57 protein-coding genes and 1 pseudogene (1 of these 58 running past the window's edge) are annotated in these 57671 nt (G+C 58.1%); 24 read left to right on the top strand and 34 right to left on the bottom strand.

From position 1 onward, the window contains the following. The 3 genes from alr to dadA form a co-directional block, all read right to left on the bottom strand. Positions 1-149: the beginning of an alanine racemase gene (gene alr, locus WA225_RS25475; protein WP_422610381.1), read on the bottom strand. It extends 925 nt beyond the left edge of the window; the window shows 149 of its 1074 coding nt (coding positions 1-149); its start codon is at positions 147-149; its stop codon lies beyond the left edge, outside the window. A 93-nt stretch (positions 150-242) separates the two neighbouring features. Beyond that, positions 243-596, bottom strand: a complete 354-nt coding sequence (locus tag WA225_RS25470) for a RidA family protein (protein ID WP_034152045.1) — start codon at positions 594-596, stop codon at positions 243-245. Beyond that, a complete protein-coding gene (gene dadA / locus WA225_RS25465) occupies positions 568-1872 on the bottom strand; it encodes a D-amino acid dehydrogenase (RefSeq protein WP_016985828.1) in 1305 nt (434 codons plus the stop codon). The genes WA225_RS25470 and dadA overlap by 29 nt, the downstream gene beginning before the upstream one ends. 156 nt (positions 1873-2028) lie before the next feature. On the opposite strand from dadA, the gene WA225_RS25460 reads away from it, so the two are divergent. Next, positions 2029-2517, top strand: a complete 489-nt coding sequence (locus WA225_RS25460; protein WP_003177284.1) for an Lrp/AsnC ligand binding domain-containing protein — start codon at positions 2029-2031, stop codon at positions 2515-2517. Positions 2518-2627: 110 nt separating this feature from the next. Here WA225_RS25460 and WA225_RS25455 read toward each other — a convergent pair whose 3' ends face one another. Continuing rightward, complete coding sequence (locus tag WA225_RS25455; protein WP_038359217.1) at positions 2628-2981, bottom strand: YkgJ family cysteine cluster protein; 354 nt, start codon at positions 2979-2981, stop codon at positions 2628-2630. Positions 2982-3129: 148 nt separating this feature from the next. Between WA225_RS25455 and WA225_RS25450 the strand changes: the two genes are divergently transcribed. After that, the gene (locus WA225_RS25450; protein WP_422610130.1) at positions 3130-4440 is read left to right on the top strand and encodes an NAD(P)/FAD-dependent oxidoreductase; all 1311 of its coding nucleotides are present in this window, start codon (positions 3130-3132) and stop codon (positions 4438-4440) included. Positions 4441-4582: 142 nt separating this feature from the next. On the opposite strand, the gene WA225_RS25445 is transcribed toward WA225_RS25450, so the two are convergent. Continuing rightward, positions 4583-4828, bottom strand: a complete 246-nt coding sequence (locus WA225_RS25445) for a DUF1127 domain-containing protein (RefSeq protein ID WP_422610129.1) — start codon at positions 4826-4828, stop codon at positions 4583-4585. A 179-nt stretch (positions 4829-5007) separates the two neighbouring features. On the opposite strand from WA225_RS25445, the gene WA225_RS25440 reads away from it, so the two are divergent. Together WA225_RS25440 and WA225_RS25435 are read left to right on the top strand one after the other, a co-directional pair. Then, entirely contained in the window at positions 5008-6429 is a 1422-nt protein-coding gene (locus WA225_RS25440) for a PLP-dependent aminotransferase family protein (protein WP_422610128.1), read from the top strand. A gap of 60 nt (positions 6430-6489) precedes the next feature. Continuing rightward, positions 6490-8058 carry a phospholipase D family protein gene (locus WA225_RS25435; protein WP_422610127.1) on the top strand — a complete coding sequence of 523 codons (1569 nt, stop codon included), beginning with the start codon at positions 6490-6492 and terminating at the stop codon, positions 8056-8058. Between the two features lie 71 nt (positions 8059-8129). On the opposite strand, the gene WA225_RS25430 is transcribed toward WA225_RS25435, so the two are convergent. Together WA225_RS25430 and WA225_RS25425 are read right to left on the bottom strand one after the other, a co-directional pair. After that, complete coding sequence (locus tag WA225_RS25430) at positions 8130-9275, bottom strand: MFS transporter (RefSeq protein WP_422610126.1); 1146 nt, start codon at positions 9273-9275, stop codon at positions 8130-8132. Positions 9276-9463: 188 nt separating this feature from the next. Further along, positions 9464-10957: an aldehyde dehydrogenase gene (locus WA225_RS25425; protein ID WP_016985821.1), complete on the bottom strand. Its 1494-nt coding sequence runs from the start codon at positions 10955-10957 to the stop codon at positions 9464-9466. A 237-nt stretch (positions 10958-11194) separates the two neighbouring features. Between WA225_RS25425 and WA225_RS25420 the strand changes: the two genes are divergently transcribed. Further along, positions 11195-11557: a cupin domain-containing protein gene (locus WA225_RS25420; protein WP_242207825.1), complete on the top strand. Its 363-nt coding sequence runs from the start codon at positions 11195-11197 to the stop codon at positions 11555-11557. 207 nt (positions 11558-11764) lie between these two features. Here WA225_RS25420 and rpmG read toward each other — a convergent pair whose 3' ends face one another. Together rpmG and rpmB are read right to left on the bottom strand one after the other, a co-directional pair. Then, entirely contained in the window at positions 11765-11920 is a 156-nt protein-coding gene (gene rpmG, locus WA225_RS25415; RefSeq protein ID WP_003177274.1) for a 50S ribosomal protein L33, read from the bottom strand. 11 nt (positions 11921-11931) lie between these two features. Further along, complete coding sequence (gene rpmB / locus WA225_RS25410) at positions 11932-12165, bottom strand: 50S ribosomal protein L28 (protein WP_007920377.1); 234 nt, start codon at positions 12163-12165, stop codon at positions 11932-11934. Between the two features lie 448 nt (positions 12166-12613). Here rpmB and WA225_RS25405 point away from each other — a divergent pair, with 448 nt between their 5' ends. Then, complete coding sequence (locus tag WA225_RS25405; protein ID WP_422610125.1) at positions 12614-14200, top strand: ABC transporter substrate-binding protein; 1587 nt, start codon at positions 12614-12616, stop codon at positions 14198-14200. Between the two features lie 64 nt (positions 14201-14264). Here the strand turns inward: WA225_RS25405 and radC are convergent, their stop codons facing one another. Then, positions 14265-14939: a RadC family protein gene (radC, locus tag WA225_RS25400; RefSeq protein WP_422610124.1), complete on the bottom strand. Its 675-nt coding sequence runs from the start codon at positions 14937-14939 to the stop codon at positions 14265-14267. Positions 14940-15074: 135 nt separating this feature from the next. Between radC and coaBC the strand changes: the two genes are divergently transcribed. The 4 genes and pseudogenes from coaBC to argB all read left to right on the top strand — a co-directional run bounded on the left by coaBC (position 15075) and on the right by argB (position 19310). Continuing rightward, a complete protein-coding gene (gene coaBC / locus WA225_RS25395) occupies positions 15075-16283 on the top strand; it encodes a bifunctional phosphopantothenoylcysteine decarboxylase/phosphopantothenate--cysteine ligase CoaBC (protein ID WP_422610123.1) in 1209 nt (402 codons plus the stop codon). A 5-nt stretch (positions 16284-16288) separates the two neighbouring features. Beyond that, complete coding sequence (gene dut / locus WA225_RS25390) at positions 16289-16744, top strand: dUTP diphosphatase (RefSeq protein ID WP_041476635.1); 456 nt, start codon at positions 16289-16291, stop codon at positions 16742-16744. A 266-nt stretch (positions 16745-17010) separates the two neighbouring features. After that, positions 17011-18387 (top strand): annotated as a pseudogene (locus tag WA225_RS25385) (phosphomannomutase/phosphoglucomutase); the annotation flags it as partial. 17 nt (positions 18388-18404) lie between these two features. Continuing rightward, positions 18405-19310, top strand: coding sequence for an acetylglutamate kinase (argB, locus tag WA225_RS25380; RefSeq protein WP_003229488.1), 906 nt, complete (start codon positions 18405-18407; stop codon positions 19308-19310). Positions 19311-19393: 83 nt separating this feature from the next. Here the strand turns inward: argB and pyrE are convergent, their stop codons facing one another. Then, complete coding sequence (pyrE, locus tag WA225_RS25375; RefSeq protein ID WP_008078597.1) at positions 19394-20038, bottom strand: orotate phosphoribosyltransferase; 645 nt, start codon at positions 20036-20038, stop codon at positions 19394-19396. An 82-nt stretch (positions 20039-20120) separates the two neighbouring features. Here pyrE and WA225_RS25370 point away from each other — a divergent pair, with 82 nt between their 5' ends. Further along, positions 20121-20900: an exodeoxyribonuclease III gene (locus WA225_RS25370; RefSeq protein ID WP_007920349.1), complete on the top strand. Its 780-nt coding sequence runs from the start codon at positions 20121-20123 to the stop codon at positions 20898-20900. Positions 20901-20979: 79 nt separating this feature from the next. Here the strand turns inward: WA225_RS25370 and gltS are convergent, their stop codons facing one another. The 3 genes from gltS to rph form a co-directional block, all read right to left on the bottom strand. Beyond that, positions 20980-22188 carry a sodium/glutamate symporter gene (gene gltS, locus WA225_RS25365; protein WP_422610122.1) on the bottom strand — a complete coding sequence of 403 codons (1209 nt, stop codon included), beginning with the start codon at positions 22186-22188 and terminating at the stop codon, positions 20980-20982. A 381-nt stretch (positions 22189-22569) separates the two neighbouring features. After that, complete coding sequence (locus WA225_RS25360; protein WP_422610121.1) at positions 22570-22938, bottom strand: DUF4870 domain-containing protein; 369 nt, start codon at positions 22936-22938, stop codon at positions 22570-22572. Between the two features lie 29 nt (positions 22939-22967). Continuing rightward, on the bottom strand, positions 22968-23690 hold the full coding sequence (gene rph / locus WA225_RS25355; protein ID WP_122594509.1) for a ribonuclease PH: 723 nt from the start codon (positions 23688-23690) through the stop codon (positions 22968-22970). Between the two features lie 271 nt (positions 23691-23961). Here rph and WA225_RS25350 point away from each other — a divergent pair, with 271 nt between their 5' ends. From WA225_RS25350 to WA225_RS25325, 6 genes are all read left to right on the top strand, one after another. Beyond that, positions 23962-24825 (top strand): YicC/YloC family endoribonuclease, encoded by an 864-nt coding sequence (locus WA225_RS25350; protein ID WP_422610120.1) that lies wholly within the window; start codon positions 23962-23964, stop codon positions 24823-24825. A 12-nt stretch (positions 24826-24837) separates the two neighbouring features. After that, positions 24838-25458 (top strand): guanylate kinase, encoded by a 621-nt coding sequence (gene gmk, locus WA225_RS25345; RefSeq protein ID WP_422610119.1) that lies wholly within the window; start codon positions 24838-24840, stop codon positions 25456-25458. Between the two features lie 167 nt (positions 25459-25625). Then, positions 25626-25889 carry a DNA-directed RNA polymerase subunit omega gene (gene rpoZ, locus WA225_RS25340; RefSeq protein ID WP_016985812.1) on the top strand — a complete coding sequence of 88 codons (264 nt, stop codon included), beginning with the start codon at positions 25626-25628 and terminating at the stop codon, positions 25887-25889. Between the two features lie 57 nt (positions 25890-25946). Further along, a complete protein-coding gene (gene spoT, locus WA225_RS25335; RefSeq protein ID WP_007920338.1) occupies positions 25947-28052 on the top strand; it encodes a bifunctional GTP diphosphokinase/guanosine-3',5'-bis pyrophosphate 3'-pyrophosphohydrolase in 2106 nt (701 codons plus the stop codon). A gap of 24 nt (positions 28053-28076) precedes the next feature. Further along, positions 28077-28457, top strand: coding sequence for a RidA family protein (locus tag WA225_RS25330; RefSeq protein ID WP_003229509.1), 381 nt, complete (start codon positions 28077-28079; stop codon positions 28455-28457). A 67-nt stretch (positions 28458-28524) separates the two neighbouring features. After that, positions 28525-29265, top strand: coding sequence for a hypothetical protein (locus tag WA225_RS25325; RefSeq protein WP_422610118.1), 741 nt, complete (start codon positions 28525-28527; stop codon positions 29263-29265). Between the two features lie 140 nt (positions 29266-29405). Here the strand turns inward: WA225_RS25325 and WA225_RS25320 are convergent, their stop codons facing one another. Beyond that, a complete protein-coding gene (locus WA225_RS25320) occupies positions 29406-30263 on the bottom strand; it encodes an SDR family oxidoreductase (protein ID WP_422610117.1) in 858 nt (285 codons plus the stop codon). A gap of 188 nt (positions 30264-30451) precedes the next feature. On the opposite strand from WA225_RS25320, the gene exbB reads away from it, so the two are divergent. The 6 genes from exbB to WA225_RS25290 all read left to right on the top strand — a co-directional run bounded on the left by exbB (position 30452) and on the right by WA225_RS25290 (position 37295). Beyond that, positions 30452-31405: a tonB-system energizer ExbB gene (gene exbB / locus WA225_RS25315; protein WP_422610116.1), complete on the top strand. Its 954-nt coding sequence runs from the start codon at positions 30452-30454 to the stop codon at positions 31403-31405. Positions 31406-31411: 6 nt separating this feature from the next. Beyond that, on the top strand, positions 31412-31840 hold the full coding sequence (gene exbD, locus WA225_RS25310) for a TonB system transport protein ExbD (RefSeq protein WP_422610115.1): 429 nt from the start codon (positions 31412-31414) through the stop codon (positions 31838-31840). Next, positions 31837-32583, top strand: a complete 747-nt coding sequence (locus WA225_RS25305; protein ID WP_034152067.1) for a TonB family protein — start codon at positions 31837-31839, stop codon at positions 32581-32583. Before exbD ends, WA225_RS25305 begins: the two co-directional genes overlap by 4 nt. Before the next feature lie 217 nt (positions 32584-32800). After that, positions 32801-33730: a hydrogen peroxide-inducible genes activator gene (locus tag WA225_RS25300; RefSeq protein WP_007920331.1), complete on the top strand. Its 930-nt coding sequence runs from the start codon at positions 32801-32803 to the stop codon at positions 33728-33730. A gap of 9 nt (positions 33731-33739) precedes the next feature. Then, entirely contained in the window at positions 33740-35815 is a 2076-nt protein-coding gene (gene recG, locus WA225_RS25295; RefSeq protein WP_422610114.1) for an ATP-dependent DNA helicase RecG, read from the top strand. Between the two features lie 79 nt (positions 35816-35894). Next, positions 35895-37295, top strand: coding sequence for an aminoacyl-tRNA deacylase and HDOD domain-containing protein (locus tag WA225_RS25290; protein ID WP_064116442.1), 1401 nt, complete (start codon positions 35895-35897; stop codon positions 37293-37295). 103 nt (positions 37296-37398) lie between these two features. Here the strand turns inward: WA225_RS25290 and WA225_RS25285 are convergent, their stop codons facing one another. Continuing rightward, positions 37399-37782: a helicase gene (locus WA225_RS25285; protein ID WP_422610113.1), complete on the bottom strand. Its 384-nt coding sequence runs from the start codon at positions 37780-37782 to the stop codon at positions 37399-37401. Positions 37783-38366: 584 nt separating this feature from the next. Between WA225_RS25285 and WA225_RS25280 the strand changes: the two genes are divergently transcribed. Beyond that, entirely contained in the window at positions 38367-38738 is a 372-nt protein-coding gene (locus tag WA225_RS25280) for a DUF6124 family protein (protein WP_077575052.1), read from the top strand. Between the two features lie 114 nt (positions 38739-38852). On the opposite strand, the gene WA225_RS25275 is transcribed toward WA225_RS25280, so the two are convergent. From WA225_RS25275 to tssI, 18 genes are all read right to left on the bottom strand, one after another. After that, positions 38853-39014: a hypothetical protein gene (locus tag WA225_RS25275; protein WP_163012154.1), complete on the bottom strand. Its 162-nt coding sequence runs from the start codon at positions 39012-39014 to the stop codon at positions 38853-38855. 37 nt (positions 39015-39051) lie between these two features. Beyond that, positions 39052-39585: an N-acetyltransferase gene (locus WA225_RS25270; protein ID WP_095113212.1), complete on the bottom strand. Its 534-nt coding sequence runs from the start codon at positions 39583-39585 to the stop codon at positions 39052-39054. Between the two features lie 227 nt (positions 39586-39812). Beyond that, entirely contained in the window at positions 39813-40364 is a 552-nt protein-coding gene (locus tag WA225_RS25265; RefSeq protein ID WP_422610112.1) for a hypothetical protein, read from the bottom strand. After that, the gene (locus tag WA225_RS25260) at positions 40294-41292 is read right to left on the bottom strand and encodes a hypothetical protein (protein ID WP_422610111.1); all 999 of its coding nucleotides are present in this window, start codon (positions 41290-41292) and stop codon (positions 40294-40296) included. Before WA225_RS25260 ends, WA225_RS25265 begins: the two co-directional genes overlap by 71 nt. A gap of 44 nt (positions 41293-41336) precedes the next feature. Beyond that, entirely contained in the window at positions 41337-42092 is a 756-nt protein-coding gene (locus WA225_RS25255; RefSeq protein WP_422610380.1) for a lysozyme inhibitor LprI family protein, read from the bottom strand. Between the two features lie 2 nt (positions 42093-42094). Further along, positions 42095-42943, bottom strand: coding sequence for a tetratricopeptide repeat protein (locus WA225_RS25250; protein WP_422610110.1), 849 nt, complete (start codon positions 42941-42943; stop codon positions 42095-42097). A gap of 18 nt (positions 42944-42961) precedes the next feature. Further along, complete coding sequence (locus tag WA225_RS25245; RefSeq protein ID WP_422610109.1) at positions 42962-43333, bottom strand: hypothetical protein; 372 nt, start codon at positions 43331-43333, stop codon at positions 42962-42964. A gap of 4 nt (positions 43334-43337) precedes the next feature. Then, positions 43338-43793, bottom strand: coding sequence for a hypothetical protein (locus WA225_RS25240; protein ID WP_422610379.1), 456 nt, complete (start codon positions 43791-43793; stop codon positions 43338-43340). 68 nt (positions 43794-43861) lie between these two features. Beyond that, on the bottom strand, positions 43862-46312 hold the full coding sequence (locus WA225_RS25235) for an alpha/beta hydrolase (RefSeq protein ID WP_422610108.1): 2451 nt from the start codon (positions 46310-46312) through the stop codon (positions 43862-43864). Positions 46313-46321: 9 nt separating this feature from the next. Then, positions 46322-47716, bottom strand: coding sequence for a TIGR01777 family oxidoreductase (locus tag WA225_RS25230; RefSeq protein WP_422610107.1), 1395 nt, complete (start codon positions 47714-47716; stop codon positions 46322-46324). 67 nt (positions 47717-47783) lie between these two features. Then, positions 47784-49142 (bottom strand): lysozyme inhibitor LprI family protein, encoded by a 1359-nt coding sequence (locus tag WA225_RS25225; protein WP_422610106.1) that lies wholly within the window; start codon positions 49140-49142, stop codon positions 47784-47786. Between the two features lie 20 nt (positions 49143-49162). Then, positions 49163-49624, bottom strand: coding sequence for an XAC2610-related protein (locus WA225_RS25220; protein ID WP_422610105.1), 462 nt, complete (start codon positions 49622-49624; stop codon positions 49163-49165). Between the two features lie 8 nt (positions 49625-49632). Beyond that, positions 49633-50058 carry a hypothetical protein gene (locus tag WA225_RS25215; protein WP_422610104.1) on the bottom strand — a complete coding sequence of 142 codons (426 nt, stop codon included), beginning with the start codon at positions 50056-50058 and terminating at the stop codon, positions 49633-49635. A gap of 47 nt (positions 50059-50105) precedes the next feature. Next, positions 50106-50855: a lysozyme inhibitor LprI family protein gene (locus WA225_RS25210; protein WP_422610103.1), complete on the bottom strand. Its 750-nt coding sequence runs from the start codon at positions 50853-50855 to the stop codon at positions 50106-50108. 218 nt (positions 50856-51073) lie between these two features. Then, positions 51074-51907, bottom strand: coding sequence for a tetratricopeptide repeat protein (locus WA225_RS25205; protein ID WP_422610102.1), 834 nt, complete (start codon positions 51905-51907; stop codon positions 51074-51076). Positions 51908-51909: 2 nt separating this feature from the next. After that, positions 51910-55158: an EF-hand domain-containing protein gene (locus tag WA225_RS25200; protein WP_422610101.1), complete on the bottom strand. Its 3249-nt coding sequence runs from the start codon at positions 55156-55158 to the stop codon at positions 51910-51912. Positions 55159-55174: 16 nt separating this feature from the next. Continuing rightward, on the bottom strand, positions 55175-56188 hold the full coding sequence (locus tag WA225_RS25195) for a tetratricopeptide repeat protein (RefSeq protein ID WP_422610100.1): 1014 nt from the start codon (positions 56186-56188) through the stop codon (positions 55175-55177). Positions 56189-56193: 5 nt separating this feature from the next. Beyond that, positions 56194-57671 (bottom strand): type VI secretion system tip protein TssI/VgrG (tssI, locus tag WA225_RS25190; RefSeq protein ID WP_422610099.1); only part of this gene is annotated, 1478 nt, incomplete at its 5' end.

Raw genomic sequence — 57671 nt, 5'->3', positions numbered from 1 at the left:
GCTTCCAGCGCCTGGGCGCAACGCACTGCGCCATGGCCGTAGGCGTCCGCCTTGATCACCGCAAGCGCCTTGGCGCCGGTGACTTCGCGGGCAATTCGGTAGTTGTGGCGCAGGGCTTCTAGGTCGATCAGGGCACGGGCAGGACGCATGGCGGCAGACTTCTGGGCGGTCATGGGAAGAAAAACCGGCGCCGACTGACGACGTGAACCGCCAACAGCGCCGGGAGAGGGATCTTTAAACAGTTACGGCAGCGCGGCGACGATAGAGATTTCTACCAGAATGCTCGGCTTGGCCATCTTCGCTTCGACGGTGGCACGGGCCGGTGCGGCGCCTTTTGGCAGCCACTGATCCCACACCGAGTTCATCCCGGCGAAGTGCGCCTCGATGTCGTTCAGGTAGATCGTCGCCGAGAGCAGGTGTTGTTTGTCGGTGCCGGCCAGATCAAGCAAACGCTCGATATTGGCCAGTACGTCGCGGGTCTGCTGTTCAATTCCGGCATCGAAGTCGTCGCCGACCTGCCCCGCCAGATACACGGTGCCGTTGTGGCTGACGATCTGACTCATGCGCTCATTGGTGAGCTGGCGCTGGATTGACATGTTTTGCGGACTCCTGGGTCTTGTTGCCGTAACGGGAAATATCGAGGCCTTCGGCGCTGATCTGTGGCTTTTTCTTCGCCATCAGGTCGGCCAGCAAACGGCCGGAACCGCACGCCATGGTCCAACCGAGGGTGCCGTGACCGGTGTTGAGGAACAAATTCTTGAACGGCGTGGCGCCAACGATCGGCGTGCCGTCCGGGGTAGTCGGACGCAGACCGGTCCAGAAGCTCGCCTCAGCCAGATTACCGCCCTGAGGATAAAGGTCGTTGACGATCATCTCCAGAGTTTCGCGGCGGCGCGGGTTCAGCGACAGGTCAAAACCGGCGATTTCGGCCATGCCGCCAACGCGGATACGGTTGTCGAAACGGGTGATCGCGACCTTGTAGGTCTCGTCGAGAATGGTCGAAGTCGGGGCCATCGCCGGGTTGGTGATCGGCACGGTCAGCGAGTAACCCTTGAGCGGATACACCGGGGCCTTGATGCCCAGCGGCTTGAGCAATTGCGGCGAGTAGCTGCCGAGGGCCAGCACGTAGCGGTCGGCGGTTTCCAGCTTGCCGTCGATCCACACGCCGTTGATGCGATCACCGGCGTAGTCGAGTTTCTGGATGTCCTGGCCGAAACGGAATTCCACACCGAGCTTCACGGCCATTTCGGCGAGGCGCGTAGTGAACATCTGGCAGTCACCGGTCTGGTCGTTCGGCAGGCGCAGGGCACCGGCAAGAATATCGGTGACACCCGCCAGCGCAGGTTCGACCCGGGCGATGCCGGCGCGGTCGAGCACTTCAAACGGCACGCCGGACTCTTTCAGCACGGCGATGTCTTTGGCGGCGCCATCGAGCTGCGCCTGGGTGCGAAAAAGTTGAGTGGTGCCGAGGCTGCGGCCTTCGTAGGCGATGCCGGTTTCGGCGCGTAGTTCGTCGAGACAGTCGCGGCTGTACTCGGACAGACGCACCATGCGCTCCTTGTTCACCGCGTAACGGTTGGCGGTGCAGTTGCGCAACATCTGCGCCATCCACAGGTACTGGTCGATGTCGGCGGTGGCTTTGATCGCGAGAGGGGCGTGGCGTTGCAGCAGCCACTTGATCGCCTTGAGCGGCACGCCCGGCGCGGCCCACGGCGAGGCGTAGCCCGGCGAGACCTGGCCGGCGTTGGCGAAACTGGTCTCCATGGCCGCAGCGGGCTGCCGGTCGACCACCACCACTTCAAACCCGGCACGGGCCAGATAGTAAGCACTGGCGGTACCGATGACGCCGCTACCCAAGACCATTACGCGCATTTTTGTATCCCTCATCGCGGCAGGGCCGCGTACGTCTGTTATTAGAGCAATGATGGGCGCAGTGTAAAAAAGAAATGCCAGTGCTTTTCACTATATAAGCGCCTATATTTGGCGACAATTCTCGGCAAAAACCCCTTTCACAGAGGCGCATCCCCTATGCGTACCAACACTCAGACCAAACGTGAGCTGGACAAGATCGACCGCAACATCTTGCGGATCCTGCAGGCGGACGGGCGGATTTCCTTTACCGAACTCGGCGAAAAGGTCGGGCTCTCGACTACGCCGTGCACCGAGCGGGTGCGGCGTCTGGAGCGCGAAGGGATCATCATGGGCTACAACGCCCGGCTGAATCCGCAGCATTTGAAGGGTAGCTTGCTGGTGTTCGTCGAGATCAGCCTCGACTACAAATCCGGCGACACTTTCGAGGAGTTCCGACGCGCGGTGCTGAAATTGCCGCACGTGCTGGAATGTCATCTGGTGTCAGGGGACTTCGACTATCTGGTGAAGGCGCGGATTTCCGAGATGGCCTCGTACCGCAAGCTGCTGGGCGACATTCTGTTGAAGCTGCCGCATGTGCGCGAGTCGAAGAGTTATATCGTCATGGAAGAGGTTAAGGAGAGCTTGAGCTTACCTATTCCGGATTGAAGATCGGTGGCGCTCCATTCGCGAGCAAGCTCGCTCCCACAGGGGAATGCATTCCAAATGTGGGAGCGAGCTTGCTCGCGAAAGCGGCGCCTCGGTCCCAAGCGAACGCGTTAAACCAGCACCTGCCGATTCGCCGCCATGTATTCGAATATCTGCTTCTCGACCCGAGGATGAATCAGCTCCACCGGCCGCCGCTCATTCGGGCAAGGCAAAGTCTTGGTCGTGCCAAACAGCCGGCAAATCAACGGCCGCTCTTCATACACCGTGCAGCCATTCGGCCCCAGGTGCACACAGTTCAGCTCCTCCATCGCCGCATCCTGCTCAGCGCGGGTCTTGCGCGGCAGGCGCGCCATTTCTTCCGGCGAGGTGGTCACCGGCCCACAGCAATCGTGGCAGCCGGGCACGCACTCGAACGAGGGGATTTGCTGGCGCAAGGTGCGGACTGTCTGGCTGTTGCAGCTCATCGAAACGGTAACCAAGGTGAAATAGGCGGCAATTGTGCCGCAAAAGCCGTGATCCAGACACCGCAGGCCGACCAGTGTTGCCCCCGTTCGGGCGTGCGGCTTATGCTCCGTCAAATTTTCTCGACACCTCAGCCGTTGGATGACGCCCATGACCGCCCGCGCCCACTCCCCCGCGAGCCAACCTCACGTTGCCTCTTACTACGCCGTCAGCAGCCTGCCGCAGCCAGATCACCCGCTGCTGCAAGGTGAAGTGATCGCCGACGTCTGCGTGGTCGGTGGTGGTTTTTCCGGGTTGAACACCGCGCTGGAACTGGCTGAACGCGGGCTCAGCGTGGTGCTGCTGGAAGCGCACAAGATCGGCTGGGGCGCCAGTGGCCGCAACGGTGGGCAGTTGATTCGCGGCGTCGGCCACGGCCTCGATCAGTTCGCCAACGTCATCGGCAGCGAAGGCGTGCGCGCAATGAAACTGATGGGTCTGGAAGCGGTGGAAATCGTCCGTCAGCGGGTTGAGCGCTTTCAGATTGCCTGCGACCTGACCTGGGGCTACTGCGACCTCGCCAACAAGCCTGCCGACCTTGAAGGCTTTGCCGAAGATGCCGAAGAACTGCGCGGCCTCGGCTATCGCTACGAAACCCGTTTGCTGCAAGCCAACGAGATGCACACGGTGGTCGGTTCCAAGCGTTATGTCGGCGGCTTGATCGACATGGGTTCCGGGCATCTGCATCCGCTGAACCTGGCCTTGGGCGAAGCGGCAGCCGCGCAGCAGTTGGGCGTAAAACTGTTCGAACATTCGGCAGTGACGCGTATCGATTACGGCCCTGAAGTGAAAGTTCACACGGCGCAAGGCTCGGTACGTGCGAAGACCCTGGTGCTCGGCTGCAATGCCTATCTCAATGGCCTGAATCCGCAACTCAGCGGCAAAGTCCTGCCCGCCGGCAGCTACATCATCGCCACCGAGCCGTTGAGCGAAGCGCAGGCGCACAACCTGTTGCCGCAGAACATGGCGGTCTGTGATCAGCGTGTCGCGCTGGATTACTACCGGCTCTCGGCGGATCGGCGTTTGCTGTTTGGTGGCGCCTGCCATTACTCAGGACGTGATCCAAAAGACATCGCGGCGTACATGCAGCCGAAGATGCTCGAAGTGTTTCCGCAACTGGCCGGGGTGAAGGTCGATTATCAGTGGGGCGGCATGATCGGCATCGGCGCCAACCGTTTTCCGCAGATCGGCCGGCTCACGGACCAGCCGAACGTGTATTACGCCCAGGCCTATTCGGGCCACGGGGTGAATGCCACGCACCTGGCGGGCAAGTTGCTCGCCGAGGCGATCAGCGGGCAGCACAGCGGTGGCTTTGATCTGTTTGCCAAGGTCCCGCACATCACCTTCCCGGGCGGCAAGCATTTGCGTTCGCCGTTGTTGGCGTTGGGGATGTTGTGGCATCGCCTCAAAGAGTTGGTCTGATGGTTTTGCGGCGTGCTTGAGGCCGCCATCGCTGGCAAGCCAGCTCCCACACTGATCGTGGATGTTCACAACATTTGTGTTCACACAAAACCTTGTGGGAGCTGGCATGCCAGCGATGAGGCCGGCAAGAACAATACAGATCTCAGATCCGCCAGAACGGCTTCAACCCCTCCTCCTGCGCCTGCTCACGGGTCAGCCCGATGTCCTTGAGCTGATCCGCCGTCAGCGCCAGCAATGCCTTGCGCGTGTGCAGACGATGCCACATCAGACCCCAGCGACTCAGGCCGGACGGTGCGTTACGCATGATCTCGTTGCGCGCACGATCCTTCTGCCCTGCCGCCAGTTCCTGACTGTGTAACGTCAGCCGCACATCGCTCAAGCCGTTCATTTTTGTCGCTCCTGTTTACTTGGGTAGCCAGAGATTCCATGATGCGCGGGACGACAAAAGCATTACAGATTCAAAGCCACTGTATTAACTCCATACAGATTTGCCGCTTTATCGACTGAATTGTCGATTTCTGTCGCATCTGTACTGGTTTCACGAACCACCTGCACCGAGGCTCCGCCATGACCCTTTACGTAAACCTCGCCGAATTGCTCGGCACGCGCATCGAACAGGGTTTCTATCGTCCGGGCGACCGGCTGCCATCGGTGCGTGCTCTGAGCGTCGAACACGGGGTCAGCCTGAGCACGGTGCAGCAGGCTTATCGCGTGCTCGAAGACAGCGGCCTGGCCACGCCGAAACCCAAGTCCGGCTACTTTGTCCCGGTCGGCCGCGAACTGCCCGAGCTACCCGCCGTGGGCCGTCCGGCGCAACGGCCGGTAGAGATTTCGCAATGGGATCAGGTGCTGGAGCTGATTCGCGCGGTACCGCGCAAGGATGTCGTGCAACTGGGGCGCGGCATGCCGGACATCAGTTCACCGACCATGAAACCGCTGTTGCGTGGACTGGCGCGGATCAGCCGGCGCCAGGACATGCCCGGTCTGTATTACGACAACATCCACGGCACCCTCGAACTGCGCGAGCAGATCGCGCGGCTGATGCTCGACTCCGGCTGTCAGTTGAGCGCCAGCGATCTGGTGATCACCACCGGTTGCCACGAAGCCCTGTCCACCAGCATCCACGCAATCTGCGAGCCGGGCGACATCGTCGCGGTCGATTCGCCAAGCTTTCACGGCGCCATGCAGACGCTGAAAGGCTTGGGCATGAAAGCCCTGGAAATCCCCACCGACCCGCTCACCGGCATCAGCCTCGAAGCCCTGGAACTGGCGCTGGAGCAATGGCCGATCAAGGTCATCCAGATCACCCCCAACTGCAATAACCCGCTCGGCTACATCATGCCGGAGTCGCGCAAACGCGCCCTGCTCAACCTCGCGCAGCGCTTCGACGTGGCGATCATCGAGGACGATGTGTATGGCGAACTGGCTTACACCTACCCGCGCCCGCGCACGATCAAGTCCTTTGACGAAGATGGCCGCGTGCTGCTCTGCAGTTCGTTTTCCAAGACCTTGGCGCCGGGGCTGCGGATTGGCTGGGTCGCCCCGGGCCGCTATCTGGAACGGGTGCTGCACATGAAATACATCAGCACCGGATCAACCGCGCCACAGCCGCAGATCGCCATTGCCGAATTTCTCAAGTCCGGGCATTTCGAACCGCATTTGCGGCGGATGCGCACGCAATACCAGCGCAATCGCGACATGATGATCGATTGGGTCACGCGCTATTTTCCGGCCGGCACGCGCGCCAGCCGCCCGCAAGGCAGCTTCATGCTGTGGGTCGAATTGCCGGAGGGCTTCGATACCTTGAAACTGAATCGTGCGCTGCACGATCAAGGCGTACAGATCGCTGTCGGCAGCATCTTTTCCGCTTCGGGCAAGTACCGCAATTGCCTGCGCATGAACTACGCTGCCAAACCAACACCGCAAATCGAAGACGCGGTGCGCAAAGTCGGCGCGACAGCGATCAAACTATTGGCCGCAACCGACTGACCTTTCTGCAGAGCCCAGCGTCCATATGCCGACCCTTGCCGCCAATCGGAACGATCCTACGTGAGCTTCAGACAGTCCCTACCCGCTCTGCTGTTACTCGCCTCGTTCCTGAGTGGTTGTGCCACCCTCGACGTGCCGCGCGAACCCAGCCAGGCATTGCCCGCCTCCGACTCCAGCTTCGGCCGGTCGATCCAGGCACAAGCGGCGCCTTATCAGGGCCGCTCGGGTTTTCGCCTGCTGTCCAACAGCAGTGAAGCGTTTACCGCGCGCGCCGAACTGATCCGCAACGCCCAGACGAGCCTCGATCTGCAGTACTACATTGTCCACGACGGCATCAGCACGCGGATGTTGGTCGAGGAACTGCTCAAGGCTGCCGACCGCGGCGTGCGCGTGCGCATCCTGCTCGATGACACCACCAGCGATGGCCTCGACCAGATCATCGCTACGCTGGCGGCGCATCCGCAGATTCAGATTCGCCTGTTCAACCCACTGCATCTGGGTCGCAGCACCGGCGTCACCCGCGCGGCTGGTCGCTTGTTCAATCTGTCGCTGCAGCATCGACGCATGCACAACAAGCTGTGGCTGGCGGATAACAGCGTGGCCATCGTTGGCGGGCGCAATCTGGGTGACGAATATTTCGATGCCGAGCCGAACCTGAATTTCACCGACATCGACATGCTCAGCGTCGGGCCCGTGGCCGAGCAGCTCGGGCACAGCTTCGACCAGTACTGGAACAGCGCGCTGAGCAAGCCGATCGACGAATTCCTCTCCAGCCAACCGAGCGTCAAGGACCTGGAGAATACCCGCACACGCCTGGAAGAATCGCTGGAAGACACGCGCAAACAGAATCACGCGCTGTATCAGCAGTTGATGACGTTCAAGACCGCGCCACGCATGGATATCTGGCGCAAAGAGCTGATCTGGGCGTGGAATCAGGCGTTGTGGGATGCGCCAAGCAAAGTGTTGGCAAAGGGTGAGCCGGATTCACAGTTGCTGTTGACCACGCAACTGAGCCCGGAACTGAAAAACGTCAGCAAAGAACTGGTGATGATTTCGGCCTATTTCGTGCCGGGTCAACCGGGACTGGTCTACCTGACCGGGCGTGCCGATGCCGGTGTATCCGTGAGCCTTTTGACCAACTCGCTGGAAGCCACGGATGTACCCGCGGTGCATGGTGGATATGCGCCGTATCGCAAGGCGCTGCTGGAGCATGGAGTAAAATTGTATGAACTGCGGCGCCAGCCTGGGGATAACTACGGCAGTGGCCCGCATGTGTTTTACAGCAAGTCGTTTCGTGGTTCCGATTCGAGCCTGCACAGCAAAGCGATGATTTTTGATCGGCAGAAGTCGTTTATCGGCTCGTTCAACTTCGACCCGCGTTCGGTGCTGTGGAACACCGAAGTCGGGGTGTTGGTCGACAGCCCGGAACTGGCCGAACATGTGCGCGAACTGGCGTTGCAAGGCATGGCGCCGGCGTTGAGTTATCAGGCGAAATTGCAGGATGGCCAGATTGTCTGGGTCACCGAGGACAATGGTCAGATGCATACGCTAACCAAAGAGCCGGGGAGCTGGTGGCGACGGTTCAATGCGTGGTTCAGCACCACCGTGGGCCTTGAGCGGATGTTGTGAGCAAATAGAGTCTAACCGTGGCGAGGGCGCTTGCTCCCTCGCCACAGATCATCACTCAGTTCAGAATCAGGTCAGGCAGGTTCGGCCACAGTGCCAAATGCACCTTGCCGCATCAGTAGAATCACCAACCCAAACGCCCCTATCGCCATCAACAGCGGCAACGCATGCCCGCTGATCCACTGACTCCCCGCCCCCGCCGCCAACGGCCCGATCAGACAGCCTACGCCCCACAATTGCGCGATGTGAGCATTGGCACGCAGCAGCGCATCGTCGCGATAACGCTCGCCAATCAGAATCAGCGACAGCGTGAACAAGCCACCGGCACTCGCTCCGAACAGCACCCACAACGGCCAGATCAGCAGCGTATCGAGCAACAGCGGAATCGCCAGGCTCGACAGCATCAACACCACCGCGCAGCCGGCAAACAACGTGCGCCGCGACAGGTAATCGGCCAACGCGCCAATCGGCAATTGCAGCAACGCATCGCCGACCACCACGGTACTGACCATCGCCAGTGCGATCTCGGCAGTAAATCCCTGTTGCAGGCAGTACACCGGCAGCAACGTCAGGATCATGGCCTCGAACGCGGCGAACAATGAGACCGCCCAGGCAATCGCCGGCAACTCGCGGGCGAAGCCCCACAACTCCTTGAACGTTACGCTGCTGGCTTCACTGCTCGGCGCACCGCTGCGCCCCATTAGCAGCAGAGGCGACACCACCAGCAAAGCGACACCGACCCAGAAACCGTAATCGTGCTCGGTACCCAGCGCCCCCAGCAGCAATGGGCCAGACAGTTGGCTCAGCGCATAGCTGCTGCCATACAGCGCCACCAAGCGTCCACGCCAGTTTTCGACCACCAGTTGATTGATCCAGCTTTCACCGAGGATGAACACGATGGTCAGGATCACGCCGATCATCAGGCGCAGCACCAGCCAGATCGGGTAACTCGGCAACAGCGCCAACAAGCCGATCGACAACGCCCCGGCCCACAGGCACAGGCGCATCAGGTTCGCCGTACCGAAGCGTGCCGCCAGATGGCTGGATATCTTCGCGCCCAGCAACACGCCAATCGCCGGCATCGCTGCCATTACACCGATGGCGAAGGAACCGTAACCCCAACCCTCCAGACGCAATGACACCAACGGCATGCTGACCCCCAGGGCCAGACCGACACTCAAGACAGACGCCAACACGGCGAAATACGTCGCCCACCGCATGTTCCACGCTCCTGTGGATTATTTTTATGTGCACCACAAAACCACTGTGGGAGCGAGCTTGCTCGCGAATACGGTTTCACATTCAGCAGATTTGCTGACTGATACACCGCCTTCGCGAGCAAGCTCGCTCCCACAGGGGATCTCGGTCTGGTTTGGGAGCCTGATTGAATCAGGCTCCCCTCAGCGGCTTACAGCTTGATCCACGTCGCCTTCAGCTCGGTGTACTTGTCGAAGGCGTGCAGCGATTTGTCGCGGCCGTTGCCCGACTGCTTGAAACCACCGAACGGCGCGGTCATGTCGCCGCCATCGTACTGATTGACCCACACGCTACCCGCGCGCAGCGCCTTGGCAGTCAGATGCGCCTTGGAGATGTCCTGGGTCCACACGGCGGCGGCCAGACCGTACGGCGTGTCGTTGGCGATCTGGATCGCCTCTTCAGCGGTGTCAAAAGCAATGACCGACAGCACCGGGCCAAAGATCTCTTCCTGAGCGATCTTCATCGCGTTACTCACACCGTCGAAAATCGTCGGTTCAACGTAGGTGCCACCGGTTTCCTGCAGAATGCGCTTACCGCCAGCGACCAGTTTGGCGCCATCGGTATGCCCGGATTCGATGTACGACAGCACGGTGTTCATTTGCTGCGTGTCGACCAGCGCACCAACGTTGGTGGCCGGATCCAGCGGATTGCCCGGTTTCCAGGTTTTCAGCGCCTCGATCACCATCGGCAGGAATGTGTCCTTGATCGAACGCTCGACCAGCAGACGCGAGCCGGCGGTGCAGACTTCGCCCTGGTTGAAGGCGATGGCGCTGGCGGCAGATTCGGCGGCGGCTTGCAGATCCGGCGCATCGGCAAAGACGATGTTCGGGCTCTTGCCGCCGGCTTCCAGCCAGACGCGCTTCATGTTCGATTCGCCGGAGTAGATCATCAGTTGCTTGGCGATCTTGGTCGAACCGGTGAACACCAGCGTGTCGACATCGTTGTGCAGGGCCAGCGCCTTGCCAACGGTGTGGCCGTAGCCCGGCAGCACGTTGAGCACGCCTTTCGGGATACCGGCTTCAACGGCCAACGCAGCGATGCGGATGGCGGTCAGCGGGGATTTTTCCGACGGTTTGAGGATCACCGAGTTACCGGTCGACAGCGCCGGGCCAAGCTTCCAGCAGGCCATCATCAGCGGGAAGTTCCACGGCACGATGGCGCCGACAACGCCCACTGGCTCGCGGGTCACCAGGCCCAGTTGATCGTGCGGCGTGGCAGCGACTTCGTCGTAGATCTTGTCGATCGCTTCACCGCTCCAGCTCAGCGCTTGCGCCGCGCCCGGAACGTCGATGTACAGCGAATCGCTGATCGGCTTGCCCATGTCGAGGGTTTCGAGCAGAGCCAGTTCTTCGGCGTGCTGCTTCAGCAGACCGGCAAAACGGATCATGGTGGCCTTGCGTTTGGTCGGTGCCAGGCGCGACCACACGCCGGAATTGAACGTGGCGCGGGCGTTTTCCACAGCGCGCTGAGCGTCGGCGGCGTCACAGCTGGCAATCTTGCCGAGCAGACGGCCATCGACCGGGCTGATGCATTCGAAGGTCTCGCCGGAGACCGCGTCGGTGTATTCGCCATTGAGGTAGGCGCGACCTTCGATCTTCAGATCGCGGGCGCGTTGTTCCCAGTCGGCACGAGTCAGGGTGGTCATTTAAGTGTCCTCCTCTTGTTGAATACGAGCGCCGCGCGATCTTCGCCAGCGTCCTCAAAAATTCTGCCCGGCCAGCCTGCATTTCGGCCCAGGGCACCCGCCACCCTAAACCAGCGGCCGGGGTTGTTTCAATATATTTGACATAAGCGCGCTATACGGCCTTGCGGTGTTCATTTTAATAAACATAGACTTTCGCCCATTCCAACCATCGCGCCGTCATCACGGGAGAAAACAACAATGAACATCCAGAACGTCGTCGACATCAGCCTTACCAGCAGCGAAGCCGAGCGCTATCGCCCAGACCCGGCCAAAGTGCTCAAGGGCGATCCGGAGCAAGCGGTATTCCATCAATATGAAAGCCCTTGCGGGCAGATGGGCGTCGGCGTGTGGGAAGGTGCGGTCGGGCAGTGGACGGTGAATTACACCGAGCATGAGTATTGCGAGATCTTGCAGGGAGTTTCGGTGCTGCGTGATGGCGATGGCAATGCCAAGACGTTGCGTGTGGGAGACCGTTTTGTAATTCCGGCAGGGTTTCGTGGCACCTGGGAAGTGCTGGAGGCGTGCCGCAAGATTTATGTGATCTTTGAACAGAAAGCTTGAGGATTTTCGCTGGCTGATCCGGCCCTATCGCTGGCAAGCCAGCTCCCACAGGGGTAATTGGTGTTCACAAAATTTTGTTCAACACAAAAGCCTGTGGGAGCTGGCTTGCCAGCGATGAGGCCAGACCAGACACCGCAGAAACCCGAGACAACAAAAAAGGCCCGCATCGTGAGATACGGGCCTTTTTTGTAAGTCGGGAAAAATCAATTACTTGATTTTGCCTTCCTTGTAGATCACGTGCTTGCGAACAACCGGATCATATTTCTTGATCTCGATTTTGTCCGGGGTAGTACGCTTGTTCTTGTCGGTAGTGTAGAAGTGACCAGTACCGGCGCTCGAGATCAAACGAATCAATTCACGCATGATTAGCTCCCTTAAATCTTGCCATCGCGGCGAAGTTCGGCGAGCACGACAGTGATGCCACGCTTGTCGATGATACGCATGCCTTTGGCAGATACGCGCAGACGCACAAAACGTTTCTCTTCTTCAACCCAGAAGCGGTGATGCTGCAGGTTCGGCAGGAAACGACGACGGGTTTTGTTGTTTGCGTGGGAAATGTTATTCCCAGTCACCGGACCCTTACCGGTAACTTGACATACTCTCGACATGCCTCAGCCCTCTAAAACCACATGCCCAACCCGGCATGGGTTGGCCGCTTAATCTCTCAGTCATTTGGCGCCAGGCGCCGCGTTTCTTTAGAGGTCTTACCGGCTACACCTACAGTGAAGGAACCGGGCCCCTAGAAAAGAGCGCTGCTTTATACCAGAAAGACCGGGGTGCAACAACATTCAGTGTGCAATCAATCGCTAAAAAGGCGTTTTTTTGGTCTGCGAACGCTTTGGATAAAGGCCGGCATCGGTTTTTACCACTCGTCGCAGAAAATCGCCTGCGCGAGGGTTTCAGACTTTTTCCGGCGCGCCGCGGTCTGAAAAACCGCCATCACTGTGCCCCGAAAATGCAAAAAGGGGATAGTCATTTGTAATCCAGCCCTCTAGGGTAGGCCTTTTCCAGACTGCACTTGCAGATGGGCCTTCGATCTGTAAAAGGAAACCGACCATGCGCCTCGCTGCCCTACCCCTGTTGCTCGCCCCGCTCCTGCTGAGCCCTCTGGCCCAGGCCGCCGCGCTGAGCGTCTGCACCGAGGCCAGCCCGGAAGGGTTCGACGTGGTGCAATACAACTCGCTGACCACCACCAACGCCTCGGCCGACGTGCTGATGAACCGTCTGGTGGACTTCGACACCGCCAGCGGCAAAGTCGTGCCGAGCCTGGCCGACAGTTGGGAAGTCAGCACCGATGGCCTGACTTATGTGTTCAAACTGCATCCACAGGTGAAATTTCACACGACCGATTACTTCAAGCCGAGCCGCGAGCTGACCGCTGAAGACGTCAAATTCAGCTTCGACCGCATGCTCGACCCGGCCAACCCGTGGCACAAGGTCGCTCAAAGCGGCTTCCCGCACGCGCAATCGATGCAGTTGCCTGCACTGATCAAGAAGATTGACGCGCTTGATCCGCTGACCGTGCGCTTCACCCTTGATCACCCGGACTCGACGTTCCTGGCCACCCTGAGCATGGGCTTCGCTTCGATCTACTCCGCCGAATACGCCGACAAACTGATGAAGGCCGGCGCCACGGACAAGCTCAACAGCCAGCCAATCGGCACCGGCCCGTTCGTGTTCAACCGTTTCCAGAAAGACGCCGCGATCCGCTACAAGGCCAACCCGGACTACTTCGGCGGCAAGCCTGCGGTCGACCCGTTGATCTTCGCCATCACGCCGGACGCCAACGTGCGCCTGCAAAAGCTGCGACGCAATGAATGCCAGATTGCCCTGTCGCCAAAACCTTTGGACGTACAGGCCGCGCTGAAAGAACCGACGCTGAAAGTCGAAAAGACTGACGCGTTCATGACCGCTTTCGTCGGCATCAACAGCCAGCATCCACCGCTGGACAAACCAGAAGTGCGCCAGGCGATCAACCTCGCCTTCGACAAGGCCAACTACATCAAAGCCGTGTTTGAAGACACCGCCGAAGCCGCCAACGGCCCGTATCCGCCGAACACCTGGAGCTACGCGAAGAACTTGCCGGGTTATCCACACGACGTGGCGAAGGCCAAGGCGCTGATGGCCAAGGCCGGTTTGAAGGACGGCTTTCAGACCACCATCTGGACGCGCCCGTCGGGCAGCCTGCTCAACCCGAATCCAAGCCTCGGCGCGCAAGTGCTGCAATCGGATCTGGCGGAAATCGGCATTCAGGCGGAAATCCGCGTGATCGAATGGGGCGAGCTGATTCGCCGGGCCAAGGCCGGCGAGCATGATCTGCTGTTCATGGGCTGGGCCGGTGACAACGGCGACCCGGACAACTTCCTCACGCCGCAGTTTTCCTGCGCTGCGGTCAAGTCCGGGACCAACTTCGCCCGCTACTGCAACGCGGACCTGGACAAGCTGATCAGTGCCGGCAAGACCACCAGCGAGCAAGGCGTGCGCACCAAGCTGTATGAGCAGGCGCAGGCGCAGATTCAGCAGCAGGCGTTGTGGCTGCCGCTGGCGCACCCAACCGCTTATGCACTGACGCGCAAGGACGTGCAGGGTTACTCGGTAAGCCCGTTCGGCCGACAGGACTATTCCAAGGTCAACCTCAAGTAATTGCAACGATACCTGTGGGAGCTGGCTTGCCAGCTCCCACAGGGTTTTGCATTTTTCTGAAGAGTTACATCCAGCCACACTCCGCCATCGACAGCGGCTCGCCATCACCGATGATGAAGTGATCGAGCACCCGCACATCGATCAGCTCCAGCGCCTTTTGCAGGCGCTTGGTCAGCAAGCGATCAGCCTGACTGGGATCAGTATTCCCCGACGGGTGGTTATGGCACAGGATCACCGCCGCAGCGTTGTTGGCCAAAGCACGTTTAACAACCTCTCGCGGATGCACGCTGGTGTTGTCAATCGAGCCACGAAACAGCGCCTCGAAATTCAGCACCTGATGTTTTGAATCGAGAAACAGGCAGCCGAACACCTCATGGGGCTCATGCCGCAGCATGGCTTTGAGGTAATCACGGACCACCTGGGGATTCTCCAGCGCCGGTTTCTTGCGCATGCGCTCAGCCAGATGCCGCCGCGCCATCTCCAGCACCGCTTGCAGCTGCGCATACTTTGCCGGGCCCAAACCCAATTGCTCGCTGAACGCGGCAAGATCGGCTTCGAGCAAAACCCGCAGGCTGCCGAACTGGCTCAAAAGGTGTCGCGCCAAGTCCACAGCGCTTTTGCCGGAGACTCCGGTGCGCAGAAAAATCGCCAGCAATTCGGCATCGGAAAGGCTTCCCGAGCCCTGTTCAAGTAGCTTCTCCCGCGGGCGTTCCGCCGCAGGCCAATCACGAATACTCATACACATTCCCTGTCTGTGGGCGCCGCTGTTCCGTAGCGGTCGCTGTGATATCTTAGCCCATCTTTTTTGCGGGCGAATTCACCCTGGGGAGGGGGTTTCGCCACGTATGTCACCCACGAAATGAAAGGCAGACCTATGCAGCGGCTGTATCGGAAACGCATCGTTCTGGGCGTCGGCGGCGGCATCGCGGCCTACAAGAGCGCTGATCTGGTTCGTCGCCTGATCGACCAGGGCGCCGAAGTGCGCGTGGTCATGACCCATGGCGGCGCCGAGTTCATCACCCCGCTGACCATGCAGGCCTTGTCCGGCCACCCGGTGCATCTCGACTTGCTCGACCCGGCCGCCGAAGCCGCTATGGGCCACATCGAGCTGGCGAAATGGGCCGATCTGGTGCTGATCGCTCCGGCCACCGCCGACCTGATCGCACGTCTGGCCCAAGGCATTGCCAACGATTTGCTGACCACGCTGGTGCTGGCCACCGACGCTGTCGTTGCGGTTGCTCCGGCGATGAATCAGGCCATGTGGCGTGATCCAGCCACGCAGGCCAACCTGCAACTCCTGGAAAGCCGTGGCCTGAAGACCTTCGGCCCAGCCTCCGGCAGCCAGGCCTGCGGCGACGTCGGCATGGGCCGCATGATGGAAGCCACCGACCTCGCACAATGCGCGGCGGAATGCTTCCAGCGTCAGGCATTGACCGGCAAGCACGTGGTCATCACCGCCGGCCCAACCCAGGAAAACATCGACCCGGTGCGCTACATCACCAACCACAGCTCCGGGAAAATGGGCTTTGCCCTCGCCGAAGCTGCGGTGGAAGCCGGCGCCCGCGTCACGCTGATCAGCGGCCCGGTGCACTTGCCAACGCCAGATCGCGTTACGCGCATCGACGTGGTTAGTGCCCGCGACATGCTCGCGGCTTGCGAATCGGCGATCCCGTGCGACGTGTTTATTGCCTCGGCAGCGGTCGCGGACTACCGCCCAGAAGTGGTTGCCCCGCAAAAACTCAAGAAAGATCCTACGAGCGGCGACGGCTTCGTCCTGCAAATGGTGCGTAACCCGGACATCCTGGCCACCATCGCGACCCGTCCCGACCGTCCGTTCAGTGTCGGCTTCGCCGCCGAGACCGAACACCTGCTCGACTACGCTGCACGCAAGCTGAAGGACAAGAATCTCGATTTGATCGTCGCCAACGACGTCGCCAACCCGAGCATCGGTTTCAACAGCGAAGAAAACGCCTGCAGCGTGATTGACCGTGCGCTGCACGCCACGGTTTTCGCCCAGACCAGCAAGAGCAAGATCGCTCGCCAACTGGTCACCTTTATCGCCGAACGTCTGAACCAGGTTTAATTTACATGCACGCTTTGCAAGCCAAGATCCTCGACCCACGCATCGGCAGCGAATTCCCGCTGCCGCAATACGCCACCCCGGGCTCCGCCGGCCTCGACCTGCGCGCCATGCTGGAGCAGGACATCGTGATCAAGCCGGGTGAAACCGTACTGATTCCGACCGGTCTGTCGGTTTACATCGGTGACCCGAACCTCGCCGCGCTGATCCTGCCGCGCTCGGGCATGGGCCATAAACACGGCATCGTGCTGGGCAACCTCGTCGGCCTGATCGACTCCGACTACCAGGGCCCGCTGATGGTGTCCTGCTGGAACCGCGGCCAGAGCGATTTCACCATGACCGTCGGCGAACGCCTGGCGCAGCTGGTGCTGGTGCCTGTCGTACAGGCGCACTTCGAAATGGTTGAAGAGTTCGTCGAAACCGAGCGCGGCACCGGCGGGTTTGGCCACACCGGCACGAAGTAACCGGATAGAAATTATTGTGGTGAGGGGATAAATCCCCTCACCACAAAAAATGCACGACATCGGCAGCAGGTTTTCACACCGTAAATCAAGGTTTTGCCGGCCGAAAGCCACGCCAGTCGAGGCGTCATGGCCCTTTCGCACCACGAACTCTCTGTCGAAAACGCCGTCATACCCTTCAGTTTGAGCCTGCCGTCGAACGATTCGTCGGTCTGTCCCGCCCCTTTCGAGATGGAGCATTTGTGCAGATGAGCACCCCAGCCAAGATCGCCCCGAAGCTGCCCGACAGCATTTTTCGCGCCTATGACATTCGCGGCACCGTGCCGGAATTCCTCAATGCCGAAACCGCTTACTGGATTGGCCGCGCCATCGGTTCGCAGAGCCTCGCCCAAGGCGAGCCGAACGTTTCCGTCGGTCGCGACGGTCGACTGTCCGGCCCTGAGCTGGTTGCCGAACTGATTCGCGGTATTGCCGAGAGTGGCTGCCACGTCAGCGATGTCGGCCTGGTGCCGACGCCGGCGCTGTATTACGCCGCCAACGTGCTGGCCGGCAAGTCCGGGGTCATGCTCACCGGTAGCCACAACCCGTCGAACTACAACGGCTTCAAGATCGTCATCGCCGGCGACACCCTCGCCAACGAACAGATCCAGGCCCTGCACGAGCGCCTCAAGAGCAACAATTTGAGCAGCGGCACCGGCAGCGTCACCCAGGTCGAAATCCTCGACCGCTATAACACCGAAATCGTCCAGGACATCAAACTGGCGCGGCGCATGAAAGTGGTAGTCGACTGCGGCAATGGCGCGGCCGGCGTGATCGCCCCGCAACTGATTGAAGCGCTGAACTGCGAAGTCATCCCGCTGTTCTGCGAAGTCGACGGCAACTTCCCCAACCACCATCCGGATCCGGGCAAGCCTGAAAACCTCGTCGACCTGATCGCCAAGGTCAAAGAAACCAACGCCGATATCGGTCTGGCGTTCGACGGCGACGGCGACCGTGTCGGCGTAGTGACCAACACCGGCAGCATCGTCTATCCGGATCGTCTGCTGATGCTGTTTGCCCGTGACGTGGTCGCGCGCAACCCGGACGCGGAAATCATTTTCGACGTCAAATGCACCCGTCGCCTGGTGCCGCTGATCAAGGAATACGGCGGTCGCCCGCTAATGTGGAAGACCGGTCATTCGTTGATCAAAAAGAAAATGAAACAATCCGGTGCGCTATTGGCCGGTGAAATGAGCGGGCACATCTTCTTCAAGGAGCGCTGGTTCGGTTTCGACGACGGTATCTACAGCGCCGCACGGCTGCTGGAGATCCTCAGCAAGGAAAAATCCACCGCGGAAGAACTGTTTGCGACCTTCCCGAATGATATTTCTACGCCGGAAATCAATATCCATGTGACCGAAGAGAGCAAATTCAGCATCATTGATGCACTGCACGACGCACAATGGGGCGCAGGCGCTGACCTGACCACCATCGACGGCGTGCGAGTCGATTACGCCAAAGGCTGGGGCCTGGTGCGCGCGTCCAACACCACGCCGGTGCTGGTGCTGCGCTTCGAGGCCGATGACGAGGCTGAATTGCAGCGCATCAAGGACGTGTTCCACGCCCAATTGAAACGCGTTGCACCTGATCTCCAACTACCGTTCTGATCCACCCGGAGCCCTGCATGACCCTCGAACGCGAAGCCGCCGCCCATACCGCCCAGGTCCTGTCCGAAGCGTTGCCTTACATCCGACGTTATGTCGGCAAGACCCTGGTGATCAAATACGGCGGCAACGCGATGGAAAGCGAGGAGCTGAAAACCGGCTTCGCCCGCGACATCGTCTTGATGAAAGCCGTGGGCATCAACCCGGTGGTCGTGCACGGTGGCGGCCCGCAGATCGGTGACCTGCTCAAGCGTCTGTCGATCGAAAGCCACTTCGTCGATGGCATGCGCGTTACCGACGCCGCGACCATGGACGTGGTGGAAATGGTCCTCGGCGGCCAAGTCAACAAAAGCATCGTCAACCTGATCAACCGTCACGGCGGTAGCGCCATCGGCCTGACCGGTAAAGATGCCGGGCTGATTCGCGCGAAGAAACTGACCGTCACCCGTCAGACCCCGGAGATGACCCAGCCTGAAATCATCGACATCGGTCAGGTGGGCGAAGTGGTCGGCATCAACACCGAACTGCTGAATTTGCTGGTCAAAGGCAACTTCATCCCGGTCATCGCGCCGATCGGCGTCGGTGAGAACGGCGAGTCGTACAACATCAACGCTGACCTGGTGGCCGGCAAAGTCGCCGAAGCGCTGAAAGCCGAGAAGCTGATGTTGCTGACCAACATCGCCGGCCTGATGGACAAGTCGGGCACCGTGTTGACCGGTCTGAGCACGCAACAGGTCGACGATCTGATCGCCGACGGCACCATTTACGGCGGCATGCTGCCGAAGATCCGCTGCGCACTGGAAGCGGTTCAGGGCGGCGTGGGCAGCTCGTTGATCATCGACGGTCGTGTACCGAACGCGATCCTGCTGGAAATCTTCACCGACACTGGTGTGGGTACGCTGATCAGCAATCGCAAGCGTCCTTAAGCGCAGACGCAAACAAAAAAGACCCCGCTCAGCCTGACTGAACGGGGTCTTTTTTTGCCCTGCGCTCCCACAGTGCTTCGCCGCTAGACGCCAAATTGGGCGCGATAGGCTTCCACGGCTGGCAAGTGTTGCTTGAGCTGTGGATCATCAGCGAGGAATTCCAGCACCTGATTCAGCGAAACAATGCTGATCACCGGGATACCGAAATCACGCTCGACTTCCTGAATGGCCGACAACTCACCGTTGCCACGCTCCTGACGGTTCAGCGCAATCAGCACGCCCGCAGCCTTGGCACCGTCCTGGGAAGCGATGATCTGCATCACTTCGCGGATTGCCGTACCGGCCGTGATTACGTCATCAATGATCAGCACATCGCCAGTCAGCGGCGCGCCGACCAGGCTGCCGCCTTCGCCGTGGGCCTTGGCTTCCTTGCGGTTGAAGCACCACGGCAGATCACGGTCGTGATGCTCGGCCAGTGCCACAGCGGTGGTCGCCGCCAACGGGATGCCTTTGTAGGCCGGGCCGAACAGAACATCGAAAGGAATGCCGCTCTCAGCGATGGCTGCCGCGTAGAAACGCCCCAGCTGCGCCAGGGCCGACCCCGAGTTGAACAGGCCGGCATTGAAGAAGTAAGGACTGGTGCGCCCGGACTTCAGGGTGAACTCACCGAAGCGCAAAACGCCGCGATCGATGGCAAAACGAATGAAATCGCGCTGATACGCTTGCATGAAAAAAACCCCAAATACCACGGATTTAGCTAATTAGCTTGACGCCGTGTATCATACACGCACGCGATTTTTGGGGCCATTTATGCGGATCATCAGTGTGAACGTCAATGGTATTCAGGCTGCAGTCGAGCGTGGTTTGCTCAGTTGGCTGCAAGCACAGAATGCCGACGTCATCTGCCTGCAGGACACCCGTGCCTCCGCCTTTGAACTGGATGACCCAGCCTTCCAACTGGATGGCTACTTCCTTTATGCCTGCGATGCTGAAGTCCCTGCCCAAGGCGGCGTGGCTTTGTATTCGCGGTTGCAACCGAAGGCTGTCATCAGCGGTCTCGGTTTCGAGACGGCCGACCGCTACGGGCGCTACCTGCAAGCAGATTTCGACAAAGTCAGTATTGCCACCTTGCTGCTCCCTTCGGGGATGAACGGCGATGAGGACTTGAACCAGAAGTTCAAGCTCATGGACGACTTCGGCAAGTACCTGGACAAACAGCGACGCAAACGTCGCGAGTACATTTATTGTGGCTCGCTGTACGTGGCGCAGCAAAAGCTCGACATCAAAAACTGGCGCGACAGCCAGCAATCCCCGGGCTTCCTGGCGCCAGAACGCGCCTGGATGGACGAGATTGTCGGCAACATGGGCTATGTCGATGCGTTGCGCGAAGTCAGCCGTGAAGGCGACCAGTACAGCTGGTGGCCGGACAACGAGCAGGCCGAGATGCTCAATCTGGGCTGGCGCTTCGACTACCAGATCCTGACCCCAGGGCTGCGCCGCTTCGTGCGCAGCGCACGCCTGCCACGTCAGCCACGGTTCTCGCAGCATGCGCCGCTGATCGTCGACTACGACTGGACGCTGACCATCTAAGCGTCGTTTCGCGGCTAAAAAATGCCCGTATCGCAAGATACGGGCATTTTTTATGCCTGCGCTCGAGGCGGAATCGAACTCAAACGGCGGCGAAGAACGGCAACATCAAGTACAGCTTGATCACCACGACATTAATAATGTCGATGAAGAACGCCCCCACCATCGGCACCACCAGAAATGCGATCTGCGAGGGCCCGTAGCGCTGGGTCACCGCTTGCATGTTGGCAATGGCGGTCGGCGTCGCGCCAAGCCCGAAGCCGCAATGCCCGGCCGCCAGCACTGCCGCATCGTAATTGCGCCCCATCACCCGGAACGTCACGAAGATCGCGAACAGCGCCATGACCAGCGCCTGCACAGCCAGAATGATGAAAATCGGCAAGGCCAATGCGGCCAGATCCCATAACTTCAGCGACATCAAGGCGATCGCCAGGAACAACGACAGACTGACATTACCGAGCACCGAGACTTCACGCTCAAACACCTGATACAGGCCAAGCGCCGAAAGACCATTACGCAGCACCACGCCGACGAACAGGACGCAGACGAAGGTCGGCAACTCGAACGCCGTTCCGTGCAAAAAACCATTCAACAGATTGCCAACCAGCAGACTCACCGCAATCAGCGCCAGCGTTTCGATAAACGAAAACGGTGTGATCGAGCGCTCTTTGTTCGGCTGCTCAAAACCCTTGGGCAGTCGCGGCGCATCCTGTTGATTGCATCCAGGCACTTCCACGCGCTTGATGAGCAAACGAGCGACCGGTCCACCGATCAAGCCACCGAGCACCAGCCCGAACGTCGCGGAAGCCATTGCCAGTTCGGAGGCAGACGCCAGACCGTACTTCTCACTGAACACCGTACCCCACGCCGCACCGGTACCGTGACCGCCCGCCAGAGTGATCGAGCCTGTCAGCAAACCCATCAAGGGGTCGAGCCCGAGCATTGTGGCGAGCCCGATACCCATCGCATTCTGCACCACCAATAGCCCGGTGACGGCCAACAGGAATATCCCCACGACCCGCCCGCCTTTCTTCAGACTGGCAAAATCCGCACTCAGACCAATAGTGGCAAAGAAAGCCAGCATCAAAGGCGTTTGCAGTGACGTTTCAAAACGCACCTCAATATCAAACGCTCGCAATAACAACAAACCCACGGCAACTACCAGGCCGCCTGCCACAGGCTCGGGAATATTGTAACTGCGCATAAAACCAACACGTGTAACAAGTCCGCGCCCCAGCAATAGCACCAGAGACGCGGCCACCAGCGTTCCATAAAAATCGAGCTGTATCATTTGGATTGTTCTTGGCTAAATATTCAAAGGCGAACTTTTTACCTGGACACGCCCATGAATCGGCTGATTGTCTCAACACTGATTAATTTGGAATTCAAGTACCTTCGATGGCTTGAATATATCGAAATATTTCAGAAGCAATATCACGCCGGGCAACTTTAACAACCGCCAAGTCCCGTTGCCAAGGATATGAGCGCGCATGCAGGCGCACAGTTGTGACCAAAGATGTAAGAACGGAATATATATAAATTCACACGCTACCGCTGATCGCAGACAGACTATTCCTACACCCTGTAGCTGCTTATTTAATTGCAAAAACGCAAATGCCCTGACAAGTCAGGGCATTTATTCAACACTTCGAATTGCGTCAAGGCGTGACGATTATTTAATCAGTCGCCAAGTGAACGGATAACGGTAGGGAAACCCTTTATTAGCCTTCACCGCACCCACAATCGGCAGTACCAATGCACACACAACCACCGGAACAATCAAAACATACCCGATAAGCACCGCCATCATTGCCACACTGATGACCATGGCAATAGTCATGGTGATCTGGAAGTTCAACGATTCCTTGCCCTGCGCATCGATAAACGCGTCACTCTCACGCTTCACCTGCCAGAGGATCAGTGGCCCAATCAGATTGCCAAATGGAAACATGCTCCCCAAAAAGCTGGACAAGTGACAAAGCATTGCCCATTGGCGAACCTCCTGGCTCGGCTTGGGCAGCAGCTCTTGCTCGTCACTCATCGCGTCCTCCTTGCAGGTTACGAACCTGCTCAGTCGGCCAGCGCAGCCTTCTGCAGTTCGAAGATTTCGTTCATGCCTTTCTTGGCCAGTTCCAGCATGGCATTGAGGTCTTCAGGCTGGAACGGCGCACCTTCGGCGGTGCCCTGCACTTCGATGAAACCACCGGTGCTGGTCATCACCACATTGAGGTCAGTCTCGGCGGCGGAATCTTCAAGATAGTCCAGATCCAGCACGGCCTCGCCCTGATACATACCGACCGATACCGCGCCGATCATTTGCTTGAGCGGATCACCGCCCTTCAGGCCGCCACGCTTCTTGATTACTTTCAGCGCATCAACCAGTGCAACCATGGCGCCGGTGATCGAAGCGGTGCGGGTGCCGCCGTCAGCCTGGATCACGTCGCAATCGACGTACAGGGTCACGTCGCCCAGCTTGGACATGTCCAGCGCAGCACGCAGGGAACGACCGATCAGACGCTGAATTTCCAGGGTGCGCCCGCCTTGCTTGCCACGGCTTGCTTCACGCTGGTTACGCTCGCCAGTGGCGCGCGGCAGCATGCCGTACTCAGCGGTCAACCAGCCTTGGCCCTGACCTTTGAGAAAACGCGGTACGCCGTTTTCGACGCTGACGGTGCAGATGACTTTGGTATCACCGAATTCGACCAGTACGGATCCCTCGGCGTGTTTGGTGTAGTTGCGGGTAATGCGGATCGAGCGGAGCTGATCGGCAACGCGACCACTTGGACGTTTCATAGGGAATACCTGTACTGGGGACGGAAAACTGCCGAGCATTATAGAGCGCTGCACCGCGCCTGGGCACTCGTTAAAAATCCCGACCGACGATCGAAGGCCCTGAAACACGCATTACCGACGGGCTGCAGCCCTTTGTCACACCGTGTGTTTGGGCGCATTCGCCGCACTGCGCTACAATCCTGCGCCTTTGCTGCCAGTCGGCTTAAATTCATTGATATCGCGCCAGCGGAACTCAGGTTTCGCGCCGATCTGCATTTGCGAGGTCACCGCCATGGTGCACAGCATGACCGCCTTCGCCCGCGTCGAGAAAGCCGGCGCACAGGGCACCCTGAGCTGGGAACTGCGCTCGGTCAACAGCCGCTATCTGGAACCACACTTGCGCCTGCCTGAATCGCTCCGCGACCTCGAGGGCGCGGTGCGTGAAGCGCTGCGTCAAGGCCTGTCGCGCGGCAAACTCGAATGCACCCTGCGCTTCACCGAAGAAAGCACCGGCAAACCGCTGCAAGTCGACCGCGACCGCGCCGCGCAATTGGTCGCTGCCGCCGAAACTATCGCCGGCCTGATCAAAAACCCGGCAGCGCTGAACCCGCTGGAAGTGCTGGCGTGGCCCGGCGTGCTGGTCGGTGATGCGACGGACCCTCAGGCGTTGAACGCCGACGCGCTGGACCTGTTCAATCAAGGTCTGAAAGAGTTGAAGGCCGGCCGCGAGCGCGAAGGCGCGGAGCTGGCCCGGTTGATCAACGAGCGCCTGACTTCGATCGAAGAAGACGTCGTGACCCTGCGTGAGCTGGTGCCACAGATGCTCGCCACCCAACGCCAGAAAGTCCTCGACCGCTTTGCCGACATGAAGGCAGAGATGGATCCGCAGCGCCTGGAACAGGAAATGGTCATGCTCGCGCAAAAGAGCGACGTGGCTGAAGAACTGGATCGCCTGAGCACCCACATCATCGAAGTGCGCCGGGTGCTCAAGTCCGGTGGTGCAGCCGGGCGTCGCCTGGACTTCCTGATGCAGGAGCTCAACCGCGAAGCCAACACACTGGGCTCCAAGGCCTTCGATCCGCGCAGCACCCAAGCCGCCGTCAACCTCAAGGTGTTGATCGAGCAGATGCGCGAACAAGTGCAGAATATTGAGTAAGGCAACCCCGACATGACCCACAGCACCGGCACCCTATACATCATTTCCGCCCCATCGGGCGCGGGCAAGAGCAGCCTGGTCAAGGCTTTGACCGACGCCAAACCGGAAATTCGCGTTTCCGTCTCGCACACCACCCGCGCCATGCGCCCGGGTGAAGTGGACGGCGTGAACTATCACTTCGTCTCGCGTGAAGCGTTCGTGAAGATGGGCGAGCATGGCGATTTCCTCGAGCGCGCCGAAGTCTTCGGCAACCTCTACGGCACCTCGCAAAGCCACCTGCAACAAACTCTGGACGCCGGTCACGACCTGATTCTGGAAATCGACTGGCAAGGCGCCGAGCAAGTGCGCAAGCTGATGCCGCAGGCGCGTTCGATCTTCATCCTGCCGCCGTCACTGCAAGCGTTGCATTCGCGCCTGACCAACCGAGGCCAGGACAGCGACGAAATCATCGACGGGCGGATGCGTGAAGCGGTGAGCGAGTTGAGCCACTACGTCGAATACGACTACTTGATCATCAACGACGATTTTGCCGATGCACTGGACGATCTGAAGGCGATTTTCCGCGCCAATCAGCTGATTCAGAAGCGCCAGCAGCAGCTTCACGGCAAATTACTGGCCGAATTGCTCGGTTAATCAGTGCTTCCCAAAACCGCTGCAAGCGCTTTACATTGGTGCTTGCAGCGCGTTGAAGGGCTTGGTCAAAAAATCAGCGCTTCCCTAATCGCTGGTGATTTTTTAAACTGTTGAGTCCGCTCGCCCAACCGGGCAGCGCGCATATTGCATTCGCTCCGAGGAATACCATGGCCCGCGTAACCGTTGAAGACTGCCTGAACCACGTGGAAAACCGTTTTGAGCTGGTCATGCTCTCTACCAAACGTGCCCGTCAACTGGCCACCGGCGGCAAAGAGCCACTGGTTCAGTGGGAAAACGACAAGCCTACCGTTGTAGCGCTGCGTGAAATCGCTGAAGGCCTGATGAGCTACGAGTTCATCGCCGAGCAGGAAATCGTCCAGGATGAACCGCTGTTCGCAGCGTTCGAGGACGAGTCCAACGAGGCCGTCTAAGCCTATGCCTGGTCGACGTAGCACGGCGCGGGGTCACAGCTTACGGCAGGAATCATCATGCCGAGCATAGACGCCCTCGCCGATCGCTTATCGACCTACCTCGGCAACGACCAGGTCAACCTGGTCCGCCGAGCGTATTTCTACGCCGAACAAGCCCATGACGGTCAACGCCGTCGCAGCGGCGAGGCGTACGTCACGCATCCTCTTGCCGTGGCCAATATTCTTGCCGACATGCACATGGACCATCAGAGCCTGATGGCGGCGATGCTGCATGACGTGATCGAAGACACCGGTATCGCCAAAGAAGCGCTGCAAGCGCAGTTCGGTGAAACCGTGGCCGAACTGGTCGACGGGGTCAGCAAACTGACCCAGATGAATTTCGAGACCAAGGCCGAAGCCCAGGCTGAAAATTTCCAGAAAATGGCCATGGCCATGGCGCGCGACATTCGCGTGATCCTGGTCAAACTCGCTGACCGCCTGCACAACATGCGCACGCTGGAAGTGCTGTCCGGCGAAAAACGCCGCCGGATCGCCAAGGAAACCCTCGAAATCTACGCGCCCATCGCCAACCGGCTGGGCATGCATGCGATTCGCATCGAATTCGAAGACCTCGGTTTCAAGGCCATGCACCCGATGCGTTCCGCGCGGATCTACCAGGCAGTCAAGCGCGCCCGGGGCAACCGCAAGGAAATCGTCAACAAGATCGAAGAATCCCTTGGCCATTGCCTCGCTATCGACGGTATCCAGGGCGAAGTCAGCGGTCGCCAGAAACACCTCTACGGCATCTACAAGAAAATGCGCGGCAAGCGTCGGGCCTTTAACGAGATCATGGACGTCTATGCGTTCCGGATCATCGTCGACAAGGTCGATACCTGTTACCGCGTACTGGGTGCTGTACATAATTTGTACAAACCGTTGCCGGGGCGCTTCAAGGATTACATCGCGATCCCCAAGGCCAACGGCTATCAGTCGCTGCACACCACGCTGTTCGGCATGCATGGCGTACCGATCGAGATCCAGATCCGTACCCGCGAAATGGAAGAGATGGCCAACAACGGCATCGCCGCCCACTGGCTGTACAAATCCAGCGGTGACGAGCAGCCGAAAGGCACTCACGCCCGCGCCCGCCAGTGGGTCAAAGGCGTGCTGGAAATGCAGCAACGTGCCGGCAACTCGCTGGAATTCATCGAGAGCGTGAAGATCGACCTGTTCCCGGACGAGGTCTACGTGTTCACGCCAAAAGGCCGGATCATGGAGCTGCCGAAAGGCTCCACGGCGGTCGACTTTGCTTACGCGGTGCACACCGACGTCGGCAACAGCTGCATCGCCTGCCGGATCAACCGTCGTCTCGCACCGCTGTCCGAACCGCTGCAAAGCGGCTCCACGGTCGAGATCGTCAGCGCTCCCGGCGCACGACCGAACCCGGCGTGGCTCAATTTCGTCGTCACCGGCAAGGCGCGCACGCACATCCGCCATGCGCTGAAACTGCAACGCCGCTCCGAATCCATCAGCCTCGGCGAACGCCTGCTGAATAAAGTCCTCAATGGTTTCGACAGTTCGCTGGAGAAGATCCCGGCCGAACGCGTCAAGGCGATGCTCACCGAGTACCGCCTCGAACTGATCGAAGACTTGCTCGAAGATATTGGCCTGGGCAACCGCATGGCTTACGTCGTTGCCCGACGGCTGCTCGGCGAAGGTGAACAGTTGCCAAGCCCGGAAGGCCCGCTGGCGATTCGCGGCACCGAAGGCCTGGTGCTCAGCTACGCCAAGTGCTGCACGCCGATTCCGGGCGACCCGATTGTCGGGCACCTGTCGGCGGGCAAAGGCATGGTCGTGCACCTGGACAACTGCCGCAACATCAGCGAAATCCGGCACAACCCGGAAAAATGCATCCAGCTCTCGTGGGCCAAGGATGTCACCGGCGAATTCAACGTCGAACTGCGCGTCGAGCTGGAACACCAGCGCGGCCTGATCGCGTTGCTGGCCAGCAGCGTCAACGCGGCCGACGGCAATATCGAGAAAATCAGCATGGACGAACGCGATGGTCGCATCAGCGTGGTCCAGTTGGTGGTCAGCGTCCACGACCGTGTGCACCTGGCCCGCGTGATCAAGAAGCTGCGCGCCCTGACCGGGGTGATTCGCATCACCCGCATGCGTGCATAACGCAACCCTAACAAGGAGTCATACATGACCAAGACTGTTATCACCAGCGACAAGGCCCCGGCCGCCATTGGTACTTACTCCCAGGCGATCAAGGCTGGCAACACCGTTTACATGTCGGGTCAGATTCCTCTGGACCCAAAAACCATGGAACTGGTTGAAGGCTTCGAAGCCCAGACCGTCCAGGTGTTCGAGAACCTCAAGGCCGTGGCCGAAGCGGCTGGCGGTTCGTTCAAGGACATCGTCAAACTGAACATTTTCCTCACCGACCTGAGCCACTTCGCCAAGGTCAACGAGATCATGGGCAAGTACTTCGACCAGCCATACCCGGCCCGCGCCGCCATCGGCGTTGCCGCCCTGCCAAAGGGTTCGCAGGTTGAAATGGATGCCATTCTGGTCATCGAGTGATGCGCACGGCGCGGCCTTCAAACGCCGCGCCGACTGCTGCAAGAAAAGGTTTTGAAAGGATTCCACCATGCGCAAAGCGCTAGCTCTCCCGCTGCTCGCCATTTTCCTCGGCGGCTGCGCCAGCAACCCTGCCGACCGTGACATCAGCGGCACCTGGATCAATCAGGTGGCGATCGATGCCGCAGCCAAGGGCGGCCCCCTGCGCGAAGCGCTTCAGGCTTACGGCCCGAACCTTGAGTGGGACGTCAACACCAAGGCCGGCCAGGCCCGCTACACCAACGGTTTTGAGAACGTCGAAGGACGGCTGCTGGGTGAGAAATCCGGCGCCTGGAAAGTCGACTTCTATGGCAGCTCCGCCAGTGAGCTGAAACGCGACGGCGGGCAACTGCAGCAAGCCGCCAGCGAGAACGAACCCGAGCAGGTTTTCGACCGTGCACAGATTCCGGTGCCGGAAGGCGCGCCGATTGGCGCCAGCTTCGAACGTGCACTGTATTCCGCGTACATGGGCGGCAGCTGGAAAATCGCCAGTGGACAGGGCGAAGGCGAAACGGTGCAGTTCCAGGCCGATGGCCAGGTTTCCGGTTTGCCGGGTGCCGACCGTTATGCCTTGTGCCTGGCGGGTGACTGCGCATCGATGAGCAGCACCAACGACAGCATGTGGTTGCAGCAGAACGGCCAGGGCAATAACTGGATCTTTGTGCGCAAGGGCAAAGAGCTGGAAATCCTGCAAGCGGTGAACACCGCTCAAGCGGACGAACAACCGCAGTTCACCGCAGGTGAGCGCAAGTGGTTGCTGGAAAAACAGTAACCCGCTTCTGAAACCGCTGAAGATCAAATGTGGGAGCGAGCTTGATCGCGAATGCGGTGCAACAGCCAACAGAGATGTTGGATGTTAAGCCCTCTTCGCGAGCAAGCTCGCTCCCACATTCGTTTTGTGGTGTTTGGAAGTCAGCAGCGCCCTTCTAAAATGGCGGCATAACCTTCGCGGTAACTTGGGTACGTTGGCGTCCAGCCCAACGCTTTCGCCCGCGCATTACTGCATCGCTTGCTGCCGGTACGGCGCACGCTGGCATCTTCCGCCCACTCGGTAACGCCCAGATACTCACGCAACCAGCCCACGACTTCCGCCAATGGCGCCGGTGCATCGTCGACACCGATGTAGAAATCCTCAAGCTTCACGCCCTGCCGAGCCTTCTCCAACAGGAATGCCAGCAACCCGGCCGCATCGTCAGCATGAATCCGATTGCCATACAGCGGCGGTTCGACCGCCACGCGATAACCGCGACGCACTTGAGTCAACAGCCATTCGCGGCCCGGGCCATAGATGCCGGTCAAACGCAGGATGCTCGCAGGAATGCCACTGTTCAGCGCCACCTGCTCCGCTTCCAGCATCAACCGCCCGGAATAACCAGAAGCAATGGTCTCGGATGTCTCATCAACCCACTCACCCTCCTGCTGCCCATACACACTGCTGCTGGAAACGAAGATCAGTCGCTCAGGCACTTGACCGTAATCCTCCAGCCAGCTCAGGACATTCTGCAAACCCTGCACATAAGCCGCGCGATAACCGGCCTCATCGTGATCAGTCGCTGCAGCGCAATACACCAGATAATCCACCGCCCCCACCGGCCAGGTCGCCGGGCAGTCTTCGTTGAACAGGTCGCCAGCAACGCCGATCACCCCATCAGGCAGCTTCGAAACATCCCGACGCAGGCCATGAACTTCCCAGCCAGCCGCCAGCAATTGCTTGGCCAGACGACTGCCGACATCACCACAACCGGCAATCAAAACAGAAGGCGCGGACATCAAAAAACTCCTATCGGAAAGGCACAGACTAGCGCTGGCACAGGACGAGCGGCTAGCAATGAAGGAAAAAAAGATACTCTATTACTTTTGTTAACAAGAATTACTTGCAATAATGCACGTCACTTTTGTTCTCGGCCTTACGAGGCCTGGTAGAGCATCACCGTTTTTCTATCTCAGGTCCGGCCAGCATGACACGTAATCAAATCCCCGCTTCGCCAACCAATCGACCTCGCGCCTGGAGCGCGGTGGCGGCTCTGTTGCTCAGCCTGATGCTGGCACCGACCGCCGCTTTCGCCGACGCCCAGGCACCTGCAACGCCAGCCGCCACCGAGCAAAGCGCACCAGCCGCCGCTCCTGCTACCCCGGCCGCTACCGATCCGGTGCAAGCGGTTGACGCTGCCGATGTCCCTGAAGTTCTCGAAGCCGACAACAGCCTGGGCATGGCCCACGACCTGTCGCCATGGGGCATGTACCAGAACGCCGACATCATCGTGAAAATCGTGATGATCGGTCTGGCCATCGCTTCGATCATCACCTGGACCATCTGGATCGCCAAAGGCTTCGAGCTGATGGGCGCCAAGCGTCGTCTGCGTGGCGAAATCGCCGCCCTGAAGAAAGCCACCACCCTTAAAGAAGCCAGCGCCACCGCCGGCAAGGAAGGCACTCTCGCCAACCTGCTGGTGCACGACGCGCTCGAAGAGATGCGCCTGTCGGTCAACAGCCGCGAGAAAGAAGGCATCAAGGAACGCGTCAGCTTCCGTCTCGAACGTCTGGTAGCGGCCTGCGGTCGCAACATGAGCAGCGGCACCGGCGTCCTCGCCACCATCGGTTCCACCGCGCCGTTTGTCGGCCTGTTCGGTACCGTGTGGGGCATCATGAACTCCTTCATCGGCATCGCCAAAACCCAGACCACCAACCTTGCTGTCGTCGCGCCCGGCATTGCTGAAGCACTGCTGGCCACCGCACTGGGTCTGGTTGCCGCGATTCCAGCGGTAGTGATCTACAACGTCTTCGCCCGCTCCATCGCCGGTTACAAGGCGCAGGTTTCCGACGCATCGGCAGAAGTCCTGCTGCTGGTCAGCCGCGACCTCGACCACCAGCCTGAGCGCAGCTCGCAGCCGCACATGGTTAAAGTGGGGTAATCGGCCATGGGCCTGCATTTGAAAGAAGGCGCAGACGACGATCTGGCCGAGAACCACGAAATCAACGTCACGCCGTTCATCGACGTGATGCTGGTGCTGTTGATCATCTTTATGGTGGCCGCTCCGTTGGCCACCGTGGACATCAAAGTCGACCTGCCTGCCTCGACCGCCAAACCGGCGCCGCGGCCAGAGAAACCGGTGTTCCTCAGCGTCAAGGCTGACCAGCGCCTGTTCATTGGTGAAGACGAAGTGAAGCCCGAGACCCTTGGCGCCGTGCTCGACGCCAAGACTCAGGGCAAGAAAGACACCACGATCTTCTTCCAGGCCGATAAAGGCGTGGATTACGGCGACCTGATGAGCGTGATGGATAAGTTGCGCGGCGCCGGTTACCTGAAGGTCGGTCTGGTCGGACTTGAGACGGCAGCCAAAAAATGATCACGACGCGCCATAAGCTGACGCGTTACAGCGGTAGCCTGGCCGTGGTGCTGGGCGTTCATGCGCTGGCCATCGCGCTGGCGCTGAACTGGACCGCCCGCCCGCCCATCGAGTTGCCGCCGCAGGCAATGATGGTCGAGCTGGCCCCGGTTCCGGCCCCGCCACCGCCTGCTCCGCCGAAAGTCGTCACACCGCCGCAGCCACCGGCTCCGGTGGAAGAGTTGCCGATTCCGAAGCTGGCCGAAGCACCGAAAGCTGAAATCGCGGTGCAGAAACCCAAGCCGAAGCCCAAGCCTAAACCGCCGAAGCCGGTCGAGAAGAAGCTGCCTGATCCACCGAAGGAAAAACCTTCCGAGGAGAAACCGGCCGACACGCAACCGACCCAGGCACCAACGGAGAAATCCGCCCAGCCTGCACCGGGTCCGTCGCCTGCTCAGATGGCTGCCAAGGCCAGTTGGCAAGGCACCCTGCTCGCGCATTTGGCCAAGTACAAAAAGTACCCGGCCAGTGCTCAGGCACGCGGTAAGGAAGGCTTGAACCGTCTGCGCTTTGTGGTAGATGGCGAAGGTAATGTGCTGTCGTTCGAACTGGTGGGCCGCTCCGGCAACGCTGATCTGGACCGGGCCACCCTGGAAATGATCCGCCGCGCACAACCGCTGCCCAAGCCACCGGCTGACATGCTGAACAACGGCTCGATCGAAATTGTTGCGCCGTTTGTTTATTCCCTCGAACGCCGCCGTTAAGGAACACCGCAATAACTGTGGGAGCTGGCTTGCCAGCTCCCACACGGTTCTCCGCCAGCCAAGAGAACCCAGTCAGAAGGCACCGAAAGGTGCCTTTTTGCGTATGTGCGCGCGGCAAACCTACATTGCCCGGTGTCGCACTCCCCACTCAGTCTGATAACGTGCGTCTATCGATTGCAGCCGGTATGCTTGGCCCGCATCTTCATGGACGCTTGCTATGACCCTCACAGAATTACGCTACATCGTTACCCTCGCCCAAGAGCAGCATTTCGGCCACGCCGCCGAACGTTGCCACGTCAGCCAGCCGACCCTGTCGGTGGGCGTGAAAAAGCTTGAAGACGAACTCGGTGTGCTGATTTTCGAGCGCAGCAAAAGCGCCGTGCGCCTGACCCCGGTTGGCGAAGGCATTGTCGCCCAGGCTCAGAAAGTGCTGGAGCAAGCACAAGGCATCCGCGAACTGGCCCAGGCCGGCAAGAACCAGCTGACCGCGCCGCTGAAAGTCGGCGCGATCTACACCGTCGGCCCGTACCTGTTCCCGCATCTGATTCCACAACTGCACCGGGTCGCCCCGCAGATGCCGTTGTACATCGAAGAAAACTTTACCCACGTGCTGCGCGACAAACTGCGCAACGGCGAGCTCGACGCGATCATCATCGCCCTGCCGTTCAACGAAGCCGACGTGCTGACCCTGCCGCTGTACGACGAGCCGTTTTACGTCTTGATGCCGGCGCAGCACCCGTGGACGCAAAAAGAAACCATCGATGCCGGCCTGCTCAACGACAAGAGCCTGCTGCTGCTCGGTGAAGGGCACTGCTTCCGCGATCAAGTGCTGGAAGCCTGCCCGACCCTGACCAAGGGCAACGACGGCGCCAAGCACACCACGGTCGAATCCAGCTCGCTGGAAACCATTCGCCACATGGTCGCGTCCGGTCTGGGCATTTCGATCCTGCCGTTGTCGGCCGTCGACAGCCATCACTACGCCCCGGGCGTGATCGAAGTGCGCCCACTGTCGCCACCGGTGCCGTTCCGCACCGTGGCCATTGCCTGGCGCGCGAGTTTCCCACGGCCGAAAGCCATCGAGATCCTCGCCGACTCCATTCGCCTGTGCTCGGTGGCCAAGCCAGCGGCACCGGTTACAGCCGGTTAAGCGAGCGTCATGACGGAGCTGTCGCAAGTGTCGGTGACGGCACTCAAGGGTGTCGGCGAAGCCATGGCCGAGAAATTGGCCAAAGTCGGCCTGGAAAATCTCCAGGACGTGCTGTTCCACCTGCCGCTGCGCTATCAGGATCGCACCCGCGTGGTGCCGATCGGCCATTTGCGGCCGGGACAGGATGCCGTGGTCGAAGGCACCGTCAGCGGCGCCGACGTGGTCATGGGCCGCCGGCGCAGCCTTGTCGTGCGTCTGCAGGACGGCACCGGCGGTCTCAGTCTGCGCTTCTACCATTTCAGCAACGCACAGAAAGAAGGCCTCAAGCGCGGCACCCGCGTTCGCTGTTACGGCGAGGCCCGGTCCGGCGCATCAGGGCTGGAAATCTACCACCCGGAATACCGCGCCATTACCGGTGACGAACCGCCGCCAGTCGATGAAACCCTGACTCCGGTCTACCCGCTCACCGAAGGCCTGACCCAGGCACGCCTGCGTCAGTTATGCCTGCAGACGCTGACCCTGCTCAAGCCAGACACCCTGCCCGACTGGCTGCCGACCGAACTCGCCCGCGACTATCAACTGGCGCCGCTGGCCGATGCGATCCGCTACCTGCACAACCCGCCCGCCGATGCCGACGTCGACGAACTCGCCCTCGGCCATCACTGGGCGCAACATCGCCTCGCTTTCGAAGAACTGCTGACCCATCAACTGTCGCAACAGCGTCTACGCGAAAGCATGCGTTCGCTGCGCGCGCCAGCGATGCCGAAAGCGAAAAAGCTGCCGCCGAAATACCTGGCCAACCTCGGCTTCAGCCCGACCGGCGCGCAACAGCGCGTCGGCAACGAAATCGCCTACGACCTCAGTCAGCACGAACCGATGCTGCGACTGATTCAGGGCGACGTCGGCGCGGGCAAAACCGTGGTTGCCGCCCTCGCTGCACTGCAAGCGCTGGAGGCTGGCTATCAGGTCGCGCTGATGGCGCCGACCGAGATCCTTGCCGAACAGCACTTCATCACTTTCAAGCGCTGGCTCGAACCGCTGGGCATTGAAGTCGCATGGCTGGCCGGCAAGCTCAAGGGCAAGAACCGCGTCGCCGCGCTGGAGCAGATCGCCAGCGGCACACCGATGGTGGTCGGCACCCACGCGCTGTTTCAGGACGAAGTGCAGTTCAAGAACCTCGCGCTGGTGATCATCGACGAGCAGCACCGCTTCGGCGTGCAGCAGCGTCTGGCGCTGCGGCAGAAAGGCGTCGGTGGGCGCATGTGTCCGCATCAACTGATCATGACCGCGACACCAATTCCACGGACGCTGGCGATGAGCGCCTACGCCGACCTCGACACCTCGATCCTCGACGAACTGCCGCCCGGTCGCACCCCGGTCAATACCGTGCTGGTCACCGACACCCGCCGCGTCGAAGTCATTGAACGCGTACGCGGTGCCTGCGCCGAAGGCCGTCAGGCCTATTGGGTGTGCACGCTGATCGAAGAATCCGAAGAGCTGACCTGTCAGGCCGCCGAAACCACCTTCGAAGACCTCACTCTAGCCCTCGGCGAACTGAAAGTCGGGCTGATTCACGGGCGCATGAAACCCGTCGAGAAGGCCGCCGTCATGGCCGAGTTCAAGGCCGGCAACCTGCAACTGCTGGTCGCGACCACGGTGATTGAAGTCGGCGTCGACGTACCCAACGCCAGTCTGATGATCATCGAAAACCCCGAGCGTCTCGGCCTCGCGCAACTGCACCAATTGCGCGGCCGCGTTGGCCGGGGCAGCGCCGCCAGCCATTGCGTGCTGCTCTACCATCCGCCGCTGTCGCAGATCGGCCGCCAGCGCCTGGGCATCATGCGCGAGACCAACGACGGTTTCGTCATCGCCGAAAAAGACCTCGAACTGCGCGGGCCCGGGGAAATGCTCGGCACCCGCCAGACCGGTCTGCTGCAATTCAAAGTCGCCGACCTGATGCGCGACGCCGACCTGCTGCCCGCCGTCCGCGACGCCGCGCAAGCCCTGCTGGAACGCTGGCCAACCCACGTCAGCCCATTACTCGATCGCTGGTTGCGCCACGGGCAGCAATACGGCCAAGTGTGAGCACCGTCGCAGTTTCTGACAGATCGTTCTGATCAAGCTGGTTATACTCCTGCCATTGTTTCAAAAACGGATACAGATCATGACCGAAGCCGCTCTCGCCCCCGAATCCCCGCACGCGCCGTCTGTCATTCGGCTGCTGCTAGGCAAACTCGGGATCGCCTACGAAGAAGTGCTCGACCACCACGGCCTCAATGCATCGCGCAAGGTACAAGCCGTGTTGCTGGACGACGCCGTCGGCGCGCTGATGGTGCTGTTTCCGCAGAGCCAATTGCTCGATCTCAATCGCCTCGCCGAACTGACTGGCCGGCGCCTGACCGCTGTCTCGACCGAGCGCCTGGAAAAGATGCTCGGCAAACACAGCCTGAGCCTGCTACCGGGCCTGCCGGCGCTCACCAGTTCGCCGTGCCTCTACGAAGAAAGCCTGCTGCGCGAACCGAAGTTGCTGATCAATTCCGGCGAACCGGGCCTGCTGCTGGAAATCGCCAGCGAAGACTTCAAGACCATGCTGACCAAGGCCAGCGCCGCCAACTTCGGCGAAGCCCTGAGCAGCATCCGCCCGAACCTCGACCGCCCGGACGATGACCGCGAGGAAATCACCCAGGCCGTGCAAGCGTTCACCGCGCGACGCATCCAGCAGCGTCTGGAAGCGACCATCGAGATTCCACCGCTGGCCGAAACCGCGCAAAAAATCATCAAACTGCGCGTCGACCCCAACGCCACCATCGACGACATCACCGGCGTCGTTGAAACCGACCCGGCACTGGCCGCACAAGTGGTGAGCTGGGCGGCGTCGCCGTACTACGCCTCGCCGGGCAAGATCCGTTCGGTGGAAGACGCAATCGTCCGCGTGCTGGGTTTCGATCTGGTGATCAACTTGGCGCTGGGCCTGGCCCTCGGCAAGACCCTGAGCCTGCCGAAAGACCACCCGCAACACACCACGCCGTACTGGCAGCAGTCGATCTACACCGCCGCCGTCATCGAAGGCCTGACCCGCGCCATGCCGCGCGCCCAGCGCCCGGAAGCCGGCCTGACCTATCTGGCCGGCCTGCTGCACAACTTCGGTTACCTGCTGCTGGCCCACGTGTTCCCGCCGCACTTCTCGCTGATCTGCCGCCACCTGGAGGTCAACCCGCACCTGTGCCACAGCTACATCGAGCAACACCTGCTCGGTATCAGCCGCGAACAGATCGGCTCGTGGCTGATGCGCTACTGGGACATGCCAGACGAACTGGCAACCGCCCTGCGCTTCCAGCACGACCCAAGCTACGACGGCGCCTACGCCGAATACCCGAACCTTGTCTGCCTGGCCGTACGCCTGCTGCGCGGTCGCGGCATCGGTTCCGGCCCCGACGAAGACATCCCCGACGCCCTGCTCGAACGCGTCGGCCTGACTCGCGACAAGGCCAACGACGTCGTCAGCAAAGTCCTCGAAGCCGAAGTCCTGCTACGCGAACTGGCCTCGCAGTTCAGCCAAGCCTAAAAGCTTGCTCGCGAAGAATCCAACTCGGTCTACCAGACCGCCCCTGATCGTTCCCACGCTCCGCGTGGGAATGCATCCCGTGACGCTCCGCGTCACCAAAGGCTCAAGCCTTAGGCTTAGCCTTCCTCGGCACCAAATACTTCATCAACCCCTGAAACCACATCACCAGCGCCGGATTGCCCTTGAGCTGGATCGACTTGTCCTGAATCCCCTGCATAAACGCCAGCTGCTTGTTCTTCGCCTGCATCGTCGCAAAGCCATAACCCGCATCTTTAAACGCAATCGCAAACGCCGGCTCTGCCACCACGCCAGACTTGCTGGTGATGCGCTGACCCTTGACCACAAAATGCCGCGCCACTTTCCCGTCCAGCGTCTGCAACTGAAACACCAGATCCTTGTCACCCAACTGCTGCTGGAACGCAGGATTTGTCCGGCTGGCCTTACCCATCAACAAACCCATCATCCACAGAAGAAAACGAAATTTCATGCGCACAGCCTCAAAAGGAAAATGAACGGCCGGGGCAGTGTAAGGGATTCGGACGATAACGCCAGTATCTGACACTGTTGGAAGAGGATGCAGACCAATTCCCGCACGATGACTGCCAAGTCACGGTTCAATGTTCCCCCCCTGATCGTTCCCCCGCTCCGCGTGGGAATGCATCCCGAGACGCTCCGCGTCTCACCACTCACCTTTCCTACACCTGTTGAAACACATCCCTGTAGGAGCCGGCGAAGCCTGCGATCTTTTGATCTTCCGGCCCGCGAATCTATGGGAAATTTCCTGCAAAGTGCGGTGCTGTCCATGAACTAGGCGAGTTGGCTGGCTATCGATAGGCTCTGTGTGTCGCCGCAGATTGGCGATACGGACGTGCAAGTCCGGTTGGAGTACACATTGGTTATGGCAATTCGCCGAGCGTTTTCCTATGCTCGCGGATCGTTATGGCGGCTGTGTATGGGAGGCCTTCGGGTCTGCCGGGTTACTCCACCGGTCTTGCACACCTATGCACAGCTGCCACCACTTTCGAAGTGCGAGCGAAACGGTGTCGGCTCCTTAAACTGGAGTAAGACCGAATGATCAAACCAACACCCAATCCCCCAGAAAACCCGGATATTTCGCCCTACGAATCTCTGGAATCAAAGAAATTCCACGAAGCCGCCGAGCGCGCCCTCGACCACCATTTCAAACCAGCCGTCGATCCACATCCCAAACGTGAGAACGGCCTCTTCAAACTCTCCCCCGGCACCGACGCCGAAGCCCTCATGGCCAACGCCTCCGAAGACCTCCTGTCCATCAGCGTCATCGCCTGCGACCTCGCCGACGACCTCCACGGCTCTCGCCGCTCGGTGGCGCTGGCCCTGAGCAGGATGGCGGACGGGGTGAGATTGATGGTGGAAGGGACGCTCGACCAGATTGAAGTGCGAAGCGTGGCGGCCAAGCCGTAGCGAGATTTGCGGATGAAAAAAGGGGACGTTAAGTCCCCTTTCTGCAACTGCCTGTAAAAATCCAGGCACAAAAAAACTGCCAATCACGGCAGTTTTTTTTTGAATCCGAAACCTTCAGCCGGCCAGTCGACCGACTGGCTCAAAATCAGAACCTTTGGCCAACGCAACATCCAGAAAGCGGCTGCGCTTACCAGAGCGCTTGGCCAAAACTTCACGAGCTTCAGCCTGGAACCGAGCAGCCATCATAGGCTTGGGTTCATGTTTGGACTTTTTCATGGAAACCTCTCGGGTCTCGTAATTTGACTGGATAGTATTACCGCTCAACCCCAATAACAAGCCGGCCCGTCGGATCAAAGCCAAACCCTAAACTCTCATACAACGGTATAGCAGCGGCGGCTGGTTCTTGAACTTCAATTTCCGTACAGCCAATCAAGATCGCGTAGTTTTCAATCGCGGTTAATGCCAAAGCAGCCACGGTGCCTCGCAACGGATGAGATCTGTCCGGCTTACCCTCCAGAATCACAATCTTGATGCACAGCTTGCTCTTGCGAGGCGACGCATAACATAACCCACATAATTCTTGATCGAACCAAAGCGAGACGTCAAAACCACGGGTGTCTGCTTGCTTCCATTGGTGCACATCGTGCCACGGGTACAAGGTAGCCTCATCTCCCCAAAGATCGGCCGCTTCGATGGCAACGGGAGTAATGGGCTCGTACTGAATTCGAGTTGTATCAATACCTCTGGTTATGAGGTTCTGGTTCCCACGCGCCAGATCTTCCGCTGCCTTGCGCGCTTCAGATCGCCAAATCTGGTAGCGATACCCGTTCCCTCGACTCTTGGACATGGACAACCACTGGCAATTTTCAAGGTCGAGAGCGTAGCGGCGTTTGAAGGCTTTTGAACATCAACAGAAATACCCTGACATTGATTATCTGGTCCGAGCAATCCGCGGCCCTCTAGCCTCAGCCACTTACGCCATCGCTCAACGGCAGGACGGGGTGAGATTGAGCCACGTCGTAACGAGATTTGCGGATGAAAAAAGGGGACGTTAAGTCCCCTTTCTTGAAGATTTCATCCCCACTGACAACCCGTCTCCGGAGAGGCTTCGATACTGAAGTCCTCATCGAACGAATACTGCTTGCCGGATTTGTAATTCGTGTAGCGCATCGAGTTCACCCGAGCACCTTGCGTTGCAATGACATACTGCCCCGTCACTGCACCGTCTGAAACTTCCACCCAAGTCGTCGTGAATTCGTAGGGCCCGCTCTCCGTCATGACGTACTCTTCGGTTCGGTGATGAACCAAAGTAATGGCTTTCTTCGACTTGCTGTACCTGACACTTGCGCCGCTCCATTTGGCGGCCACGTCGTAATAGGTTCTGAACTCAAAATTGATGTTTTTGCCTTCCAGCGAGTGGAAGCACCTCACCTGTGTAGAAACTTCGCTGTGGGCCGCCAACGGCAACACCAACAACAGCACTAAAAATAACTTCTTCACAAATCCCTCTGAATCCGTTCTGTTGAAGGCGTTTATGCCGATGAGCGCGGCGTTTCTAAAGCGCATAATCCGCCACTTCTTCCAGCCGCCAACATTGCCCACGAACGAACCGATATTCGAAGACATAGTCGGTATCCGGCTTCTGCAGGATCGCGATCGCTTTTTTGTCCCGCGCTTCCTTGACGGTCAACGTCAGGCCCTCGGCCTCTCGCTTTGCTTGATCCGGAATGACAGGAAACTTAAGTTGATCGCCACTGAGACTGCGCTTTTCCATCTCGGGCTCGGGATCGCCGGCGACAGTTGTAATCATTTTCAGTGGCTGCTGGACGAAGGATTTCTGCACATCGACGCGCTCGGAGAAGGCTGTGAGAAATGCTGCAAAGTTGGTCGAAGGGCAAGTGGTGTCGGCCGAGTCGCCATAGGTTTTGATTGGCTTCTGGCGGTTGTCCTGATCCAGTTTTGAATCAGCAATCATCTTCGCATCCTGAATGGCCAGAAACTTCTTAATACTTGCCGCGTCTTTGTATGCGCACTCCACGTCTACCCCTTTATCCAAGTCACGACCTTCATAACAGTTCTGCAATTCAGGGGGATAGGCATTGCCGCGAAAAAACTCCAAAGACAGCCGACCTCCACTCTCGACGAGGTGCAACTCCTGGGTTGAATAGGAAACGCCCCGAAATCCGCTGTTCGACTCACGTGACTCCGTCAGAACAAACATGGACTTCCCCGCCCGCTCAGGGAATTTGCGCTCAAAAAAGAACACCGAGGCGATCTGCTCGCCTTCGACCTTCCACACATAATTCAACGAAGGCGTCACCGTATTTATGGGTGCATAGAAAATTTCGGCATCAGGCACGTGAATCACCCTCTCCAGATCTTTAAGGTTGTTCTTCAAAAAGAACACCGTGATCTTTTGATCGCCTACGGAAGCAACTACTGGTGGATGCAACTCACCAATGGTTTGTGGATCCTCCGCCAATGACGGCTGAGCCGACAGGCCAACCATGAGCCCGAACGCACCCATACAACTTAAGAGCTTGGCCAATTCCACTCACTTCCCTGTTGATCAATCTTCAAATGATTACGCTGATGGTTTTACGATGATTCAGGCGCGCCGCATTTCAGCTCTTTGATTTGCTCATTCTGAATCGGTATCACACAGGCAAGGCGCTTCTCTCCGAGCCCGCGAAGCTCCATCAAACTGAGCGTCACGTGCAACCCATCCTCGGCAAACACATGATCCTCAAACCCGGCATCGGCATAGTCCGTCCAAAATGCCTTGCCCTCGAAACTGCAAAACCGCTTGGAGGACAGCACCCTCCAACCGCCGTTCGGCGCCAGTATCTGGACCGTCAGACATGGGCTGCCAAAGGTGCTGACATAACGTGCCACGATATCGCCGAAGCGCTGGGAGCCGGACAGGTACACCTTGTTGAGATCGACCACATTACCCGGCTCATCAGCGACGATTGTGTCCAGGTAGGCCGCACGCTCCAGACTCAGTCTGGCCATGCAGTTGTTGATCGTCGTGACATGCGCTGCCACCCCAGGCTCGATTTGCGTGGCTTCAAGTGGGCAGGTGGTGTCGCGCAGCTTGATCCAGGCGCGCTGGGACTCTCTGGCCATTGCGACCAGCGCCTTACCCTGCTCAGGGTCACGCCGTTGTTGAGTCTCAAACCGTCCCAGCAGTTTCTTGTAGCTGGCATTGAGTTGCGTGTCGGCTTCCTTGCGGGCTGCCTCCACACACCGATCGACCTGGGCGCTCACGGTGATTTCTTTGCAGTCGTCTCCGGCCATCGCGCAGGAGGCAAACAGACACCCAAAGGACAACGCGATAAAACGCGCAAACATGTTCAATTTTTCACTCCCTGAATGGCAGATCGCTCAACGACACGTTGGGGTATTTTCTGCGCCTTGCCATCGGCGCTCATCGCGTCGCGGTACTGGCTGTAATAGCGCTGCGCTTCATCTTTGCGATCAAGGCGCCAGAGCGAGTCGGCAATGTTCAACATCAGTACCGTGCGTTTACCAATGGCCTCAACGCCGCGATAAAACTTCAACGCCAGCTCATCGTTACCGCCCTCGGCCAGATAAAAACCGAGGTCGTTGTAGACCCGAACATTTTGCGCCGGGGGATGGCACGCCATGTAGGACTCTGGACTTAGAAAGTTCAGGCTCGATTCGATGGACTCTGCGCGGGACTGTGCGGGCTCGATACTCGAAGCATATTTCAGCAGGTCCTTGGGTGACTTAGTCTCCAAGACAGGATTGAGCACCCCGCCCTCTTCGGAAACCCATTGCTTGCCTACCCATTTTCCCTCACAAAACCGCTCGTAACTCTCAGCAAGCACACAACCGGTTTCCATCGAGATCACATCGCAATGCCCTTGTGATGTCGCTATTTCCTCACCGTTCTCACCGATGACTACGCCGTACTCCACCGCAGTCGCCAGTAGAAATTTTTTGTCAGGGCTGAGCCATTCGGGATAAGCCTGGGCAGCAATGCCGGCATGGAACAACGGGAACGTTTTTCCATTCGCAGTGAACCAGGCAGTGGTAGATTCCACGACGGGTGACGTCCATTTTTTAGCCTGGAACGTCACTGTGTTTCCGGCGGCTCCCACTATTGGCGGGTCAACGGCAAAGACATTGGTAGCGCTGAACAAACTGCCGATCATCAACACCCACTTAAGGCTGGCCATAGCTAATCCTTTTCGCCGTTAACCAGCCTGTTGTTCCGCCAAGCACTTCGCATAGCCGTCCGCAAACTTGGCGTCGAATGACAACGCCACCGGTTCATCCAGCTCGGCCGAGGTGTTGAGCAATTCGTGGATAGCCGGGGTGTATTTGATCCAGCCAATCGTGCCGCTGCCGTCGGTGTCGAAAAACAACTGAGCGCGCACTACTTCACCGTCGTCTTCGTCGATCAGCAAATTGACCTTGTCCTTGCCGACATAACGGAACGGAAAATCGCTGCTCCTGACAAGCTCAGTAAGGTAGCCGTAGCAACTCCCTTCGCTGGCAGTCGCGGGCAGTGAATGAGGTAATAGCGAAAGCGCAATCAGCACCGACCGAATGAAAAACCGGTTCATCCACTCACTCATCATCCATCGGCGACGATTCTACGTCGGTCATGCTCAGCAGCCGAAACTCATTGTTCACAAACTCGTAGTAACGATCCCGATTACCGCTTTCCAACGCATTCCCTTGGGAGTCTTGCTCACCGTCGAGCGTGATGCCGGACACGATGATCAAGCGGCTGTCGGGTTGGTAAACCATGCCGAAGGTGCTGCCGTCGTAAGCATTCGGTAGACCGCCAACCACTTCACCGGTCTGGGCGTCCAGCACCTCACCGCAAATGGCGCTGCCGCCACAACCTAGCCTGTGCAGGATGTAATGGCCGGCGAAGTTGACCTTGCTTTTCAGGGCTTGCACCCGTGTCTGATCCATCATTGGGTTGCTGTTCTCTTGCGGCACCAGCTTATGGTTGGGGCCGTTGAAAACTGGCGTGACGGTATAATCCTTGAAGGCTGGATCGGCAGCGAAGGCCATGGCGGTTGAAATTGCCAAGAGACTGCCCGCTACCAGTGACAGCCAGTTCATACGCAACAATAGTGTTTTCACTTCCTATCCTTCGAATTGATCAACTCCAACTCACCATCCCGATACAACACCTCACACCCCACCCACGCCGGATCCACCTGCGGCATCACCGCCGATGGCTTGCGCAGCTCCCGCAGCAACGTCGAGCCATGCGACAAGCGTCCGCCCATCCGCGCAATCACTGCCCGCGCCGTCTGGTAATGCGCGTGTCGCCCCGGATCGAGGGTGTCTTCGAGCAGGATGTCGGCGCCGAGGATGCCTTGCACCTGCCCCGGATAAATCATGAACCCGGTGGCCTGCTCCGCACCTTCGCGACCGTCCTGCCAGAAGCTGCCGTCGCGGGTGCGCACGTCGGGATGCGGCGCGAACCAATGCTCGCGGTCCGCCAGTGGCATGGCGTGATGAAGCCGGAAGAAGATGCGCATCAGGTTGTCGCGATACCACTCGCGCACTTGCAGGTAGTAGCCACGCAAGCCCGGCAGGCCGCTCGAATGGGCGAGGCGGATCAGCCCTGACCATTGCGGGAATGGTTGTAATGGCAGCTCACTCGACGCGGGTCGAGGTGTGGCTGGATCGGTTTCCCACGGCAATCGATGCGGACTGTTTTCAAGGTTGTCGTAAGCGGTCGGCGGGCGTCCGAACCAGTCGCCGCCACTGCTGGCCAGCGCTGTAGCGATGCAAAGATTGCCTTGCACCACGAACACGTAAAACCGGGTGAACCAGTCTGCGAGTTGTTTACCATCGGCAGCTTGGGCGACGAGTTCGGCCAGTTCCTGATCGAAGCGCTGCAAGCCGTTTTCAAGATTCAGCAAATGCCCGCGAGCCTTGCGTTGCATACGCAAAAACAGCGGCAACGAACGCAGCATCTTCAGCGGTTGCCATGGCAAATGCGGAGTCGCGCCACCGACTTCACCGGCGTAGTTCGCGGCGCTGATGCCCCAGTCGGCCAGCCGGGCAAGAAACAGATCATTGTTGATGTAGGACGCGCCGCCGAACACTGCGGTGAACGGCTCGTTGTCCTGCAACACCCGCGCATCCCACCGCGCCATGATCGCTGGGATGCTTACGGCGGCGCGGCGCTGGGCGTACTCAACCAGCACGCTCGGTTGCGGCGGCAGGATCTCGGCGATATTGGCGGCGGTCAGGTGGCGGCGCCAGCCGTAATCACTGATTGGCCGGTATTGCAGCAACCACAGTTGCGCGCCATCCCAAGCCCATTCGACGTCGCCGGGCACGTAGTGGAACACGCGCAGCACGTCTTGCAGAAAGCGCCACAGCAAGTCTTCGGTCAAGCCGTGGGATGGCGTGAATGTGCCGCTGCGCCAGGCATCGCCGAGCCGCGAAAGCGTTGCCCGTGAGGGGCTGACGTGACCGTCGGCCAGCGATTCGAGATGGCCTTCCACCCATTCCAGTTCTACCGAGAGATGGCGCACGAAAGCGATCCCGGACACTACCGGCGTGATAAAGCGCTGCACCACCACTTCCTCGACGCCTTCGGCCGTCAGTTCGGCAATGCGTTTCGGCACATTGGCGGTCGGCTCGCGCAGATAGGTGGTGCTCAAACCGGCATTCGCCGAATCGGCCTGATCCTCGCCATAACTGGAGGAGCGCACCGCCCAGGTCACATCAGGTTGGGCGGCGAGAAATGCCGGCAGACGCGGATCGGTGTAATCGTTGAGGGTCAGCGCTGCCGGCACCACTTGCCGCGCCAATTCAGCCAGACGCAAACGCCCGCCCTTGGTGTGCGCGACAAACCCGCGCTCGCCCGACTCCAGCCAATGCGCGAACTGCGCGGGCGAGTCGATCCACGGGTAATGACCCCAACCGGGTTTGAGGCTGATGGTCAGATCAGCGCGGGCGAGAATCGCCGACCACGCCGCCGCTTGCTCGATGCCCAGCACGGCGTCCTGATCGCCCCAAACCAGCTCGACCGGATCGGTGATCCACTCCAGCAGCGGCAACGCCGTATCGGCGCGAATCAGATCCCAGTGCGGCACAAACGCACGGCAGCGCGCATAGCCGGCGCCCATGCGCTGGTACTGCGCAGGCGTCCAGGTCTGGTGGGAGAACTTGCGCGCAAACAGCGTGGGTTTGTTCGACAGCAGCCAGTGGATGGTCTTGCGGATCGGCAGCGGTGACATCAGCGCCGGCAATCGACGCTGCCACAAAAATGCCCCAACCGGCGCCAACAGAACACTGCGCGAAAAGTGCCCGGGCCGACGCTGCAACGCGTGCAGCACCAGCAACGCATTGACCCCGACTGCCATGATCGCGCTGCCCTTCTGCGTCATCGCCAACAAGGTCTGCGCGTAGTCCGCCAGATCTTCGCAGGGTGGCTGCGGATTGGCGCCGAAGCCCGGCAACTCCAGCGGCACCACGTCGTAGCGCTGGAAGTGCGGCAGTGCGTCATCCCACCAATCGGCAGCGCTGCCGTTGCCGGCCAGCAGGTACATCAACGGCTTGCTCATGAGCGATCCTCAGGTCAGATCGCGCAGAGCGGCGTCGAGGGTTGGGTAGCGGAACGTGTAACCGGCCTCGGTCAAACGCTGCGGCACCACGCGCTGACCGTCGAAAAACAGCTGCGCCATCTCCCCCGCCATTGCACGCACTGGCGCGGCGGGAATGTGCAACCACACCGGACGCTTGAGGACTTTGCCGGCCTGCTCGGCGAACGTTGCCTGACTGACCGTTTCGGGCGCGACCATGTTGTAGGTGCCGCGCAGACTGTCATCGTTGAAAGCCCGCGCGATCACCTGAAGCACATCGTCGCGATGCACCCAACTCATGATCTGCTGACCGTCACCCATGCGCCCGCCGAAACCCAGACGGAACGGCAGCAGCAACGGCGTCAACGCACCGCCCGGGCCGAACACCACGCCGAGGCGCAGCAGCACCTGACGCACGCCAAATTCCGTGGCCGGTTGCGCGGCGGCTTCCCAACCCGCGCAGAGTTCAGCCATGAAGCCGTCACCCTGGCTGGCGTGTTCGTCGAGGCTTTCGCTGGCATCGCGCACGCCGTAGAAACCGATGGCCGAGGCTTGAATCCACAGTGCTGGTTTGTGCTTGGTGTTCCTCAGCCAAGTCATCAACGCTTCGGTGGTGCCGACTCGGCTGGCGAGCAGTTGCGCCTGACGCTTGGGAGTCCAGCTTGGGCCGGCGACGGGGGCGCCGGCGAGATTGATCACTACGTCGAAGGTGTCGTCGTGGCTGAGTTCGCTGAGCGAATGCACACAGCGGACGCGGCCGTTGAACAGGTTGGCCGCGTTCAATGGATCGCGCGTCAGTACGCTGACCGAGTGGCCGGCGGCGAACAGTTGGTTGACCAAGGCTTCGCCGATAAACCCGGTGCCGCCGGTGATCAGCACGCGTTTGAAAGCGCCACCGGCAAACGGGCTGGATTGGCTCGGTGCCTTTACTGAAGAAGCGTTTCGGCGGTCATGCCGATACAGCCAGAACAGTGGCGGCAACAACACCAGCAATGCAAAACCATCTAGCCATAGATGCGACCAAACCTGTTGTTGCGCTGAGAGCCACATATCCTGCGGCGCCCATACCAGGATGCCGGCGCTCAACCAGCCCCAGACTGCCGGGGCTTTCAAGCGATTGCCCAAGTGCACCAGCGCAAGCATGTACAGCGAATAACTTTGCAGCGTCGCGCCGAACAGCGCGAGCCACCAGACTTGCTGTTCGTGGCCGGCGGCGGGCACCGGGTCGGCGCCCCAGAATGTGAGTTCGAGGGTGTGCAGATAGCCGTCGAGTAAACCGGAGTGACCGGCCCAGGTCAGGGTGAGCCCGGCGAGAATGTGCACGATTGCGGCGACGTATAGCCAGAGCACTAGCGCTGGGCGAAGGGAGTTCGAGGGGGCTGGCATTCCGTGTCCTGAGCGCATTCCTTGGGGGTGGGGAGTTTAAAGGAAATGCGTGGGGTTTCGGGGGTTGTCAGTAGCAGTAGCTGGGTTTGATTGGTGTGGTGGAGTTTTTCTTCAAGTGTTCCAAACCGAAACTCGCGCCTTCGCTACCCTTCGCGAGAGCCAGTTGATAACAGGCCATGGCTCGGGATGGATCTTTGGTACCCCATTCGCCGCTCGCGAAGGTAGATCCCAACTTGCTGATCGCGTTGGCATTGCCCATTTTGACGGCGCCCATCAGTGCTTGCTCTGCAAGCGCAGGATTTTTGCAGGGACCGTCGGATGTTAGTTCGTTGCCATCGCAGTAAAACTCGGAAAGTCCCATCGCACCGTTCGGCAACGTAGTGGCCGCTGCTTTGAATAGTGACTCCAAAGTATCCGTCGGCACCTGCGGCGCCATGCCCGAGAGGCTCAAAACAGCGGCTTTATAACTGGCGAGTGGGTCCCCGGAGTGCGCTGCACATAACAAGTTTTCTAGCGTGGCCTCAAACAACTCAACGGTGCGAGGCTGGTCCTCCGGTGCACCCAATGCTTCGAACGCCTCGGCACGCTGGAAACAGTAACTCTCTTCCTTGCTCATCGTCGGCGTACTGGCCGCGACCAGGTCTTTCTCGCTAATAGACCAGTCTTCAACGCCTTCAAGCACCCAGCACGCCTGACGGGAAAAGTTGAAGGCTTTGACATTGCTCCAGCCGGCGCGTCGATCCACAACAGTGGAGTGGCTGTCATCGTATTCCCAAATCACCACACCCGGGGTTTTACGAGACTCGATAGGCGTCATCAACGGATAGGCCAACCCTGTCCCCTTCTCGCCCGTGGTCACAGGCTCGAAACGTCCCGGCTCGGTCTTTGGTTTTAACACCAACGATTTGACGGTAAGCGCAGTGAGCCGGCGCTGGGCTTCGACATCGGCAGAAAACACTGCCAGGAACGGTAAGAAATCCTCGGATGGGCAAGCGTCGCTGGCATTGCCTTTATCGGATAGATGCGCGGACTGTTCCGGCGCAATCTTGTCCAGATACGCCGAACGCTCACGACTCATTCTGGCGATGCACGAGTTAACCGCGAACACATGCGCCGGCATCCCCGTCTCGATCTCGAACGCCTCCAAAGGGCAATTCGCATCGCGCAATTTCAACCACGCACGCTGCGAATCTTTAACCTTCGCCGCGTACTCCGCACCCAACGCCGGATCTGCTCGATAGTCAGACTCAAGCCGCGACATCAACTGCTTGTAGCTGACATTCAACTGCGCATCGGCAGCCTTCTTCGCCGCCTCCGAGCAGGGCACCATTTCCAGGCTTGAGGTGACATGGCTGCAGTCGTCCTGCGCATAGGCCGCTGAAGCCGGCAGCAGTACGGCCAGCAGGGTTAAAACAAAACGGTTCACTGTGTTCATCCTTGAGTCATTCAGGCTTTGCGTTTGGTGAATCGGGTGATGCATTGCTTGGGTATGTTCATTTCCCAGTAGGTGCTGAGCAACGCTTTACGCTTTTTGTCGACGCGCAGGTTAACGAAGCCATCGCCGCAGTCCGGCTGCAACTCTTCGAAGGTGCCGGTTTTGACTTGGTAAATGAACACCCGGTAGTAGTGGTAAGTGCCCATGCCGTCATCGAGTTGCCAGACCGCGAAATCTTGGGCGCCGTCGAAATTGAAATCGTCGAACTGCAAATAGAGTTCGTTTTCGGCTTCAAAATCGATTGTTCGCGACTCGCTGTGCATTTCGCTTTTAACCGCGATGTTCAGCTTGGAGCCTTCGAGAACCAGCGTCGCGTCGACGCCTTTGGTTGGACTGAACGTGGTGGTTTCGGCCAACGCCGGGATCGTCCACATCAGGCCGAGCAGCGATACCGCTAGAGTTTTGAATTGCATGTACTGCCCTACTCCCACTTGCATCCGGACTCGAGAGAGGAGTCGATGCTGGTGCTGATTCCGAAGCTATAAGCCTTACCGCTGGACTGCTTTGTGTAAGACATCGAGACGATCTGCGAGCCTTGAGTCATCAACTCATAAGTCCCCGTGACCTTGCCGTTGACGATTTCGGACCAGGTTCTGGTGTGCTGCCAAGGCGCGTCCGGATCGAGGACTTCAGTCTGAGAATCCGTCAACACAATGGAAATGGGCTCACTTGAGTTGGCGTACTTCACGAAACCACCGGACCATTTGCTGGCTTCGTCGTAGTAGGTCCGGAGTTCGAACTTTACCGGGCTCGATTGGGATAGTTCGAAGCAAAGTGATTCGGTGGTGACTGCGCTTTGAGCGCCTAAAGGAAATAGCGCAAAAAAGAGAAAGAAAAGTTTGTTCATGCTCATCCAAGTAGACGCTTTCGCGCCAATGCTCTGACTTGTCCGTTTCAACGTCTGTTCTTGTCCGGTGCCAAAGCCAATTGGCGAGCACGCTCTATCGTCGCGCGAATCAGGCAGGCATCGGACCACTCACCGAAAACTGATTTATGCAATTTCGGGTCGGCCTGGCACTCCGCATCTCGAAATTTCATCCAGGCTCTTTGAGTTTCCCTCAGTGCTTTCTGACCGCTTTCGTCCAGCCGACTCATACGATCCCGATATACAGAATTCAGCAATGCATCCGCATCAGGAACCATCAGATCAAGAACACCATTTCCCGAGGGAAACCACTCAACGTCCGCCAATGCCTGTTCGCTCTCATTGTTCCAATTGTAGAGGCCGTTTTCTTCGATCTTCAGTGTGGCGGATCGCTGATGGTGATTCGTCGGATCGCTCTCGCTGACCTCCGAGCGATAAACAATTTCCAAATAGATAGGGTCGGTTGTGCGCTGAGGATCATTCAATAGCGTTTGCCGAACAATGGCCCGTTGCTTTTTGCTCTCAGTGATCTCTATCGAAAAGCACGGATCCGGCCCAGGACGTTCTGCGGACGCCTTCCTCTCCAGGCATTGATTACGAACCGCAATGGAAGGGGTATCCGAACCACCACCCACATCAACCACTCTGACAAGCAACCGGACTTCCGGGTCCTTGGAAAAGTCAGCCTGAAGGATGGTGGCAATCATCGTGCCCTCAGCCATGACCACAGGCGACAGTATTGAAAGTAAAAAAATGAGGCTGAATCTGAAAAACTGCATTCCTTGGCGTCCGTAAAAAAATCAGTGATCCGTTCAATTCTGAACGGGCCGGCGACAGAAGATAGAGTCAGAACCGACAATCGGGTCAGATCTATTTAAGTTCTCGACCAAATTCAAAACGGTCGAGCGTAACAAATAAATCCGTCCCCTTTACCAATCACCGCACATACGCCTCGGTGGTGCCCATGCCGCCCAGGATCGAAACCTCCCTCGCGTCGCTATTTCGCCCGTTCAGCAACGCGTGCAGGCACTTTTCCGGCTTTACCTTCCGCGATCATGGCGTCAGAGTATTTTTTGTAATATTTCGCAGCCTCGGAAGTTTCTTTCAAATTCCACAAAGAGTCCGCGATATTGAGCATCAGTACAGTCCGCTTACCAACTACTTCGATTCCCCGATAAATCCTCAGTGCGGACGAATCATCACCTGCTTGTGCTAGATAGAAACCGACATTGTTCAAGGCTTGGACGTTCTTACCGGCTGGGTAGCAACTCATATAAGATTCGACCCCCATGAATAGTTGGTCTTTTACAGCAAGTCCTTTCGCAGAAGCATTATTAATCAATTCCACTGACTTTATTAGGTTGTTAGGAGAAATCGTTTCCAAGTTCGGCACAATCACCTCTCCCCCATCAGTCAACCAATTTCCCCCTTTCCAACTTCCAGAACACGCTTCAGCGGAGCGTGACAAAAGTACGCAACCAGTATCCATTGAAACCATATCGCAATAATTATTCTCGGTGGCAACCACCTCTTGCCCATTGCTCAACTCTCCAAATACAGTTCGCTGAACCAACGCATATTTTTTGCTGGGCGAAAGAGAATCAGAGTTAATACCTACGCCAACTGAAGCTTTGCTCCCACTATCGTATAAATCATAGCTTTCGTTCATCTTGGAGAAGGTAGCGCGCTTCCATACAGCAGCACCTTGATCCCAAGAAGAAAACTTGAGCATCGCACCATCGGCACTCGTCACACTCGAATCTGCGGCATTACAAAAAGATCCAATTGAAAAAATTAGACACGTACCTATAAAAAATTTTGCCTTTAACATTTTCAAAGCCCTGCCTTTAAGTGATTATAACGGAGAGATGGATTCGTCATTCTTCTGTTATTACCATACAAATCGAGAACCTTCCGCTCATTCGCGCCGTGCGCCGCCCCCCAGGTATCAATATTCCTACTTACCGCCGGATTCTGGGAGAAAAATGTGTCGAGCGCTGCACCTAAATCATCCTTGACAAAGGCGGGCCTATTTATATCATGATCAAGTACTACAGCCTTTCCTAAAGGAGACTTAAATAACTTTTCGGCACTAAAGCTGTACCCCGCGGGCACTTTACTCAATGCAGCATGCAGCCTATCAATAAAATCCATTATTTGTATTTCCACGTATAGCGGGCTTGCAATTGCACACGCCATCGCAGAAACTGGCTGGCAATCAATTACCTTGCCAAAGGTCGCTTCATTACATCCAAGTTGCAGGTTTTCTTTTAGCGCCTGCTTTTCCAATTTAGCACCGTTAGCTCGAGCCTCCCCCTGATAATATAATTGCGGGGATACACCAGCTTCATCTAATTTCCAACCTTTAGATTCAAAAAATTCTACATATGCATCTGGATATTGATCCTTGAATTTTTTAATTTGATCTGGCAGCTCACCGCCACCGGTGACTTTCATTGTTTTCTGCATCGCTCCCGCAGTGATCACTTCACTGTCATAACACTGTACCCCATTGATTTTTGCTTCATTCCCCGACATGACAACAATGATTTTCTTTTCATCCGCTGTAATCCTCCCCGCAGATACTAGCTCATCCCATTGAGGAGCACTGCCTAACTCTTTATCACCGGTATGTAATGGGCCATAGTGGGTCATAGTGCTAGAATTCCAACGAGTCACTTTAACAATAGCATTGCACTCGCAGATTTTTTTAGCGGTCATATTTTTTATGAATTCAACCGGATGAAAATGCCAAACTACATCTGAACTAACAGCGGCCTTACCAGACAGCTCACTCCAAAAAACATATTTGCTTATCCGTTCTTTTTCGTGCTTCAACGTTTTTGGAGATGCTTCTAGTAATTTATCCAACTTACTCCACTTAACCGACTCCGCCTTGTCCTTCCACTCAGTTGGATGGTGAGCAATGAGCTTCGCCCAGTGACCTCTCATATCAACATTTTTCAATGCCTCAGAGAGTTCATTGCGATCAACATCCCCATCGTGGTTTTTATCAATTTTGGCGAAAAGATCTTTGAAGAACTGAGGCATGTCTTGAGGGTCGAGGAATCCATCGGCAACGGTGTTTGTTTCTTCCACGATCTGAAAACCCAATTTCTCCCAGTCGTGCTGAGTGATGAGCGTTGCGCCAGATTTTTTAACAAGTCCCTTTAACGGTTGATCATCTTCCACCACACTGACGTCATACCAGCTTTCATCGCCTTCCTTGATCACGGGAGCCTTACTTAAATCAACAACATGCTCCTTTTTGACCGGAATACTACCGGTAGCAGGCGCCTTTTTCTTGAGCTCAGCTCCTGCCAAAAGATGCAGATATTGTTTACCTATCTTCAAACCAGCAGCGTTTTGAAGAAAATTTTTTACGTCGATATCAGCAGTGAATATCTCGACATGAACCTGATACTTATTGGTTACGCCGCCATCTTCGCCTGTGAGGTTTTCTGTCAGCCCTAAGTATCCGATCGGATCACCTGCCTTGATTCCGGTACTTGCAGGCTCTACAGAATTGAAGCTACTCGGGATTACATCCCAGGCAACATATTCGTTTTCCACAATCGCCCAGAAGCTGGGAGGAAGGCTTCCATCCCCAGCCAAGCTACCGCTGCTCGTACATTTCGCCATTCGACGAATTGTCCCTGCAACATTGAGGTTCAGTACCTCTTTGCTTTCAAATTCAACCGAACTTTGAGGGTTAAGTTGCAGCGAGCCAATCTTATCACCGGCATTCTGCCCATTTTGGGCAGAGATAGGACCCTGATAAAGATCCAATCTTGTCAACGCGGTTCCTTTCACCTTACCTTGCCAATATTTTGGCTTTAAACGCTCCGGGATCGGGTCTGCCAGCCATATACGTGCGGGTTTGGAGTTTTTGTAGGGTTCTCCGTCTTTCAAGTATGCGAACCAGATCTCCTTTCCAGCCTCGCGAACTTTGTGACCGTTCTTTTTAACGCTACCTGAAAGAATTTTCCCTTTCGCATAGGTAACGTTGCCTAGGGCCTTTTGATCCAGTATTTCAAGTTTGGTCCCCGCAACGAGCTTGCCAACGTTCTGAACGCTACTGGATTCAGGGAAATCGTCGTAAGCGTTGAAGTCACTTACCTTCATGGTCACTTGAGGCTTCGGAGTTTCTTCCTCAGTCAGCGGATAACGCTTGAAGGGCAGAAGGTGCATGTACAAGCTGTAGAAATTCAACTTGTTTTGCTTGCCTTTACTCGGTCCTTCTTCTGGGTTTGGCGCAGATTTATACTCATGTCGCACCAAACAAAATGAGTTGGAATACTTCAGTTTCTTCTCATTTTCACCGAACGTAGATTCCAGATAATCTTCGTTAAGGCGATAGGCCACGACTTCACCATCAGCCATACAACGAATCGGTTCGTTCAAAATACATTGAGGTGCGCTGGCATTGCTGATGTGAATCCCACCGTGCCAGAACTTGTTACTCCCCAGCAAATAATGCCCGGATGTTTCATTCTCAAGTACCTTATATACTTCTTCCGCATCAGAAAACTGTTTACCGTCTGCTTTTCGAAATGGATATTGAAAATTTAATAACGGCACCGCTGCAGATGGAGCAGGAGCAGGTGCAGGTGCAGGTGCAGGGCTTGTACCTGTTCGAAAACTTTCCTTTGCTCTTAAGAATTTTGTAGCTTTCGGCCAATAGTAACTGGGTGGTTTGGGACCAAATATTGTTATCGCTGGCCCTGTACTATTTTGAGCACCAAATATGTGCCCAACTTCTGTAGCGGGGTTGTAGTCCTCGATAATCCCTGTATGAAAAATCGGATCACCTGGTTTGTTAGGAGTGGCATTTATCCATAAGGCGATGTCACCTCGCTTTACGCTCTGTGGCTCAATTGTTGTGTAGTAACTGGAAGTATCCATGTTACGGGTGTCTTCATACGGAATATTATATCCAGCGCCTGTCAGCAGCAGATTAACCATATGAGAACAGTCAATCTTTTTCTTACCGGCGGCGTTCGTTTGAAAACCATCGCCGCCCATTTTATAAACGTAGTCGCCACCGGTGTAGTTACTTTTTAAATCAAGTGGTTCAGTCATTTCTGCTTCCTGCAAATTAGTAGCAATAGCTGCTGTCTTCAGCTGATTGCGCTTTCAATCGATTAAAATTTTTCAGGGCAGTTTCATTACCGTTATCCGCTGCCAAGCGATAGCAGGCCAGTGCTCTTGATAAATCCCGGGTTACTAGCCCTCCCGTTTCGAAGGAGTAACCTAAATAATTCATTGCATCCGTCGACCCCATTGAGGCAGCACGAATAAGTTCTTTTTCGGCCTCATCGGGGTGTTGGCAAGCACCTTCTGCGGATGGGTTGTTTCCGTAACAATAAAATGTAGATAGAGAAGCTGCGCCATCCGCGAGGGTTGTTGCCGCAGCTTTGAAAAGCGACTCAACCTTGCCTGATTCCAACTGCGGTGCCATGCCAGAGAGGCTCAAACTCGCAGCATCCAAACTCGCCTGAGGATCCCCCGAAGCAGCGGCGCAAACATAGTTTTCCAACGCGGCCTCGAAAAACTCTCCTGTCAGATAATACTTTTCCAGTCCACCTAGACCTTCGAAACTCCGCGCGCGTTGATAGCAAATGCTCTCGGCCGTACTCATGGTCGGAGAACCCGATACAACAAGGTCTTTCTCACTAATCGACCAATCCTCAACACCTTCCAGAACCCAACACGCCTGGCGAGAAAAGTTGAAGATCTTGATGTTGCTGTTACCTGCACGCTTATCAACAACGTTGAAATGACTGTCGTCAACCGCTTCGACCTCGACACCTTCGGTCTTTCCTGTGGCTACGGGTGCCATCAGTGGAAATGCCAACGTCGAGCTCTTAACCCCAGTCGTTTGCGGATCAAAATTTCCGCTCTCCCCGGTAGGTTTCAAAACCAGCGACTTCACCGTCATCGCAGTCAAACGCTGCTGGGTTTCAGCATTTGCAGAAAACGCCGGCAGAAACTGGGAAAAGTCCTCGGACGGACATTCATCCGCATAAGCGCTGCCATGAAACAGGCTCAACAGCGACGCGGTGAAAACCGCTATCGCGATGCCATTGCTCTTCTTCAAAACACGATTCATGTCGATCACTCGGAAAACACAAAAAAAGCCTTCGGTTTAACTTTCTCAGGCGGTGCATTCAACAACGCCTGATCCATCAAACTCCCCGCCTTATCCTTATCCGCCACCCCCGGCAGCACCGGCGGCTTAATCCCAATGCCCGTGCCCGACCCAGCCGACCCACCGGCATTGATTTTGATCACCGGCCCAACCACCGTGACCCCACCGCCATCCAGCTTGATAAAGCTCCCACCCCCAAGAATGGTCAGCTCCGTCCCCGCCTCAATAACAATCTTGTCCCCAGCCTTGAGGTGTATCTCTTTCCCCACACTGGTGAGCTGCGCAGTCCCCAACTTCACATGCTGGTTCTGCCCAATCGTCAGGTGATCATCCAGCTTCGCTTCAACCTTGCGGTCGGAGATCGTGGTGCGGTGTTCTTCAGCCTTCAGCTCTGTGTAGCTGTTCTTCACCACCGTGTCGTGGCGTTCATTGCCGACCCGAATCTTCTGATCGTGCTCTACGTTTTCATCCCAATCGCGCTGGGCGTGGATGTAGATCTGCTCCGCACCTTTCTTGTCTTCAATGCGCAGTTCGTTGTAGCCACCGCCACCCGGTGAGCTAAGCGTTTTGAACACGCTGCGAGTCTTGTTCGCCGGCAAGGCGTACGGCACCGGGTTTTCCTTGTGGTACAGGCAGCCGGTGACGAGGGGCTGGTCGGGGTCACCTTCAAGGAAGGTGACGAGGACTTCCATGCCGATGCGCGGGATGGAGATGGCGCCGTAGCGGTCGCCGGCCCAGGAGCTGGAGACGCGTAGCCAGCAGCTGGTTTTGTCGTCGGCGAGGCCTTCGCGGTCCCAGTGGAATTGCACCTTGATGCGGCCGTATTGGTCGCAGTGGATTTCTTCGCCTTTGGGGCCGGTGACCATAGCGGTCTGGCTGCCGAGTACGCGCGGTTTCGGGTGTTCGAGGGCCGGGCGGTAGAACACGTCCCACGGGGTGGCGAGGAAGGTGTTGCGGTAGCCTTGGTGGAAGTCGTCCTTGTTGTCGGTGGTGTCGCTGGTCACGCCTTCTTCGAGGACTTGCGGCTGCTTGCCTTCGTGAAAGATTTCGGTGAGCAGCCACAGGTCGTTCCACTCGCTGCGCGGGTGGTCGGACATGGCCATGAAGTGGCCGCTGACCAGTTTGGTCTGGTCGCCGCGACCTTCGGCCTGGCGGTAGTCGGCGCGATGGCGTTCGAGGGCGCGCTGGCTGAGGAACTTGCCGCGCGCGCGGTCGATGAAGCGGCCCGGGTAGTCGTAGTCTTCCAGATCTGGTTCGGCGTCTTTGCTATCGAGAGCGCCTTCGGGTTTGTAGGCGGCTTCCATTTGCAGGCGCGGTTTTTCGAAGTCGTAATCGCGGCGCGTGGTGCGGCTGGTGCGGGTTTCCAGGCGCAGTTTGAAGCCTTTGATCACCGGTTCTTCGGCGACCATGCCGCTGCCCTGCACGTACGCGGTTGGCTGGCCGA

The organism is Pseudomonas sp. (assembly GCF_049300855.1).
Taxonomy (GTDB): domain Bacteria; phylum Pseudomonadota; class Gammaproteobacteria; order Pseudomonadales; family Pseudomonadaceae; genus Aquipseudomonas.
Note: the sequence above shows the minus strand (reverse complement) of the source record. Positions and strands in the feature narration are given on the sequence as shown.

Coding starts and splice junctions, on each gene's coding strand:
- WA225_RS25240 (WP_422610379.1), bottom strand. CDS start 43,793: ATGGCCTTCGCTGCCGATCCAGCCTTCAAGGATTATACCGTCACGCCA.
- WA225_RS25290 (WP_064116442.1), top strand. CDS start 35,895: ATGACCGAAGCCGCTCTCGCCCCCGAATCCCCGCACGCGCCGTCTGTC.
- exbB (WP_422610116.1), top strand. CDS start 30,452: ATGACACGTAATCAAATCCCCGCTTCGCCAACCAATCGACCTCGCGCC.
- WA225_RS25445 (WP_422610129.1), bottom strand. CDS start 4,828: ATGAACGGCTTGAGCGATGTGCGGCTGACGTTACACAGTCAGGAACTG.
- WA225_RS25320 (WP_422610117.1), bottom strand. CDS start 30,263: ATGTCCGCGCCTTCTGTTTTGATTGCCGGTTGTGGTGATGTCGGCAGT.
- WA225_RS25230 (WP_422610107.1), bottom strand. CDS start 47,716: ATGCCAGCCCCCTCGAACTCCCTTCGCCCAGCGCTAGTGCTCTGGCTA.
- WA225_RS25360 (WP_422610121.1), bottom strand. CDS start 22,938: ATGAGTGACGAGCAAGAGCTGCTGCCCAAGCCGAGCCAGGAGGTTCGC.
- WA225_RS25300 (WP_007920331.1), top strand. CDS start 32,801: ATGACCCTCACAGAATTACGCTACATCGTTACCCTCGCCCAAGAGCAG.
- WA225_RS25330 (WP_003229509.1), top strand. CDS start 28,077: ATGACCAAGACTGTTATCACCAGCGACAAGGCCCCGGCCGCCATTGGT.
- WA225_RS25265 (WP_422610112.1), bottom strand. CDS start 40,364: ATGTCTTCGAATATCGGTTCGTTCGTGGGCAATGTTGGCGGCTGGAAG.
- WA225_RS25205 (WP_422610102.1), bottom strand. CDS start 51,907: ATGTTAAAGGCAAAATTTTTTATAGGTACGTGTCTAATTTTTTCAATT.
- coaBC (WP_422610123.1), top strand. CDS start 15,075: ATGCAGCGGCTGTATCGGAAACGCATCGTTCTGGGCGTCGGCGGCGGC.
- WA225_RS25305 (WP_034152067.1), top strand. CDS start 31,837: ATGATCACGACGCGCCATAAGCTGACGCGTTACAGCGGTAGCCTGGCC.
- WA225_RS25210 (WP_422610103.1), bottom strand. CDS start 50,855: ATGCAGTTTTTCAGATTCAGCCTCATTTTTTTACTTTCAATACTGTCG.
- WA225_RS25285 (WP_422610113.1), bottom strand. CDS start 37,782: ATGAAATTTCGTTTTCTTCTGTGGATGATGGGTTTGTTGATGGGTAAG.
- rph (WP_122594509.1), bottom strand. CDS start 23,690: ATGAAACGTCCAAGTGGTCGCGTTGCCGATCAGCTCCGCTCGATCCGC.
- WA225_RS25440 (WP_422610128.1), top strand. CDS start 5,008: ATGACCCTTTACGTAAACCTCGCCGAATTGCTCGGCACGCGCATCGAA.
- spoT (WP_007920338.1), top strand. CDS start 25,947: ATGCCGAGCATAGACGCCCTCGCCGATCGCTTATCGACCTACCTCGGC.
- exbD (WP_422610115.1), top strand. CDS start 31,412: ATGGGCCTGCATTTGAAAGAAGGCGCAGACGACGATCTGGCCGAGAAC.
- WA225_RS25270 (WP_095113212.1), bottom strand. CDS start 39,585: ATGTCCAAGAGTCGAGGGAACGGGTATCGCTACCAGATTTGGCGATCT.
- WA225_RS25450 (WP_422610130.1), top strand. CDS start 3,130: ATGACCGCCCGCGCCCACTCCCCCGCGAGCCAACCTCACGTTGCCTCT.
- dadA (WP_016985828.1), bottom strand. CDS start 1,872: ATGCGCGTAATGGTCTTGGGTAGCGGCGTCATCGGTACCGCCAGTGCT.
- WA225_RS25325 (WP_422610118.1), top strand. CDS start 28,525: ATGCGCAAAGCGCTAGCTCTCCCGCTGCTCGCCATTTTCCTCGGCGGC.
- WA225_RS25215 (WP_422610104.1), bottom strand. CDS start 50,058: ATGAACAAACTTTTCTTTCTCTTTTTTGCGCTATTTCCTTTAGGCGCT.
- WA225_RS25255 (WP_422610380.1), bottom strand. CDS start 42,092: ATGTTTGCGCGTTTTATCGCGTTGTCCTTTGGGTGTCTGTTTGCCTCC.
- radC (WP_422610124.1), bottom strand. CDS start 14,939: ATGAGTATTCGTGATTGGCCTGCGGCGGAACGCCCGCGGGAGAAGCTA.
- recG (WP_422610114.1), top strand. CDS start 33,740: ATGACGGAGCTGTCGCAAGTGTCGGTGACGGCACTCAAGGGTGTCGGC.
- WA225_RS25455 (WP_038359217.1), bottom strand. CDS start 2,981: ATGAGCTGCAACAGCCAGACAGTCCGCACCTTGCGCCAGCAAATCCCC.
- WA225_RS25460 (WP_003177284.1), top strand. CDS start 2,029: ATGCGTACCAACACTCAGACCAAACGTGAGCTGGACAAGATCGACCGC.
- pyrE (WP_008078597.1), bottom strand. CDS start 20,038: ATGCAAGCGTATCAGCGCGATTTCATTCGTTTTGCCATCGATCGCGGC.
- dut (WP_041476635.1), top strand. CDS start 16,289: ATGCACGCTTTGCAAGCCAAGATCCTCGACCCACGCATCGGCAGCGAA.
- gltS (WP_422610122.1), bottom strand. CDS start 22,188: ATGATACAGCTCGATTTTTATGGAACGCTGGTGGCCGCGTCTCTGGTG.
- WA225_RS25235 (WP_422610108.1), bottom strand. CDS start 46,312: ATGAGCAAGCCGTTGATGTACCTGCTGGCCGGCAACGGCAGCGCTGCC.
- rpoZ (WP_016985812.1), top strand. CDS start 25,626: ATGGCCCGCGTAACCGTTGAAGACTGCCTGAACCACGTGGAAAACCGT.
- rpmG (WP_003177274.1), bottom strand. CDS start 11,920: ATGCGTGAATTGATTCGTTTGATCTCGAGCGCCGGTACTGGTCACTTC.
- WA225_RS25350 (WP_422610120.1), top strand. CDS start 23,962: ATGGTGCACAGCATGACCGCCTTCGCCCGCGTCGAGAAAGCCGGCGCA.
- WA225_RS25370 (WP_007920349.1), top strand. CDS start 20,121: ATGCGGATCATCAGTGTGAACGTCAATGGTATTCAGGCTGCAGTCGAG.
- WA225_RS25280 (WP_077575052.1), top strand. CDS start 38,367: ATGATCAAACCAACACCCAATCCCCCAGAAAACCCGGATATTTCGCCC.
- WA225_RS25245 (WP_422610109.1), bottom strand. CDS start 43,333: ATGAACCGGTTTTTCATTCGGTCGGTGCTGATTGCGCTTTCGCTATTA.
- WA225_RS25220 (WP_422610105.1), bottom strand. CDS start 49,624: ATGCAATTCAAAACTCTAGCGGTATCGCTGCTCGGCCTGATGTGGACG.
- WA225_RS25430 (WP_422610126.1), bottom strand. CDS start 9,275: ATGCGGTGGGCGACGTATTTCGCCGTGTTGGCGTCTGTCTTGAGTGTC.
- WA225_RS25195 (WP_422610100.1), bottom strand. CDS start 56,188: ATGAATCGTGTTTTGAAGAAGAGCAATGGCATCGCGATAGCGGTTTTC.
- WA225_RS25250 (WP_422610110.1), bottom strand. CDS start 42,943: ATGGCCAGCCTTAAGTGGGTGTTGATGATCGGCAGTTTGTTCAGCGCT.
- WA225_RS25275 (WP_163012154.1), bottom strand. CDS start 39,014: ATGAAAAAGTCCAAACATGAACCCAAGCCTATGATGGCTGCTCGGTTC.
- WA225_RS25470 (WP_034152045.1), bottom strand. CDS start 596: ATGTCAATCCAGCGCCAGCTCACCAATGAGCGCATGAGTCAGATCGTC.
- rpmB (WP_007920377.1), bottom strand. CDS start 12,165: ATGTCGAGAGTATGTCAAGTTACCGGTAAGGGTCCGGTGACTGGGAAT.
- argB (WP_003229488.1), top strand. CDS start 18,405: ATGACCCTCGAACGCGAAGCCGCCGCCCATACCGCCCAGGTCCTGTCC.
- WA225_RS25405 (WP_422610125.1), top strand. CDS start 12,614: ATGCGCCTCGCTGCCCTACCCCTGTTGCTCGCCCCGCTCCTGCTGAGC.
- WA225_RS25200 (WP_422610101.1), bottom strand. CDS start 55,158: ATGACTGAACCACTTGATTTAAAAAGTAACTACACCGGTGGCGACTAC.
- WA225_RS25425 (WP_016985821.1), bottom strand. CDS start 10,957: ATGACCACCCTGACTCGTGCCGACTGGGAACAACGCGCCCGCGATCTG.
- WA225_RS25420 (WP_242207825.1), top strand. CDS start 11,195: ATGAACATCCAGAACGTCGTCGACATCAGCCTTACCAGCAGCGAAGCC.
- gmk (WP_422610119.1), top strand. CDS start 24,838: ATGACCCACAGCACCGGCACCCTATACATCATTTCCGCCCCATCGGGC.